Raw genomic sequence first — 57671 nt, forward strand, 5'->3', positions numbered from 1 at the left:
ACCGCTGCAGTTACAGCGGTTAACAAAACTTTGGAAATTGTTCTTTTCATAAAAGATATAAGAGTTAATAAAATTGACTATGGTAGGGATACCGACCATCTGCCCGGTACATTCCCACAATCGTGGTATTTCGGTGGTGCGAAAGTACGCATATTTTTGTAGCTTATATGTCTCTATTTTTGGGGACAACTATGCCACAATACAATATTTTAGGTTCTATATAGTTTAATACCTTTGTTGCTTACTATGAAACAAACATCTAAAACCATCGAAAAACCTTTATGTTCCTGATTCTCCTGCAATACATCCGTCCGGTTGCGGCGGTAGAGCACTTTATGGAAGCGCATACTGCGTTCCTGCAAAAATATTATGACAACGGCAAGTTCATCCTGTCTGGCAGGCGAAAGCCCAAGTCCGGCGCGCTGATCCTGTGCCAGGCCTCGAGCCGTAGGGAAGTGGAACAGATCATGAGTGAAGACCCGCTGGAGAGAAACCAGCTGGCCATGTACGAGATCATAGAATTTGAACCTACCACCTACCCAGCTGTTTCCGCCAGATAGTCTTTTCATTTTTGCCGGCTTTTTCGTTTATCTCTTTCCGTTGGTGCTCATTCTCACTGCATAAAGTAAATGACTTTAGTCAGCCATTTGCTACTATCCTTCTCTTTGCCCGGATCTGTCACATACATCTCCATGGTGGGCGGGATTATTTTTTTACCCCTTTTTTCTATGAACTGCTGGATGGCCACATGGGCATTGGCGATTTTATCATAGGGCCCGTAGTAGTCCACATAGGCGGCTTTGGCGGCCGGTAGCCTGATAATTTCAAAGCCTGGTCCCAGTGTACTGCCTTCCGGTACGGGTATGGCAGCAGCCATGTCTGTTTCCCGTTTTTTCTCGTCCCAGGTGTAAAAAAGCCCACAGGGCACGCCTGGCTGGAGTTTTGCAGTGGTGGCCGCTTTATAGATCTGTTCCAGGTTGGTGCGATAATAATTAGAGATCCCTTTAAAGGGCACTGTTTTACGGGCAGCAGCATAAGTAGTGGCGGGGAAGTCCATTTCACGAACGGTGACATTGATGCCGTTAGGTGTGCCTGGACCGTTCTTGTCGGCCTCTGCCATACTTTTAAGGTTATTGAGGCCTTTGGCAAAGTCCTCTTCCAGCGCACCTTTCATGAAAAGGGCCATCACATTCTGCGGACGGTCGTAATGGGCGTCAAAGCCCCATACCACCTTAGTTTTGCCCGCAGCCTCAGAGAGCAGGAAGAACACATCCGATTCGGAGTGGAACGGTGTCACAAACGTCAGTTTCTGTTGAATGGACTTATAGGGGTCCAGCGAGAGATGCTGGAGCTTGCCCTCTCCTATCTTTTTGCCTTTCCAGGCGTCTACGGCGCCCACGGTGCCGTCATCTCCGGAGATGGTATATTCGGCGGTGGAGTCCATCAGCTTCCAGGTATTCCATTGATTGAACTTCTCGAACCGGACAATATCATTCCACACAATAGATGCCGGTGCGTTGATTTCCACCGTACGTTCCACGTGCAATTGGGTTGGGGCTGCAAAAATGAGTATAATCAGTACAAGCAAGAGAATACCTACAATCCAGGCAAGTGCTTTTAAGACTTTCATAACTCCGGGGAATTGATTACAATAAAAATACGCTTTTTTATTGTGCCTCCGCCGGAGCCGTTGGCATCCGTGATAAACAGTTCGGGTTACTCTTTTTCCTTTCCTTCTTTTTCTGAATATTGCTTGTCGGCTTCTTTAGCCTGCTCAAAATCCAGGATCACCGAGTTGATACAGTAACGGAGCCCTGTAGGTGGCGGTCCGTCATCAAAAACGTGGCCCAGATGCGACCTGCAGCGGCCACACAGCACTTCCGTACGGTGCATGCCATGGCTGTTGTCAGGCGCATAGATAACGCTGGATTTGGCTACCGGCTCAAAAAAGCTGGGCCAGCCACAGCTACTCTCAAATTTGGCATCGGATACAAAAAGCGGATGGCCACAGGCAGCGCAGTAATAGGTCCCTTGTTCCTTGCTGCTCCAGTACTTGCCGGTAAATGCCCATTCTGTTCCTTTTTCTCTGGCGATATTATAGACTTCCGGCGGTAAGATCTTTTTCCATTCGTCATCCGTTAAGTTAACTTTACTTGTATCCGAATGGGAGTATACCTCTCCCTTCTTTTTTCCTTCTTCCATTGAATTCTTTTTGTCGCTTTTAGCGTGGGTCTGATCAGTTGGTGACTAATATAAGATGCTCAAAATTATCAGATTCTGCAGGTTCAAGCATAGCGTTTTGTTCCGTTAACGGGTCATTAACACTATCATTGTATTTTCTCTGTTGGCCTGATGAATATTTTTTCTCTTAATAAATTACGTATGAACCGCCTTAATGGATTGTTATTTCCTGCAAATCAACCCGGTATTTAGTAAATCCCGTACTTAAATGTTTAAAACAGTCTGATAATCACCCGTGAGCAACTGCATATAAATTATTAACTTTACGCCAAAAGGCTAGTTAAGTGGCGGACATCATCAATTTATTACCAGACAATATAGCGAACCAGATAGCTGCAGGCGAAGTGATACAAAGACCGGCATCAGCGGTAAAGGAATTACTGGAAAATGCAGTGGACGCAGGTGCGACCGAGATTCAGCTGATCATAAAAGACGCAGGCAAAGAACTGGTGCAGGTAATCGATAACGGTGGCGGTATGAGCGAAACAGATGCCCGTATGTGCTTTGAACGCCATGCCACCTCCAAGATACAATCCATAGATGACCTCTTCCAGATCCGGACCATGGGTTTCAGAGGTGAAGCCCTTGCCTCCATCGCAGCCGTATCCCAGGTAGAGCTTAAAACCCGGAAAAAAGGCACCGACGTAGGTTCCTACGTGGAAATAGACAACAGCGTAGTCAAAAAACAGGAACCCTGCCAAACCGCTGACGGTACCAGCATCGCCATGAAGAACCTCTTCTTCAACGTGCCCGCCCGCCGCAACTTCCTTAAAAGTAACGCGGCAGAGATGCGGCATATTGTGGATGAGTTTATCCGCGTGGCCATGGCCTTCCCCCAACTGCAGTTCTCGCTCACCAGCAACAACCAGCAACTTTTCCATCTCGATAAAGGCTCCCTGAAACAGCGGATCATCGCTATCCTCGGACAACATTATAATGCCCGCCTGGTAAATGTGAAGGAAAGTACCGACTATATGAACGTGTATGGTTTTGTTGGTAAACCGGAAACAGCCAAAAAAACCAGGGGCGACCAGTTCTTCTTTGTCAACAACCGGTACATCAAAAGCCCTTACCTGCATCACGCAGTCATGAGCGCTTTCGCGGACATTATCCCGGCCGACAGCTACCCGTTGTACGTCCTGTTTATTGATGTCAACCCGGAGCATGTGGACATCAACGTACACCCAACCAAGCAGGAAATCAAGTTCGACGATGAAAAAGTAATGTATGCTTTCGTGCAGGCAACAGTCAAACACGCACTGGCCCAGTTCAACGTGACGGCCACGCTCGATTTTGACCTTGACCCCAGCATACAGGCCCTCGACGCCGTAAGCAAACCATTCACCAAACAACAACAGGAGGAATATACCCATTCCCCCCTCTATAAATCGTTTACACAGGCCAACCAGGCCCACATGATTGACAAAAGCAGTAGCAGCAGCAATCTGAAACACTGGAAAGACCTGTATGAAAGTCCCCGGCAGACACCAGAAGCTGAAGGATATACCATCAGCTCCTATACCGTGGAGCCGGAAACACACCCGGCCGTGACCTACGAAAGCCAGCCCCACGCCACCGCTTCCGTGATCGACGAACGCTGGCAGGACACCGCCACCGACCAGAAAGTGCCGGTACAGGTACATCAGCAGTTCATCCTGTCGCAGATAAAATCAGGCTTCATCCTGATCGACCAGCAGGCTGCGCACGAACGTATCCTGTTCGAGCGCTATCAGCGCGCCCTTACAGAAGCGCCGATGGCCACCCAGCAAAGCCTCTTCCCCCAGACATTGCAGCTGCCCCCGGCAGACGCGGTGCTGGTTGCCGAGATGCTGCCCGAACTTCAGGCACTGGGCTACGAACTGGAACCTTTCGGCAACCATACCTTTATCGTAAGAGGCACACCCGCCGATATGCAGTCCGGCAACGACCAGGCTACTATTGAAGGTCTCCTCGAACAGTTCAAGAACTTCAGCGAACTTAAAATAGACCGCCGCGAACAACTGGTACGTTCTATGGCCCGTAACAACGCCATCCCGGCAGGCAAAATCCTCTCCGCCCGTGAAATGCAGAACATGATCGACGAACTTTTCGCCTGCAGCATGCCGAATGTTGCCCCCAGCGGGAAATTCACGTTCATTTCATTCAAGCTCACGGACCTGGCCCGGATGTTTGAAAGAGGCAATTAAGACCTTTCTATAAAAAAGAAGGCCCGTGCATTTGATATGCACGGGCCTTCTTTTTATCACTACTGTTCCCCGGCTGCCTTCAGTGTGTCGTACAGCCGCAGGAACCGTTCAAATTTCTTTTGATACCCCTGATATTTGTCGCTGTCAGGACGGAACACCATAGCAGCAGCACCTTCTCCATCTCCCTCTGGCAGGTGCAACTCCCTGGTTGCCAAAAGGATAGCGCCGAGTGCAGAGGCATCGTTCTGCTGATGGAGCTCCATCTCCTGCCCAAAAATATCCGCCAGCAACTGTATCCATCCCGGTGTGGCAGTAAAGCCACCGCTAACGGATATACGCCGGACCGGGCCGGCAGTTTCTGTCAGTGCCTGGCGGATGCTTAGCAGTGCAAAACAGATCCCTTCCAGCATGGCCCGCATAAAATGGGCGGCGGCATGTCCGGGCCGGATGCCCACAAAAGCTGCTGTGGCGTGGCTGTTCCAGACAGGAGCCCTTTCGCCGAGCAGATAGGGAAGACATAATAATGAACCGGTATCTGTTTGCAACGCCTCTTCCACCAGCGGTTGCAGGGCCGTGAGCGGCATTCGCAGAAAATCGCGCACCAGCCATTGCAGCAATGCACCGCCGTTATTGGTGGCGCCACCGGTGATATAGACGTCGTCTGTCAGCAGGTAGGTGAACAAACGGCCGTGGGCGTCTGTCTGCGGCCGGGAAGAAGCCATGCGTACCGCTCCGCTGGTACCGATGGTGATGGTGGCATGCCCCGGGCCGAGTGCCCGGCTTCCCAGCTGGGCCAGGCAGCCATCGCTGCCCCCAATGATAAAAGGCGTATCAGCCGGGATACCCAGTTCCACCGCTACAGCAGGCAACAGTGGCGGCAGCCGGAAGGTGGCCGGTACCGGCTCCGGCAGCTGCGCCGCCGTAATACCGGCATATTCCAGTGCCTCCGGGCTCCATTGCAGCGTGGCAATATCAAACAGCCCGGTTGCGGAGGCTATCGAATGATCGCTTATATATCTCCCGAAAAAATGATAAAGGATATATTCCTTGATACCCGGAAAGATAGCGGCCCGGGCGAAAAGGGCTGGTTGCGTTTCCCGCATCCAGCGCAACTTACAGAGGGGCGACATGGCGTGTACCGGCGTGCCCGTTTGCCGGTACAACCGTCTCCCCGCTTCCGTGTCCCGCAGGGCCAGCGCCTGTGGCTCACTGCGATTGTCGGCCCAAAGTATCAGCGGCGTAAGGGCATTCCCCTGCCTGTCGACCGCCATGATGCTGTGCATGGCGCTGCTGAAAGAGACAGCTGCCGGCGGGCGCCCCGCCTGCAACACCACTTCCCGGATACCTTTTTTGACCGCATCCAGCAACAGCAGCGGGTCTTGCTCTGCATACCCCGGCTGTGGGTACCGGGTGGCATATGCCTGTTGATATACCCCCACGACCACCTCTTTCTGAGGGGCAAGCCCAATCGTTTTAGCACTACTGGTACCGATATCTACGCCAATGATGTAGGGAGTCTGCTCACTCATAAAAAAAAGACAACTTTTTACGCATTTAATTTATAGATTTAAAACCGGTGTTCTTTAAATAAAGTCCAAAAATTTCCACGCAAATGGCTTTTGAAATTAAAAAACAGGCTAAGCTTTATGATGTTTGTATTGTTGGTTCGGGTGCCGGTGGCGGCATGGCAGCCAAAATATTATCAGAGGCCGGGCTTAAAGTAGCGCTCCTGGAAGCGGGGCCTAAATATGATCCGGCAGACCCGGAACAGGCGACTCAACTGAAATGGCCCTACGAATCTCCCAGAAGAGGTGCCAGCACAACCCGCGCCTTCGGCGATTTTGATGCCGCCTACGGCGGATGGCAGATTGACGGTGAACCATATACGAAAAAGAATGGGACCGAATTCGACTGGTTCCGCTCCCGCATGCTGGGAGGACGTACCAACCACTGGGGACGTATTTCCCTTCGTTTTGGAGAACGCGATTTCAAACATAAAAGTTATGACGGACTGGGAGATGACTGGCCTATAAGCTATGCAGATGTGGCGCCCTATTACGACAGGGTAGATAAATTGATCGGCGTATTTGGCTCAAAAGAAAACCTGCCCAATGAGCCGGACGGTTTCTTCCTCCCCCCTCCCAAACCCAGGATGCACGAGTTGATGGTAAAGCGTGCCGGCGAAAAAATGGGCCTTCCCGTTATCCCTGCGCGCCTGTCTATCCTCACCCGCTCGGTCAACAAAGACCGCAGCCCATGTTTCTATTGCAGCCAGTGTAACCGTGGCTGTACCGTATACGGCGACTTCTCCTCATCCTCCGTGCTGGTAAAACCCGCCATGAAAAGCGGGCATGTAGACCTCTACACCAACGCCATGGTGCGGGAAGTACTCACTGACGACAGCGGCAAAGCCACCGGCGTAGCTTATATCGATAAAGCAGATATGCAAGAATATTCCGTTAACGCCCGCGTGGTGGTACTTGCCGCCAGCGCCTGCGAATCGGCCCGGCTGCTGCTCAATTCCAAATCCGCCAAACATCCTAATGGCCTTGCCAACTCCAGCGGCGTAGTCGGCAAATACCTGCACGACTCCACTGGCGCATCCCGCGGCGGGTTCGTCCCCGCACTGATGGACCGTAAACGCTACAACGAAGACGGCGTAGGCGGTATGCACCTCTATATTCCATGGTGGGGCGACAATAAAAAACTGGACTTCGCCCGCGGCTACCACATTGAAATGGGCGGCGGTATGCATATGCCCTCCTATGGCTATGGGTTCGGCATGGAAAACATGAACGGGAAATACCCCGGTCGCGATGGCAAACCCAAAGCAGCCGGCGGTTACGGTGCCTCCCTGAAAGACGATTACCGTCGTTACTTCGGGGCCTACATCGGCTTTGCCGGTAGAGGAGAATGTATTGCGCGGGAAGACAACTACTGCGAAATAGATCCTAATGTGGTGGACAAATACGGTATCCCCGTACTGCGTTTCCACTATACCTGGAGCGATCATGAGATCAAACAGGCCAAACACATGCAGGACACATTCGAGCAGCTGATCGTGGAGATGGGCGGCGTTCCTTCCGGTACCAAACCCGGAGAAGACACCAAATACGGGCTGGAAAACCCTGGCCGTATTATCCACGAAGTGGGCACCACCCGCATGGGCGACAACCCGGCGACTTCCGTGCTGAACAAATTCAACCAGGCACATGAAGTAAAAAACCTTTTCGTGGTAGATGGCGGCGCCTTCGTGTCACAGGCCGATAAAAACCCGACCTGGACCATCCTCGCCCTCTCCATGCGCGCATCAGAGTATATCGTGGACCAGCTGAAAAAACAAAACATTTAATCATTTAGCCATTTAATCATTTGATTATTTAATTATTTATGACCAGTGCGAATGATCCTGGCGACATAAATAACTAAATGAAAAAATAAAAAAATAAAAAAATGGATAGAAGAGAATCCCTTAAAGCCCTTGCGCTGGGAACTTTATCTGTAGGCACCATCCTGTCCGCCACCGGCTGTGAAGACAAAAAAACCACCGACGGGAAAAAAGCAGGTGACGCCGCCGGCTACGGACGCACACCGGATGAAGTGCTGCGGGACAAAGCCCTGACGGAAGAAAAATTCTTCACCGCGGAAGAAATGAAGACCATCACCATCCTGGCTGACATCATCATTCCGGCTGACGAACATTCCGGCAGCGCTTCCGATGCCAAAGTGCCCGAATTCATTGAGTTTATCGTAAAAGATATCCCGGAGCATAAGTTGCCCATGCGGGGCGGCCTACGCTGGCTGGATGTTCAATGTGCCAAAAGGTATAATAAATCCTTTGCCGAATGCAGCCCTGAACAACGTATTGCCATCGTGGACCTGATCGCCTATCCGGAAAAGGCAGCACCTGAAAACAGCCAGGGCGTTGCATTCTTCAACCGTATGCGCAACCTGACCGCTACCGGTTTCTTCACCAGTAAGATCGGCATCAAAGACCTCGGCTACATAGGCAATACACCTAACGAGTGGGACGGCGTGCCGGCCGATGTGCTGAAACAATACGGTTATGCTTACGACGAGAAAACCCTGGCCACCTGCCTCAAGATAGAAGACAGAGGCAAGATCATGACCTGGGATTAAATAAACGTTATGAATGATGAATCCGGGACGTCTGTTGATGTGCGGGCATAGAAAAACAGGCTTCGCCTTTTATCTTCGCCCCTGCGGTCCGCGATTCGTCATTATCCGCGATTAACAAGTACCTAAAAAGAATATTACTCATGGTTCCAGAAAAAAAGAGCGGGGACAACCAGGTGTCCCGCAGATCATTCCTGAGAAATGGCGCGCTGGCAGCCGCAGGGTTCATGATCGTTCCACGTCATGTACTGGGTAGAGGTTTTACCGCACCGAGCGACCGCCTGCGCGTGGCCGGTGTAGGTGTTGGCGGTAAAGGATTCGGCGACATCTCCGAATTCGCCAAAGGTCCTGCTGACATCGCTTTCCTCTGCGATGTAGATACCCGTCGTGCAGCCGAAGCCGTTAAAAAATTCCCGAAGGCCAAGTTCTATGCTGACTTCCGGGAGATGTTCGATAAAGAGCACAAAAATTTCGATGCGGTTTCCGTGTCCACGCCGGACCACCAGCACGCCGTAGCCGCCATGGGCGCTATGCAGCTGAAGAAACACGTATATGTGCAGAAACCATTGACACACGACATCTATGAAGCGCGTATGCTCACACAGGGCGCCAAGAGACATAAAGTGGTCAGTCAGATGGGCAACCAGGGCTCTTCCGGTGATGGCGTACGCCAGCTGATGGAGTGGTACAACGCCGGCCTGATCGGAGATGTACACACCGTATACTGCTGGACAGACCGTCCCGTTTGGCCGCAGGGCATTGCATGGCCTACCGGCAAAGCAGAAGTTCCCAAAGAACTGAACTGGGACCTGTGGCTGGGCACTGCACCAAAAAAAGATTATGTAGACAACCTCGTACCGTTCAACTGGCGCGGCTGGTGGGATTACGGTACCGGCGCCATCGGCGACATGGGCTGTCATATCATTGAACCACCCTTCCGCGTACTGGGCCTCGGCTACCCTACTTCCGTAGAGTGCAGCGTAGGCAGCGTTTACGTAGGTGAATTCACCCGCGGTTACTTCCCGGAAAGCTGCCCTCCTTCTTCCCATGTGATCATGAAATTCCCCGGCAAAAACGGCAAGGAAATCACCCTTCACTGGATGGACGGCGGCATTCAGCCGGAACGCCCTGAAGAACTGGGTCCCAACGAAGTGATGGGCGACGGCGGTAACGGTGCTATTTTCATTGGGGATAAAGGCAAGATGATGTGCGGAACCTACGGTATGTACCCCAAACTGCTCCCTACTTCCCGCAGCACCGAAGTCAATGTGCCTCAAACCATTGCCCGCGTGCCGGAAGGACACTACGTGCAATGGGTAAATGCAGCCATTGCCGGCTATAACAGCAAGCAGGCCAAAACACTCAGCTCACCATTCGATATCGCAGGCCCGCTGACCGAAACTATCCTGATGGCCAATCTGGCTATCCGCAGCTTCGACATCCGCAAGCCTAAGGCCTCCGGGAAAGGATACGACTACCCCGGACGCTACATCAAACTGCTCTGGGACGGCGCCAACATGAAGATCACCAACTTCGATGAAGCCAACCAGTTCGTGAAACGTACCTACCGCGACGGCTGGTCACTGGGCGTTTAATACGGAGATATTTGATTTTAATAAAAGAGGGTGCCTCAATGGGGCACCCTTTTGTATGCTGTGTTACAGTTAACGCCTAGTGGTGATGATGGTGGCTGTGTCCTGTTACACCTTCTGCAGCGTTACTGCTTTTTACATGTATGGTAAAGTTGGCGGTATGTAATACGCCTGCGGTTTTAAATTGTATCCACATACGGTAAATGTCCGCCTTGGGGAACAGGGTATGACCGATGATCGGATACTGACTGTCGGACATAGGATGAATATGCAAAAAATCCTTGTCTTCCCGGCCGATCAGGATGATATGCGCCACCGCTCCCAGATATGGCTCTATATCTACCGCATCCAGCGCCTTTCCGTCTTTTGTTATGGTAACCGGGATATGGCTTTCTGCTCCTGCTGCAAAAGGCGTTGCCGCAGCAATGGCCAGGTGTAATCCGTCGGCAACCGCAGTGTGCTTTTCATTCGTTTCATCCACAGCCTGTTGTTCCGCGCCTTTTACAAACAAAGTAAGCCTGTCAGTTTGCGGGACATGTCCTTCGGCCTGATAGTCGGCGTAAATGAGATATTTCCCTCCGTGATTAAACGTAACATCTATAAAATAACTGCCCTCGTCATTGCGTTGAGGATGCAGATGCTCAAAAGAAGTCAACTGGCTGTTTACAATGATCAGGTGAAATTCCGCTTCATGCTGTATGCTTAATGGAACAGCAGCATCAGGATGATTGTTATTCACCGGCCTGAATATCAACCTTGTATTTTCCCCGGCTACAATGGCGTCGGTACCAGATATCAGTTTCATTTCCACTGGTGACGGCTGTCCGTGATGTCCATGATGTCCGTGGTGATTATTATTTATTTCCATAACTTTTATGTTGCTTGTTTGATGATGTAAAGGTCGCGGGATACAGCAACATAGCCGTTATATTATTGAGACGTTGTTTTATAAGATCTACGGATAAACGTAAGAGGGTGTCTCCGTTATACCGGGACACCCTCTTCTCCTTTATATAGGCAAATATCTCCTTTATTTATACGGCACCTGTTGTTCCAGGTTGCCGTTTTTCCTGATCTCGGCAGCAGGGATCGGCAGCAGGTAATTCTTGTCTTTAAAAGTACGGCTCTGTATATTGACAGGCCGGTATACAAAAGGATGGTTAGCGATCTGTGATCCCAACACTTCAATACCCTGTGCATTACCGTTGAAATAAATCATCGCATCAGTTACCCAGCGGCGGGCGTCAAAGAAACGATGCTCCTCAAAAGCCAGCTCATACCTCCTTTCATACTTCAGCACCGCTTTCAGCGCATCGCCGGAAGCAGTGGTGGCAGGCATTCCCGCCCTGGTGCGTACCGCGTTCAGCGCAGGCAGCGCATCCGCTTCCTCTCCCAGCCAGATGCTGGCCTCTGCATAGTTCAGCAGCACTTCAGCATAACGGATGAAAATCCAGTTCTGGTCGCCACGGAAAAACTGCGCATCCAGGTTTTTGTCCATGAACTTACGCAGGTAATATCCGGAGAAAGTACCGTTCCAGTTTTCGATAGTGCTGTTGCGGGTATCCAGTCCCCATACGCTGTCACGGCCGCCGTTTTTAGGCTCGTATTTTCCTGTTTGAATAATACCAATGGGATCTACTTCGGCACCGTCTTTAGGACGGGGCTTCCATTTGGCGCCATCATACAGGATAGTGGCATAGAAGCGCGGATCACGGCCTACATAGGGCGCACTGGCCTGACTGGTATTGGCCCAGGAAAATGCCGAACCGTCTTTCATCTGGTAACCGGTCACAAAGTTCTCCAGCGGCACATTACCGCCCCAGTTATGATAACCGTTAGGGCCGTTGTAAAGATCATGTGATGTGCCTAACAGCGCCTTATCATATTGTTTGATAAAAATCAGCTCTTTGTGGTCTTTGTCCAGGAAGATACGACTGTAATTTTCCGCAGCAGAATCCGTAGGATGGTACAGCTCATATAAACCCAGGTCCATCACCGCTTTAGCTGCGTTTTTGGCCGCCCGTAAACGGTCGGTCTGGCTGCCAGTGGTATAGCCCATCAAAGGACTTTTTACGTTGACATTAAAGTAATCGCTGGCCGCATAGAGCAACACCCTTGATTTCAGCGCCATGGCTGCGCCTTTGGTGACACGGCCTTTGTCTTTCGGCAACTCATACACCGCCGGCAGCAGTTTGGAAGCACTGTCGCATTCGTCGGAGATAAATTTCACACAGTCTTCGTAAGTAGCCCGTTTAATGTTCAGGATCTCCTGTTCATCTCCCTTTACATTAAAAGTCTTGGTGATCAATGGCACGCCCCCATAGTATTTCACCAGCATATGATAATACCAGGCACGCATAAAATGCACCTCGCCTTTCATGGCGTTACGGGTAGCGTCATCAATAGGCGACTGGTCAATCTTTTCGAAAAACATGTTACAGTTACGGATCTCTTTATAGTGATTGTCCCAACGGGCGAAATCACTGAGCCGGCCGATATCGTCCGGCGACACGTTGCCCTGTACAACAAGAGAGGTGTTATAATCGTGAATAAAACGGGCTTCGTCTGTCATGGAGGCCAGCATTACTTCCAGGTATCCCGGGCGCATCTGTACATAGAGGTCGTTCACAAACGCCTGTACAAGGCCTTTGTCTTTCCATACATCTGATTCCTCATATTCTGTCAGCGGCTTCTTCTCCAGGAAGTCCTTTTTACAGGCAGCAGTGGCAAATAGTAATCCCGCCACTACTATATATTGTATGATGTTTGATTTTTTCATGGCTTGTTGTTTAGAAAGTAACATTTAATCCCACATTATAAATCTTCGACTGCGGATAAAACTGGCCGCTGCCCATGGGCGCTTCCGGATCAAATATTTTTACGTTGTCGATCGTCACCAGGTTTTGACCACTCACATATACCCGCAGTTTTTGCAGGCCTATGCTTCTGATAGCATGTCCGGGAATAGTATACCCCAGTTCCACTGTTTTAAGACGGGCATAGTCTGTTTTCCAGAACCAGAAAGTGTTCTGGCGGTTTACCCAGTATTCGCGGTCACGGTCATTTACCCTTGGCCAGGATGCGTTGATGTTATCGGGTGTCCAACGGTCTTTGATATACGCTTCGGGGAAGTTGCCGATCAGACCGGATTCCGTGTGCAGGTACTGGCTGGCGCCGGTAGCACCTTGCCACAACATAGTGAAATCAAAGTTGTTGTATTTGGCACTCAGCGTAAGACCGAATATCCAGGTGGGATTTTCGGTGCGGTTTACCCGGACACGGTCCAGGTCATCGATGATACCGTTGCCGTCAACGTCGGCAAAAATCACGTCACCGGCGCGGGCTCCGCTGATATGGGGAGACTTGTCTACTTCTTCCTGTGTTTTATAGATGCCGATCGCTTTGTAGTACAGCGGCGCATCGATCATTCTGCCGGTTGATTTCTGCCATTCGGGAACATTGGGCACTTCGTCCCAGAACAGGATCTTGTTTTGAGCATGGGTAACGGTACCGACTACCTCGTAATGGAATTTGTTGATATCGTTTTTGTGTTTCAGGACAACTTCAAAACCTTTGTTTTCCACTTTACCGATATTTTCCTGTGGCAGCGTCATACCGGTATAGGCGGGCATGGATTGGCTACGGCTTACCAGGATGTTGGCGCGGCGGGTATAGAAATAATCCGCTTCCACAGACAGTTTCTCACCTAACAATGACGCCTCGATACCTACGTCGTAGTTATTGGCCACCTCCCAGGTAATGGCTTCATTAGGCGAACGCATCTGGTAAATACCTTTGTTCAGGTCTCCACCGAACATCACACCCCCATCGCTGAACCCGTAGGTGCTGAGGTATTGGAAAGACGGGATCTGGTCATTCCCCATCTGGCCCCATGAAGCGCGGACTTTGAAGTAATCCACTGCACGCACGCCTTTTTTCCAGAAACCTTCATTAGACAGCACCCAGCCCACAGAAGCGCCGGGGAAGAAACCGAAGCGGCTGTTGCGCGGGAAGTTCTGCGTACCGTCATAACGGGCGTTGAAGTCAAACAGGTATGTTTCTTTATAGTTGTAAGAAATACGGCCAAAATAGTTTCTGCGTGCAAAAGAGAAGCCGGTGCCGCCGTTATTTTTTTCCTTATCACCGCCGGCAAACAGCTGGTCGAGTTTATCACTGATAAAGTACCTGCGATTGGCCAGCATGGTGTCGCCATCAAAAGTGGCCTGTTCAAAGGCGATGAAAGTGTTCAGGTTATGTTTTCCGAAAGAGCGTACATAATTCAGTTTCACGTTCACCGTTGTCATACGGTTGCTGTTGAAGCTTTCATTCAGCTCCGGCGCGCTCACCCCTCTTGAAGCGGGATTCAGCTTATGGTCCGGGCTGTTGGGATCAAGCGTGTAAAGCGTCCAGGGCTTTACCCATGTTTTGATGAAAGCGAAGTTCTGATCATAAGCGAAGTTTCCATCGACAGACAATCCTTGTACCCAGGGGATGTTGACAGTTGCGCCGAGGGTACCGTTAACTACATAGTTTTTATCGTTCGTGTATCCGATAATATCGGTGCTCGTTACCACCGGGTTGTCCCCGTATTCGATGTCTGGTCCGGGGAGGCCATTGGGCCAGATGGCGTTTTCAGTAGGCCGTCCACGCATCAGGGAGCGGAAAATGGAACCGGCAGAACGGGGCGGGAAATGTCTGTTTTCCAGTCTTCCTGCCAGGTCGAAGCGCAGATGCACGTTTTCATTCACGTTTGCGTCGAGGTTGGCCCTGATGTTTTGTTGTTTATAATAGGTGGCGCTGGACTTATAAATACCATCCTGGAAGAGGCTTCCGAGTGATACGTAATACGTCATTTTTTCCGTACCGCCGCTGAGGGACAGGTCATGCCTGTTTTGCAGGGAGGTATTTTTGATCACGGCATCATACCAGTTAGTGTTAGGGTATAACCAGGGATCGGAGCCGTCACCGAATTTTTTGATCTGGTCTTCTGAGAAGCGGGGCGCGTCGCCGCCATACTGCAGGATTTCGTTGACCAGCCTGGCGTAGGTGGGCGCATCCGCCATTTTAGGCAGGCGGGTAGGCGATACAAAAGACTGGTTAAAGCCGTAGTTAACAGTAGGCTTGCCTATTTTTCCGCGTTTGGTGGTAACGAGGATAACGCCGTTGGCCGCACGGGAACCGTAGATGGCAGCAGCCGCGTCTTTCAATACAGACACGCTTTCAATGTCCCCGGGGGCCAGGCGGGCAAAGCCTTCACGGGGAATGCCATCGATTACATACAGCGGCGTGCTAACACCGAGCGTGCTGCGGCCGCGGATAAAAATACGGGAGTTGTCATTGCCCGGCTCGCCGCTGTTGTTGACAGCGATGATGCCCGGGATACGTCCTACCAGTGAGTTAGAGATGTTCACGTTGGGAGACTGCTGCAGTTCAGCTCCTTTCACGGTGGCCACGGCGCCGGTCTTGGTCACCTTTTTCTGTGTGCCATACCCTACAACAACGTATTCGTCCAGGGTTTTCTGGTTTTCCTTCAGGACAACGTTAATGGATGTACGACCTTCTACTTTAACTTCCTGCGGATCATAACCTACAAACTGGAACAACAGTACCGCGTCCTTCTTAATGTCCTTCAGGGTAAAGCTTCCTTTTACGTCTGTAACGGCACCGCGCTGGCTGTCTTTCAACAGTACCGTTACCCCTGGCAGGGGATTCCCGTTGACGTCCCTGACTTTACCTTCTATTGTTGGATTGGCCTGCTGCCACACCGCAGGCATTAAAGCCCTGGCTGCGACCGGCCCTGATGAGGCGGCGGAAAGGCATAGCAATAGCACTGCCTTCGCATAACGTGGATTCATAAATGAGATTTTTGGGTGATAAAAAATGCTACGTTTTACTGTTTTTCAATAATTTATGTGACGTTATTTAGATTGTTACAATAAGATTTAGATTTATTAACAACAAGTGTATCGAATACACTGAGTAAGATATTCAGAAAAAGATTGATTATTTTCTAAAAATAAACGTGGTTTTGACGCCTTTTTTTAAAACTTATAGATATAGAGGCATATTTAAAATACAGATTCCATAATTTTAGCTTGAAATTTAATCCCATGGCAAAGAATATACTGTGGCTGTTAACCTGTTTCATCCTGTTATTTTCAGCCTGTAATAAAAAAAATACTCCGGATAGCCCCACGCAACCAGGCACCCCTCCTGCTGACACCCTTCCTATCTCTGGTAAAAAGATCCAGGCTGGTCTGCAAGGGCTTGTTATGGATGAGCAAAATGCCCCTTTAGTTGGAGCCCAGGTGCAGTGTGGGGACCAAAATACTACCACAGATCAATACGGGACCTTTCGCTTTCCACAAGTAACACTGACAGAAGAGGCGGCTGTTGTGAACATACAGAAGGCCGGTTATTTTAGCGGTGTCCGTACCTTTCGGGTAACCGGCACCGGAAGGGAACAGTTCATACAAATACAGCTAATTCCCAAAACAACCGCAGGCACTTTTGATGCAGCTGTCGGTGGTACAATCGCCGCTTCCAATGCGCAGTTCACCTTCACCTCTAACCAGGTACTGGATGCATCTAACAATATTTACAAAGGCAAAGCTTCACTGGCATACGCCTTTATAAATCCTGAAAGCCATAATTTCGCAGACATGATGCCAGGTGATTTGCGAGCAGTAAATGATAAAAACGAATTGGTCGGGCTACAGTCACTGGGTATGATGGCCCTAGAACTACAGGGAGAAAATGGTGAGAAACTACATCTCGACGGCCGGAATAACGTTAACTTCCGTATGACGATCCCAGCAATGCTACAAAAAGGAGCACCGGCAACCATTCCATTATGGTACTTTGATGGAAGTAGCGGCCTGTGGAGGCAGGAAGGCAACGCGCAGAAAACAGGTGACAGTTATACAGGCACTGTTAAGCACTTCTCTTTCTGGAATTGCGACGCTCAATTCCCAATTATTAATCTCAGAGCTATTTTCAAGGACAAGCAAAATAACCTGTTGGCCAATACCCGCGTTCAGATTTCCCGTGCTGATAGCAGCAATTATGTTAGTTATACGGATGGCGCCGGAGAAGTAAACATCTTCCTACCCGCCAATGAACAAGTAACAATTACCGTAAAAGATGCGGACAACAATATTCTTTTCTCGCAAAAGATTGGTCCCTGGAGCACCGATGTTAGTCCCCAAACGTTTACAATATCCACCGACTTCAAACCTCAAATATCCCTTAGCGGACTAGTAAGTACCTGTGATGGCGGACTTGTTACCAAAGGCGTAGTTAATATACAGGTAAACGGCATACATTATTCCGTTCCTATCGTCAATGGACAATATACAGCGCCTTTTCTTCGCTGCAACTCAAATACGGCGAATCTGGTGCTAAATGCGACAGATGAAATCGCCAACAAAATGTCTACCTCAACCTATCAGTTGCCCAGGGGTAATTATTTCCTACATCAGGCAGCATGTGACACCGCAATGAACACTCTTTATTACTGGCTGGAGGGCGGCGGCACCAGAATTAGCTCTCCTCAAAAATCAGTCACGTTGTCTTATAATAGTGCAGATACGGCAAAATACTATACCCTTTCAGCCATTAGTTCAACAAGCCCTAAAGTCCTATTTAATATGAGACTACCCAATATTAAGCCTGGCACCTTTACTTCACCCTACGTTTGGGTGAACACTATAGTTAAAACTTATACGAACGATACTATAACAGTTATAATTACACATACCGGAGGCGCCAGCGACTATCTTGAAGGCGTCTTTTTCGGTACTGTATTACCTTCGCAGGGCAATCCAACTCCCATCAGTGGCTCATTTAAAGTAAGAATAGAATAACAAAAAATCACTATACATGAAAAAGGCCGGTAGTTCCAAAAACTATTGGCCTTTTTTGCATAAATTCATAGCAGTGAACGTTATAGGATAACCAGATCTATTGTTTATGAAGCACCTCCACGCACTCCTTTTGTTTCTGGCAGGCTGCACATTGCTGATCGCCTGTAGTAAAGAGATGAGCCACGGACCAGGATTCCCCGCCTGCGACTATGCTCCGTATACTACTAATTCCTCCTTCTCCTATATTGATGTTAATAAAACCCAGGACACTATTTCCTACACCCTGACTGTTGGGGGAGACACCACTATCAACGGCACTACCTACAAAATAGTGGGCGATGACAGCGTCTTCTTCTGCTCCAGCTGTAAAGACGGTATTTATACCCAGATAGCCAGTATCTTCACTTTCCAGGGCTATAAGGCAGACAGCCTGCAACTGACCTATCTCAAGGAATCTGTGCCGGTGGGCGGCAGCTGGTCAGATACAGTTACCGTCAGCAACGGCACCCTTACCACTAAAGCCATCCTTCAACATACCATCACCCAGAAAGGCGTCACTAAAACTGTTAATGGCAAAAACTATCTTGATGTGATTGCTGTGAAGCTGGACGCGTCTGCCATTGTACTTAACAACCCGGTGGCCGTCGGCACCATCTCTACCAGCTATTACGCCAAAGGGATCGGGCTGATAGAAGCAGACCAGGAAGACGATACTATCAAACTGGTATCTTATGTACTCAAACCCTGAACACCTTAATAATCCTTCCAGATCATTGTCAGCAGCCGTTCTACAGCTCTTCGTACATTCGTGGCCGTATCCTGGTGGTTATTTACCAGCACACTGAATATCAGCGTTTTATTTTTCTTCGTCACCAGATACCCGCTTAATGCCACCACCCCGTTCAACGTTCCGGTTTTAGCATGCACAAACTGTTGCTGATAATAATTGCGCAAGGTGCCTTTACCACCTGTAGGAAAAATATCCCATAACCGCTGCTGCGGATACAGCGCATACATCTTATCCAGGATGCTGACGAAGTCGCGGGGCGTGATCAGGTTATACCGGGAGAGGCCGGAACCGTCCACCCACTGCGGCGGATGCGGCAGGTCTTTCAGGTCGCCGTCCTGCAGCCAGGCGATCATCTTTTTGGTGCTGATCGTATCCCAGAGACTGGCGGACGCCATCATGAGTGTTTGCTCCGCAAAGAAATTATCACTGCGGTGCATCATTGGCGTAAACAGCGAATCGGCCGGAATACTTTTCAGTAATTGAAACGATGCAAATTGCGGGGCAACGGCGAGGCCTATACGTTTATGCAGCGTGTCCTGTAGTCTTTCCCGGAGCTGTTGTTCTCCGCCTGTGATAAAAGGCACTTCTGTGGAAGCAACCTCCTTATAGGCAGGGTTGTATTTCAGGAAAAAAAGATTGTTTCTTTCATCCCTGTCGGTGCTGGTATTGCTGATGGTGCCGTCTTGCGTAGCTTCCAGGTCATAAAGGGCCGGTACCATTTTACTGGTATCGCCATGATGGTAGATACGGACCACATTGCCGTACATGGGCCATTCGGTCAGTTCCGGCTGGTAATCATCGGCAAAGTCGGCCCATGACCATCCGGGGCCATAACGTTTGTTGAGATTGACCGCAGGAACGAGATATATCTGTTTACCGGTTTGTTGCAACAGCTGCAGCAGCGGTTGAAAAGTATAATCAGGATGCAGGAAAGAAGGGTCTGCCATGCCTTTCACAAAAATGGCGGTATCGTTTTCGTAATAGCGCGCAGCCGGCAACGAATCGCCCAGCAGCTTCAACCCTGCGTACAGGGAGAATATCTTGGTATTGGAGGCAGGGGTAAAAAACTTATCGTCCTGGTACTGGTACCAGTACTTTTTGGTGGCCGGTTCATAAATGGAAATACCCACATGCGCCTGTTCCAGCGGCGGCTGGTGTAACAGGGAACTGTTGGCCCATTTAGTGATGGCGGCCGTCTGGGCCGAAGCCTGTAAAGACAGGCCGATGGCGGAAAGCAGTAAAATTAATCTCATAGCAGTAAGTTATAAATAAAATGGGAAGATGACGTTGGCATCTTCCCATTGTTTGATAATCGTGTGCAGAAAAATATCAGGAAAAATATTTTGTAATACCTGGCTTTGCATACGCATAGTTTCCGGAAGCATCCGGCATTACCGGTGGCTGCGCATCGAAGGCATACGTCTTCGGTTGCAGGTCCAGCCCTGAGTTGAGCGCGGTGTTCCAGTTGATCACCTGGCCGGAATAAGTGGCCAGGCGGCCGATGATGGCAGAAAGGGTAGCTTCTGCGCCACGCTGCGCATCGGCAAATTTGTATTCTCCTTTTGCGATGGCAGCAAACAGCTCGTCGTGCTCGGTCTGATAAGGGTTGTTTTCCTTTTTCTTATCAAACTGATAGAGCACTTTCCCCTTGTGGTCCACGATCTGTGCTTTGTCGCAGTAGATGCGGCCTTTTGTGCCTACGATCTCTTCATCCACTTTGCTGGGAGCGTCTTTCCAGTGGCGGCACTGGCTGTTCATCACGATGCCGTCAGCATAACGGTATTCCACATAGTGATGGTCGAAGATCTCACCGTATTCTTTACCGGTGCGTATGGCCCGGCCTCCCATACCGCTGGCAGTAACAGGGGTAGCGTTTTTAAACCAGTTACCTACGTCGATATTGTGGATATGTTGTTCTACGATATGATCGCCGCAGAGCCAGTTGAAATAGTACCAGTTACGCATCTGGTATTCCATTTCGGTATACTCCGGTTTGCGGGGTTTTACCCACAATGCGCCCTGGTTCCACCATACCTGCATGGAGAGGATATCACCTACCATACCGTCCTGCGCGCGTTTGTAGAGCTCACGATAGGAGTTCTGGTAACGGCGTTGCAGGCCTACCACCACGTTCAGTTTTTTGGATTTAGCGAGAGCGGCGGCGTCCAGTACTTTTTTGATACCAGCAGGATCTGTTGCCACCGGCTTTTCCATGAACACGTGTTTATTCTGTCTGATGGCTTCTTCAAAGTGGATAGGCCGGAAACCCGGAGGCGTGGTCAGGATCACCACATCAGCCAGCGCGATGGCTTGTTTGTAGGCATCGAAGCCGGTGAATTTATTTTTTTCCGGAACGTTTACCCTGCTGGCTTTATCGCCCAGGGCTTCCTTAATATTGTTGTAGCTGTCGTTCAACCTGTCAGGGAAGGCATCGGCCATTGCTACCAGTTGCACGTTTTCTTTGGTGCTCAGTGCCTGTGTAGCAGCACCGGTACCACGGCCGCCGCAACCAATGAGGGCAATCTTGATCACATCAGAAGAACCGGAGAAATAGTTTGCTTTAGATAAGATGGGCATGGCCAGCAATCCTCCGGCAAGCAGGGAAGTCTGCTTAACGAAGTCGCGGCGGCCTTTGTCGTGGAATTTTTGTTGTTCGCTTTCCATAAAAAATGCGTTGTGATTTATTGATTTTTTAGATGATGTTTAGCGTGCGCCTTTATACTTATCGATCACTTCTTCAAAAAATTTCTGTGCTTCTTCCGGTGTTGGTTGTTTGGCTGGCCTTACAATACGGAAACCAATAAACGGAGCGTCAGCATTCCACCAGGAGCTTTTCGGAATCTGTGGGTCCCTGCGGTTCCATATCGGGTCCGACTTCAGACGGGCGGCGCTGCGTAAGGCCGGGGCTGCATCTTTGTAGTTGCCGCCTTTGATCACACGGGGCATTTTAGCTGTGGGGGCCGTCCATGGATCTGTGGCAGACACCGTAGCTACACCGTTTTCGTCATACTGGTCCAGTGTCCATTCGGCTACGTTGCCCAGCATATCATACAGTCCCCATGCATTGGGTTGCAGCTGTGCTACCTTGTGGTATTTGTCTTCGCTATTGGCTTCGTACCAGGCGTATTTTTTCAGCTGGGACGCATCTGTTCCGTACGGATAGGGAGTGGATGACCCCGCGCGACAGGCATATTCCCATTCTGCCGCGGTAGGCAGACGGTAGAAGATGCCGGTTTTAGCGTACAGCCATTTACAATACATCAGGGCACCATACTGGCTCATACTATTGGCCGGATATCCACCGGCTTTACCCATTCCGAGCGTCAGATCAATATATGGCGGGCTGGGGCGCGTCATACCGTCCGGAACAGGTGTTTTATCCTTTTCCGCATCGGCATATATATCATATTCATCGAAAGTCACTTCTGTAGCTCCCATCCAGAAATCACCCACTGTTACTTTTTTCGCCGGGCCTTCGTCTTTGTTTCTTCCTTTTTCATTGTCCGGGCTTCCTAACGTGAAAGTGCCTCCTTTGATCGGCACCATTTTAAAACTTACCGTAGTTCCTGGGATCTGTTGTTCATACTGTGTGAAGGCTTGTTGCGCCCGTGTAGTCATAACCTGGCCGAGCAACCCGCCCAGCAGAAAGGTCACATAATATCTAGTCATCCAAACGTTTTAAAAAATACAAGTGGGTGAATTTAAAAAATTACAAAGTGGAATGCAATATTTTTTTATGAATGCGAAAAATGGAGGATGAGTTGAATTTTTTTCAGCTTTATTAGCATTTCCTTATAAAAGCGATTAAATTTAGCGGATGTCCTTTTCTATGTCATTTTAAAATAACCTTACGTTATGGAAAGAAGAAAATTCCTGCAGCAGGGCACTCTGGCCGGCATCTCCGCGCTGGCCCTGGGCGGTATTACCAGCAAAAGCCAGGCTGCTATGGCCGGCACTACAGCTGCTAAGGAAAAACCCTTTAAGATGAACTTCGCCCCGCACGATGGCATGTTTAAAAACAGTGCCGGCGCAGATTTCCTAGACCAGATCAAATATATGTACGACCAGGGTTTCCGGTCAATAGAAGATAACGGCATGATGCACCGCCCTGTAGCTGAACAAGAAAAGATTGGCAACCTGCTCGCCAAACTGGGCATGACCATGGGCGTGTTTGTAGTAGATACCGGCAACAACTGGAAAACTTCGCTGACTACCGGCAAACAGGAATTCACCGATGCCTTTGTGAAAACCTGTAAAGACAGTGTGGACGTGGCTAAACGCTGCAACGCCAAATGGGCCACCGTAGTGCCCGGCTTCTTCGACCGCAGCCTGCCCATGGGCATTCAGACTGCCAACGTGATCACCGCTTTACGTTTAGGCGCTGCCATCTTTGAACCACATAAACTTGTCATGGTGCTGGAACCACTCAGTGATACACCGGATCTGTTCCTCCGTACCGCTGAACAATCCTTTGAGATTTGTAAGGCCGTCAACAGCCCTTCCTGCAAAATTCTCTATGATATCTACCATATGCAGCGCAATACCGGCAACCTCATCCCTACTATCGACCAGTGCTGGGATGAAATTGCCTATATCCAGATCGGTGACAACCCCGGCCGCAGGGAGCCCGGCACCGGTGAAATCAACTATAAAAATATTTTCGCCCACCTGAACAAGAAAGGATATAAAGGCGTGCTGGGTATGGAACACGGCATCGCCGGCCAGGGTAAAGACGGGGAAGCCGCGCTGATAAAAGCTTACCGCGACTGTGATGTACAGGGTTGATACTCATTCCCCTGATTGACGAAGATTAAAACGTTATATGATTAAAGCCCTGTCAATCACTGTTGACAGGGCTTTTTAATTTGATAATGCCGCTGTTACTGCAGTTATATCACTGTATACGTTGATGCTGTTTTTTTTCGTTATCTTAAAGTAGTTTCTGATACACTAAATACAATCATATGGGTTTCCTGGTCCGTATATTAGTCAGTGCACTGGCGGCTATGTTAACAACCTACCTGCTGAAGCCGGCAGTCAAAATCGATAGTTTTGTTACCGCGCTGATCCTGGCACTTGTGCTGGCATTACTGAATGCACTGGTAAAACCGTTGCTGGTATTGCTTACGCTCCCCGCCACGCTGTTGACACTGGGTTTGTTTTTGTTTGTGATCAACGCCATCATTATACTGCTGGCCGCAAAGATCGTCCCTGGCTTTAAAGTGGACGGTTTCTGGTGGGCTATGTTGTTCAGTATCGTGATGACCATTATCAACAGTCTCCTGATCAACCTCGCCGGTGGCAGCAATGACTGACCTCCTGCCCTGTTCACGCCGTAAAATAGCCTATACATGTATTTCGACCGGTCTCATCTCGCCGACACGGAGTTGTTGTCTTTTTACAGGGCACTGCTGTACCCACGGCTGATAGAAGAAAAAATGCTGCTGCTGTTGCGGCAGGGGAAAATCAGCAAATGGTTTTCCGGTATTGGCCAGGAGGCCATTGCAGTAGGCGCCACCCTGGCGCTGGAAGCCGATGAATGGATCATGCCGCTGCACCGCAACCTCGGTGTATTCACCACACGTAATATGCCCCTGCATAAGCTGCTCCTGCAATGGCAGGGCAGTGACGAAGGATACAGCAAAGGCCGTGAGCGTTCCTTTCACTTTGGCAGCAGGGCTTATCATATCTGTGGGATGATCTCCCATCTGGGCCCGCAGCTCTCCATCGCAGATGGAATTGCACTGGCCCATCAGCTGAAAAAAGAACATAAAGTATCGCTCGCCTTTTCCGGCGAAGGGGGAACCAGCGAAGGTGAATTTCATGAGGCGCTTAACGTGGCCGCCGTATGGGGCCTGCCCGTCATCTTCCTGGTGGAAAATAACGGCTATGGCCTCAGTACTCCAGTCAGCGAACAATATCACTGCAAAAGCCTCGTTGACAAGGCCATCGGTTACGGCATGGAAGGCGTACAAGTAGACGGCAACAACCTTCTTGAGGTATACCAGACCATCCGTACCGCCCGTGCTTACGCCATCAAAGAACAGAAGCCCGTACTGATAGAAGCCATGACCTTCCGCATGAGAGGCCATGAAGAAGCCAGTGGCGTGAAATACGTGCCGCCAGAGCTTTTCGAGCAATGGGGCAAAAAAGACCCCATCGCACAATACGAAACATTCCTGCGGGAAGCCCACCTGCTGGACAATGCCGGCATAGAAGCCCTCCGGCAGGAACTGAAGCATCGTATCGACGAAGAGGTGGCCAAAGGGCTGGAACCCAGCCCCTTCGCGGTGAATACCAGTACCGAACTGGAAGACATATACGCTCCGGCGCCACCGGCCTTACTTCCTTCCGGCACCGCTTCTGAAAAACGATTCATCGACGCTATTTCCGAAGGACTGCGACAGTCTATGGAGCAATATCCGGAACTCGTGCTCATGGGACAGGATATTGCCGCATATGGCGGCGCTTTCAAAATCACCGACGGCCTGCTGGGACGTTTCGGAAAAGAAAGAGTGCGCAATACCCCACTCTGTGAGAGCGCTATCGTTGGCACCGCCCTGGGCCTGTCTATCGCCGGTTTCAAAAGCATGGTGGAAATGCAGTTTGCCGACTTTGTCAGCTGTGGTTTTAACCAGATCGTAAATAATCTCGCCAAGATACACTACCGTTGGGGGCAGACAGCCGATGTGGTGATCAGGATGCCCACCGGCGGCGGCGTAGGGGCTGGACCCTTCCACTCACAAAGCAACGAGGCCTGGTTTACCCATGTGCCCGGCCTGAAAGTGGTATACCCCTCCACACCGGAAGATGCCAAAGGCCTGCTGACGGCGGCCATTGCAGACCCTAATCCGGTGATGTACTTTGAGCACAAGGCGCTTTACCGCAGCATCAGCGGACTGGTGCCCGACAGCTACTACACGATGGAAATCGGAAAAGCCCGGCTCATACAGGCCGGAGACGATATCAGCATCATCACCTATGGCAGCGGCGTACACTGGGCCATGGAATATGCTGCCGCCCATCCGGCGCTCTCCATCGCCATCCTGGACCTCCGCACCCTGCTGCCGCTGGACTACGACGCCATCCGGGATACTGTAGCCCTTACCGGCAAAGTGCTGGTGCTCCATGAAGACACCCTCACCGGCGGACTGGGAGGAGAAATAAGCGCCTGGATAGCTGAACATTGTTTTCATCTCCTGGATGCGCCCGTTGTCCGCTGCGCCAGTCTCGACACACCGGTGCCATTTGCTGCGGCACTGGAAAAAAATTTCCTCGCCAAATCCCGTCTGGATCAGTGTATCCAACAATTAACCCGATGGTAATAGCTGGCAGGATTGGGAATTTGCCATGAATGTTCTAATTTGCACCCAGGAAATAAATAAATCATTATACAATGTTGACGAATCTCTTAACAGTAGTACAGACCACCAACTTTTACAAGGTGGGTGATAGCATTGGTCATTTTCTGGCTCCTTGTGCCATCGTTATTTTTGCTCTGATGTTCATTTACGCCTGGGCGAAATACGCAAAACTCTAATAGTTTTTCACATCGCATTATAGAAGAAAAAGGCTTCCTTCCGGAAGCCTTTTTCTTTTTGTATCTCTATTCCTGGCAGTTACCCTTTGCCAAGCAGCTTTTCTATCAGTGCTTTCAGCTCCGGCGTAGAAGGACGCGGCGCGTCGATAGTCACTATCTTACCCTGCTGGTCAAACACCATAAAGCGGGGAATACCCTTGATATCATAAAATTTGGTCACCTCTCCCCAGCCTACGCCAAAGAGCTGAACTCCTTTCATGTCTTTTTCTTTCACGAAAGCCGACCACTTTTCTTTGTCTTTGGCCTCGTCGACAGAATAGCCCACGAAGGTGACGTTTTTGTCGTGCAGCTCTTCTTCCAGTTTTTGCAGGTGAGGCAGCTCTGCTTTACAGGGGCCGCACCAGGTAGCCCATACGTCCACCACGACCACTTTTCCTTTTAAATCGTTGAAAGCCACCTTTTTGCCGTTGGTATCCTCGCCATTAAAATTGAACCCTGGTTCTCCTGCGGCAAACTTACGCAAGGCTTTCTCTGCCGCCAGGTAACGCTGTTGCTGGTCGGCTGTTACCAGGTACTGTTTCACAGGCGTTACCGCCTCCGTGAGCTTATCGAACGTTCTGAACCCGCCCAGGCTTTCCGTGATAAACAGCCCTTTGATGGTATCATTGCAAAACAGCCGTGCATTTTCCGCCAGGGAAGCCGGGGCCGCCCTTTTTTCCGTACTCATGATGTAGGTAAACGTCTCATATAAACGAACGATCCTGCCCGCGTCTCCGTTGGCCAGCAATTTGCCATCACAGTATTTGTTGTTCTGTATAATCTGCCGATAAAAAGCCGGATACTGGCCCTTCTCCGGGTGTTTGGAGTGCGGCATCAGCAAAAATGACATGGCTACAAGCTCCATATCCACGTCCATGGTGTATTTCAGCAGTTCGTTGAACTTTTTGTTGGGAGTGTTCACCGCCTTTTTCAGGCCGGACACCCTGGGGGCCAATGCTTCCAGCCTGGGAAAGAAAGTCATGTAAGTGGCCGTATCCCCAAGGCTCGTATAACGGGAGATAGTGCCCAGCTGCTCTTGCCATTGCCAGAGTTGTTTGTTCTCTGCTGATCCTGCCTGCAGGCTATAAGCATCATATTCCAGCTTCAGCTTCAGCTGATCGCCCGGTTTAAGATAAATACGGGTGTCTCCGCGAGTGCCAACGGAGAGATAGTAGAACCCTTCTTTAGGCGACGGGATGGCAAAGGCAAAAGCATGCTGCTCATCCACCATAGCATTGGCAATTTCGGATTTGCGGCCTTCTTCCACGGCGTACAATGTTACCTTTTTGGCTTTTTCAGGTGCTTGTCCCTGGATAACGGCAAGTGTGGGAACCGGCACCGGACCGGCAATTACATGGACATTCCATGCCAGGCAGACCGCCAGTGGCAGCAGTCTGCTTACTTTGGTTGGTTTCATTTCTTAATGGTGGTTTGGTTTTCGATTCATTAATCGTTGTGGTTTCAAATATAGACAAACCGGCTTGTCTTTAACCCCCAAACCATCGTCATTTATTCTTCGGGCCTTATATATTGATTGTAGTAATGTTGTGCCAGCGTATAATTTTCATCATCAAAGCATACCAGGACCACTTCCTGCACCACTTCATCCTGCTCCAGGAAGTTGACGATAGTGTCCATGGCAATACTGGCAGCCAGGTCTTTCGGAAAATGATAAATACCGGTGCCGATATTAGGGAAAGCCACTGATGCCAGCTGATGGCGGGATGCCAGCTGTAACGAATGCAGGTAGCAGTTGGCCAGAAGTGCAGGTTCGTTGTTATGTCCACCATTCCACACAGGGCCTACAGTATGTATAACATGTTTGGCAGGCAAACGGCCGCCGGTGGTGATCACGGCCTCTCCCGTTTTACAGCCCCCCTGCCGGGCCACTATAGCGCGGCAGTCTTCCAGAATGGCTGGTCCTCCGGCCCTGTGGATAGCACCATCCACGCCACCGCCGCCCATCAGGGAGGAGTTGGCCGCATTTACGATGGCAGCAGTATCCATTTTGGTAATATCTCCCTTGACGATCTTTATTTTCCTATATGCCATAACGTTATACAGTTCTTACATACACCAGTTTACCGGTCTTCTTGCCGCTCTCCCGGATGTCTATTTCAAAGTTGGGGAAGTTCTTGATCAGCTGTACAAGTTTGTTGAAGCCATAGTTCCTGGCGTCGAAGTCGGGCTGTTTTTTTAGCAGCAGGTTACCCAGCTCTCCGAGATAGGCCCATCCGTCTTCATCAGCAATATCATTGATACTGGTAGACAGCAGGTCAATCAGTTCTTTATCAGCTTTGCTGATGCCTTTGGGTTTTTCCTTCGCCGATTTGGGTTTGCTGCCGGGTTCTGTTTTCTTTTCCCTGATTTGTAATATCTCGAGATAGATAAACTTATCGCAGGCGGCGCGAAAGGCGCTGGGCGTTTTCTTCTCTCCCATGCCTATTACCCTCATGCCAGCCTCTCTCAGTCTGGTGGCCAGCCTGGTAAAATCGCTGTCGCTGGACACGAGGCAAAACCCGTCTACCCTGCCGGTATACAGGATATCCATGGCATCGATGATCATGGCCGAGTCGGTAGCGTTTTTTCCGGAGGTGTAACTGTATTGTTGTATCGGAGTGATGGCATTTTCCAGTAATACGCCTTTCCAGCCTGCTACGGTAGGTTTGGTCCAGTCTCCATAAATTCTTTTGAAAGTGGGGTTGCCGTATTTGGCTACTTCTTCCAGCATCCCTTTAATGTTGTGGTAGGGTATATTGTCGGCATCTATCAATACAGCGAGGCGGAGATCATTTGAATTATCCATGTGGAGCATTTACATTGGGTTATTAGGTTATTTGGAAATTTAATCATTTAATGGGTTCTTAAAATGATTAAATTTCCAAATAACCAAATATCCCAATTGTTATTATTTGAGGTAAGAACGGATCATCCAGGCCAGTGACAGGTGTTTCTGCAGGAGCTGTGTTGCAAAATCAGCAGCGCCTTTGTCTTTGTATTTTTCATCGAATTCATCGATCAGTCTGCGCAGGTTGCGGATAATGGTTTCATGGTCGTTCAGCAGTTCCTGCAGCTGTTTTTTCTGGTCGTTGGAATATTCGGATTCCAGGAGGTTGGTCAGTTTCAGTACGTCTGCATAACGGCCTTCCGCATAGTGTCCTATTTTACGGATATACTCTGCCACTTCATCTGCAATTTCTTCCAGCTCTTCGTATTGTCCTTCGTAGAACTTGTGCATTTCCATGAAATTGGGACCTTCAATGTTCCAATGGCTGTTGCGCGTTTTGGCGTACACCAGTAATTCGTCAGCCAGTACTTTGTTCAACTCTAATGCTATTTTCTTCGCGTGTTCCGCAGAGATGCCAATTTCGATTTTCATATAACTGAATTTTTTGGTTTTAAATAAATTTACGAATTCTTCCGGAGGGCAATTATGATGTTTATCATAAATTAACAATCGCTATAATAAACAGGTCCATAGCCGCTTTTGTTCAGGTTTTCGTTATCCGGTCAACATATTCGCCAAAATTGTACCATAGTTACTAATTTTGCAGCATGGACCAGTCTTCCGGAAAAATCTACAGTCTGCATTTCATTCTCTTATGCCTGAGTAATGCTTTATTTTCTGCCAGTTTCAATATGATGATCCCTGAGTTACCTGCATATCTGAGTAATATGGGAGGGGCGGATTACAAGGGGTATATTATCGGATTGTTTACATTGATGGCCGGATTGTCCAGGCCTTTCAGCGGCAAGCTGACAGATACTATCGGGCGTGTGCCGGTCATGATTTTCGGTTCTCTGGTATGTGTGGTGTGTAGTCTGTTATACCCACTGGTTAGCTCCGTTGGGGCGTTTCTGCTACTTCGTTTTTTCCATGGATTCTCCACAGGGTTCAAACCTACCGGTACTTCCGCTTATGTTTCCGATATTATTCCGTACAACCGGCGGGGTGAAGCCATGGGCATGGTTGGTTTGGCCAGCACAATCGGGATGGCCCTCGGGCCGGCCATTGGCGGTTACATGGCGTTAAGATGGAATATCAATGTGATGTTTCAGCTGTCGGCTGTATTTGCCCTGCTGTCTGTGGTGATCCTGATCGGCATGAAAGAAACCCTGGTCAACAAACAGCCATTCCGGCTTTCACTGTTAAAAATCAAGGGAGATGAAATATTTGAGCCGCTGGTGTGGTCTCCGGTGATCATTTGTTTCCTGACCTATTTCAGCTATGGCGCTATGCTCACGATTATCCCCGATTTCGGGGCTTTTCTGGGAGTGGCCAACAAGGGCGTGTTCTTTACCTATTTTACTGCCAGCTCCATCGGCATCCGTTTGCTGGCCGGTAAGGTGTCTGACCGTTATGGGAGGGTGCCTGTACTGAAGGTTTCCGCCGTGCTGATGGCCGCTTCCATGTTAATGATGGGCCTTGCCGGCTCTCCGGCCCTGCTGATGGCTTCCGCCGTGGTATATGGCATCTCTGTAGGCCTCAACTCGCCGGCTGTAACAGCATGGACCATCGACCTGGGGCAGCCCGAGCACCGTGGCCGCGCACTGGCCAGCATGTATATCGCCATGGAAGCCGGTATCGGGTTGGGGGCTTATTTCTCCGCTTTTATCTACAACAACAAGTCATCCAACTTCCCGGCAACGTTTTACCTCTTTGCTGGCATTACCTTACTGGCTACCATCTACCTGACTTTTTTCTACAAAAAGCCGGCGATGATGGCCAAAGAATGTCCGTAAGTCCGATGCAACAATGCCGATAACTTCACCCGCAAAACAAATAAGTTACTGCTCCTGCTCATCCTGAACCACTTCATCAGGAGAGGCCGGGCGCTGCACAGTGATACCTGGCGCCGGTATTTGTTCTGCTCCGGATGCAGAAGGCGCGGTCTCCTCATCGGTCGTCATCTCTACCTCTACTGTCAGTTGCCGCGGCAGGCTCTTTTTATTCTCCAGCCCCAGTTTGCGCATGCGCTCCGCTCTGCCTACGAGGTTGCCATTACCGGTATGCAGCTTGTTCATCGCGCTGTCATATACGCTCTGGCTGCGTTTCAGATGTTCCCCGATCAGCCCCATGTCTTCCGCGAAGCCCACGAACTTATCGTACAACGCACTGCCCTGCCGCACAATTTCTTCTGCGTTCTTGTTTTGATTATCCAGCCTCCACATGGCGTCAATAATCCGCAGCGTGGCCAGTAACGACGGTACGCTCACCAGGATCACCTTACGGCGGAAAGCATAATCATAAAGGTCTTCCTCCTGCTGCATTACCGCCAGCGCATATGCCGGCTCTATTGGAATAAACAGCATTACAAAATCGGTGGTGTTCTTATACAGCGTATGATAGGCTTTGCGGCTCAGTTCATTCACATGGTTCTTCACAGACTGCACATGCAGCTTCAGTGCCTGTTGCCGTTCCGCCTCTTCAGCAGCGCTGCAATACTGTTCATATGCTTTAAGGGATACTTTGGAGTCGATCACCAGCTGCCTGTTTTCCGGCAGTTGCAGCACCATATCGGGCAACCGCAGTTGTCCCGTCTCATCGCGCTGTGCGTCTTGTGTGACATAGTGGATTCCTTTCTCCAGGCCCGACGCCTCCAGTACCTTTTCCAGGATCATCTCCCCCCAGTTGCCCTGCTTTTTGGTGTCCGCCTTCAGCGCTTTCGTCAGGTTGTTCGCTTCTTTGGAAAGGGTTTGGTTCAATTGCAACAACCGCTGCAATTCCGATTTCAACTCCGCCCGTTGCGATGTTTCCGCCACCAGGGACTGCTGCACGCTGCTCCGGAAATTATCAATTTTTTCCGCCAGTGGCTTCAACAGATCGTCCATTTTCACCTGGTTTTGCTGCATAAAATTCCCTGATATCCGCTGTAGCAACTGTTGTGCTGTATTCTCGAACTGTGCTTTAAAGTCCTGGTGCATTTCGTGCAGCCTTTCCTTTTCGCTCTGTAATTGTTGTTGCAGATATTTGTTCTGCTCCATTAACCGGCCCTGCTCGGCCATTAATGAGGCAAACTCTTCGTTGAGCCGCTCCAGTTGCTCCTGCTTCTCGCGGGCCAGTTGCTGTTTGTCGTCCAATAGCTGCTGCAAATACCCCTGCTTCGCTTCCAGCTGGGCATGGCGCTCCTGTTGTGCTGACATTTCCGTCTGTAATGCCCGCTGCCGGCCCATTGCGGTGAAGTATAAATACCCCAGCACCAGGGCCCCGATTCCTGTGACAATCAATAATATCAACATGATTAGTTCGTTAAAGGCAATATCGTTTATGACTACGCATTGGATTTGCGTGCAAAAAAAATACGAATTGCAAACTACGCTGCAATTCGTATTATTTAATATGGTTTCCCGTAAGATTATAATCTCTCGTACAGCTTGCGCAGCCGCTCACGGGTCATGATCTCCTTCCAGTCTTTGCCCAGCGCGTTTTCCCACAGCGGGGCCATGCCCAGCGACACATTGATCATGGTATCAAACTGTTCATCGGTCAGTCCTTTGGTAATACCTTGCGGAATATCGATGTTGTGTTTTTTCACCATCTCCTTGAACTTCTTCACGCCATCAGGATAAAACTCTTCCAGCTTGTCAAACACGATACAGTTACCGATACCATGTTTGGTGCCCAGCAGGTAAGCCAGTCCATAACTTACGGCATGGGCCACTCCTACCTGGGAATAAGCAATGCTCATACCGCCGGCATAGGAGGCCATCATCAGTTTTTCGTCGGAATCATCGTCCCAGATGTCTTTCTGCAGGAATATCTCTTCGCACAGCTCCTGTGCTTTCTCACCATAAGATTTACTGAAAGCATTGAGGTAGGTGCCGGTCAGCGATTCTACACAGTGGATAAAACAGTCCATGGCGGTATAAAAACGCTGGTTAACCTCCACAGTCTTTGTCAGTGCAGGGTCCAGCACGATCTGGTCAAACGGGGTGTAGTCAGAGTTCATGCCCAGCTTGCGGGTAGGGCCTGTCAGCACGCAGGTGCGGCTTACTTCTGCACCGGTACCGGAAATAGTAGGAATACCCACTTTATACACCGCCGGGTTCTTCACCAGGTCCCAGCCCTGATAATCAGCAGAGGAGCCGGGATTGGTCATCATCAGCGCTACGGCCTTGGCCATGTCCATCACAGAACCACCGCCAATGCCGATAATACCGGACACCTCGCCGAATTCAGCTTTCAGCTCGTCACGGATTTTATCTACTGTAACGGTTTTGGGTTCGTACGTCACATCAATCACCACAACCTTGTCTTTGCCCTGCAGCGGTATGCGGGACAGAAATGCCTGTTTGTCCTGGAAATACTCATCCACGAAAAAAATCATGGGAGCATCGCCTTTACGACGGGGGGCCAGTATTTCGCCCAGCTGATCAAAACATCCGCTGCCGTAAACTACGTAGTCCACCATTTTGAAATTCCTGAATTTCATATATCCGTTTTAGTTAGATGTTATAAATATTTTGAGGCCTTTTCCAGGTCTTCCGGCGTATCGATCTCCACCCCCATATAGGAAGTAACGACCATCTTCATCGGTATACCGTTTTCGAGGTAACGCAGGCACTCGATCTTCTCCGCCAGCTCCAGCGGCGTAGGCGCCAGCTGTGTAAAATCCAGCAGCGTCTGTTTACGGAACGCGTAAATACCGATATGCTCGTAATAAATGCTTTTGATGTCCTTATTGCGGGGATACGGGATCACGGAACGGGAAAAGAACAGGGCGTTGAACTGTTTGTCTACCGCTACTTTCACATAGTTGGGATCGGCAATCGAAGCTTCATCATGCAGCTCCTGCATTAAAGAGGCTACCTGCACCTTTCTGCCCTCTTCGCCTTCAAAAACCCGGAGCAGTTTCTCCAGTGGTTCTTTTTGGGTAAACGGTTCATCTCCCTGAACATTCACCACGATGTCAACATCCATGTCAACAACGGCCTCGGCTATACGGTCCGTGCCACACTCATGCTCTTTTTTGCTCATTACGGCTTTGCCGCCATGGCCGACAATCTCGTTGTAGATCACATCGCTGTCCGTCACTACCATCACATCATCAAATACTCCGGTATTAACGGTGGATTCGTACGTGCGGAGGATGACGGATTTTCCACCCAGCTGGGCCATCATCTTCCCGGGGAAACGGGTAGCGCCATAACGGGCAGGTATCAAAGCTACTTTCTTCATGTTTATGCTTTACTCACAAAGACACAAAGCAGCAATGTTCTTTGCTGCTTTGCATTTTCATGTGAAATTATAACGCGCTTTTTACGGCTTTCACCAGCTTTTCAGCCCGTTCCTGTACTTCGGCGTCGCTCCAGGCCAGGTTGATAGGGGTGGAAATGTTCCTGCTGATAATAGCATCGGAAGCAGGGAACTGTTTGGTTTTATAAATTTCCATCGCCTGTTTCAGGCCGGGAGCAAATGGTGTCAGTACGTCACCGTTTTTGAAGTGGTCCCACTGACGGATATAATGCCAGTTGTTATCGTAGTAGTAAAAAGCAGGCAGACCCGCAGCTTTCATGGCGGCCGCAGCGTTTCTGGCCTGTTCGGCTTCCGGCAGGAAGAACGACAGGAAAGTGGCGCTGTCGCCGGCTTCATCCGGCAGGCGGCGGAAAGTCACGCCAGGCACGGTGGCCAGCGCATCTTTGAAGATTTTTTTGGTCCTCCGCTGAATGGCCAGGAAGTTGTCCAGTTTGCGGACCTGTGCCAGTCCTACGGCTGCATGCAGCTCGGAGATACGGTAATTGTACCCGATAAACGGATGCAGGTCTGCGCCACGGTCCACACCAAGGTGGTCATGGCCATGGTCGGTATAACCGTCACATTTGATATAAACATCTTTGTTATTGGTGATAATAGCACCGCCTTCTGCGCAGGTAATGGTTTTTACGAAGTCGAAGGAGAAAGTGCCGGCATCGCCAATAGAACCAAGTGCTTTGCCTTTATAGGTAGCGCCGAAAGACTGACAGGCATCTTCCAGCAGCAACAGGTTGTGTTTCTTACAGATGGCCTGCAGGGCGTCCAGATCAGCCATAGCGCCACACATATGTACCGGCATCACTGCTTTGGTACGGGGAGTGATGGCTGCTTCCACCGCTTTGGGGTCCAGTGTCAGGGTGTCATCAACATCTACCAGCACCGGCGTAGCGCCAACGGAGAATACAGATTCAAAGCTGGCAACGAAAGTAAAGGTAGGCATGATGATTTCATCGCCGGCACCCAGTCCGAGGGCGGCCATAGCGGTGGTCAGTGCGGCAGTACCGCTGGAGGCAAGCTGTGTGTACTGTACGTTCAGTTTGTCGCAAATGGCCTGTTCCAGTTCCTTTGCTTTCCAGATCCCTTTACGCGGACCGTCAAATCCATAACGCATCATGATACCTGTTTCCAGTACATCATTTACTTCTTTCCGTTCTTCGGCGCCAAATAGTTCATATCCGGGCATAAGCTGTTGATTTTTAAAATATAATTGAAAGAGATGTCAAAATAGTGCTGCAAAGTTACTATAATCAGTGTTGCGTTACATCGCAAATTCTGTTTATCTTTTGCTAAAAATTCACCATGCGTTTTATACTGTTCCTGATAATGATAGCCAGCTTCTCCGCAATGCCAGCCCAACATGCTGATGCCCAACAGGACGACCGCCGGCAGATAGAAGGCCTCATGGCCGCCCAGACCAGCGCCTGGAACCGCGGCGATATTGATGCGTTCATGCAAACCTACTGGCATTCAGACTCCTTGCTGTTTATTGGTAAAAACGGCGTCACTTACGGCTGGCAGGCTACGCTTGACCGCTACAAAAAGAGCTATCCCGACACGGCGGCCATGGGCAAACTGGATTTTAAACTGCTGGAATTCAAGCCACTGGCCCGCGATGTGTATTTTGTAGTGGGCAAATGGCATCTTCAGCGCAGCATTGGCGACCTCCAGGGACACTTCACCCTCACTCTCCGACGTATCAACGGCGCCTGGAAGATCATTGCCGACCATAGCAGCTAAAACAAAAAAACCATCCTAAGAGTAGGATGGCCGCTATACACCACAACATTAAAGAAGAAACTAAAAAGTAAGCTGTTATCTTCTTTTAATAAAAAACGTCTGGGTTTTCTCCGGATATGGTAATTATTTATTTATCCTTATTGGACTTTTTGCTGTTTTTTTCGTCGTCACGTACGGCCTTGTTTTCTTCTTCCGGCGACCCTGACAAGTCCCCGTGAAGAGGATTGCGCGTAACGGTCCCCTTGTCTGTGGTCAGCACTTCCGCCGGCCTTTTTTTGTTTTGCGAAAAACCTGTCGACTTCTCTTTGCTGAGATTCCTTTTCTTCATAACACCGGTTTTAAACAAATGGAGCGAAAATGAACTTCGATATAAGTCCGACAAACACTATTCCAAGCGCAAAACCGCGGTTTTAGCGCGTTTAGCGGGCTGGAGACGGGGCAAACACTCCCCATCTGCCGGCCTCCAGTGTGCAATGTTCCCTACAGCACTGAGTAGCAAAAGGTTGCGTCCATTAACATTCAGTTTGCAAAAACGCTGGCGTTTTTTCGGATCTATCCCCTATTTTCGTGACCGCAGAAAACGTTTTGTACTGCCTCTGCATTCCTAACCCATAACCTTTGGACTACCGACGAGTAGTTTTAATCCTATCCCTGAAAGCTCCTATAGTTTTAATCCTTGTCCTGTTTAGAACCTGTATCTATTCATTTTTTAATTTTTTAATTTTTAACTGGTTATGACAGGGAAATTTATTTGTGCGATTTTAGGTGTATGTGTAGCAGCGGCAGTATTTACAGCCTGTTCCAAAGATTCTGGTTTACTTAATCCAAGTCGGCAGGATTCGGTGACGACCACACCAGGAAAACCTACAACAGACACGTCCAAACCTGGTTCAGGTACCAAGCCGGGTACCGACACCACCAAACCGGGAACAGGTACCACTCCGGGAACGACCAATCCCGGCACTACCAATCCGGGAACAACCACTCCTCCAGGTACCGGCGTAGCCGGCAACACAATTGACCGCGCCACCCTGCTTAGCCTGGTGAACGATGTACGCAGCAAAGGCTGTAACTGTGGCGGCGACCAGATGCCACCGGTAGGCCCTGTCACCTGGAACGACCTGCTGGAGAAAGCAGCGTACAATTTCAGTGTGGACATGCAAACCAACAACTTCTTCAGCCACACCTCTCCCAGCGGCTCCACGCCAGGCTCCCGCCTCGATGCTGTGGGCTACAACTGGAACACTTACGGTGAAAACATTGCGCAGGGCTACATGACAGAACAAAGTGTTATCCAGGGTTGGATCAACAGTCCGGGGCACTGTAAAAACATCATGAACGGTAATTTCAAGGAAATGGGCGTCGGCAAGGCCGGCAACTACTGGACCATGGACCTGGGCAGAAGAAGCGGCAACTAATCAGGGTTATCCATTTTTTTGCGCCAGAAACGCCATACCATATAAAGGTAGGCTCCCAGGGACAATACAAACCAGGAGTAAAAGAATATCATCCGGCCGGGGGTTGACTCCTCCGGCACGGCAAATCCCAGGTACAGTCCCAGGAACACATTGAAAACCATCCAGAAAAAACCGACGAAAATAGTACGCATGATCTTGATAAGAAACCAGAAAAGGTCTCTGTCCAGTTTGTCTATCTTTTTCGGTTCTCTTTCGGGGTTTTCTTTTTCTTCTGCCATATGATTAGTTTCAATGCGCCGGTAGGCACAGTTTAGCGAGATCGGCGCTGTCGCCTCTGAATACGTTAAAGTCCACCGTCGTCCTGATGCCGTTCACCCTTCCGATATCACTATGTTGCCAGAAAAGCCACGCCCTTTTGGACGCCGGCCGCTCTTTCTGGTAATAATGCGCTATCCATAGGGGGTAATCATCAAACTCACTGCCAAGATACGTTTCATAGAAATGGATATTGGTGTAGATGATCGGCTTTACTTTATAGGCTTTTTCCATCTCTTCCAGCCATATTTTGGCCGTGCTGCGGATCACCGCGGCCGGCTGATTATTGCTGGTTTCGATATCCAGCACCGGTGGCAGATCGCCCGGCTGCAGGTCCACCACATTGCGGAAATTAATGGCCTGCTTCAACGGGTCCCGCGTACTGTAAAAAAAGTGGTAGGCCCCCCGCACCAGCCCGGCTTTGCCTGCACGCTCCCAGTTCTGCCTGAAAGCGGCATCCTGGCGGGTAATGCCCTCCGTCGCTTTAATAAAGGCAAAGGATATACGAATTTTATCGACCTGCATCTGTTTGACAGCATGCCAGTTAATATCTTTCTGGAATTTGGAGACATCAATACCATGGATTTTATAATTGACCGGTATATCGATCCCAAACTCATCATACCGCACAAAGGAAATGCGCTCCTGGCGGAAATACCACCATTTCCCGGCAACAAGCGCCAGCAGGATGGTTAATACGGTCAGTAAAATGATGCGTGTCCGGTTACGTTTCACGTTGTTTTAGTTAGTTGCAGGGATTCGGGTAATACTGCTGTTTAATGCCGGCAGCCGTTTTTTTACGGCAAGTATAGGCTATAATTTGTTTAAAGACGCTACTTTTACATAGGTCAAGTGAATTTTATATGCCCGATTTTAACCTGAATGATACCCTGAACCTCGCTTCCAAATTCACTTTCCGCCGCGCCTTAAACGCCGGGAAAGTGCTGGGGAGCTACTTTATCAGCAAGTGGACCAATAAAGCGGTGCAATGGGGCTATCCCATTTCTATGTCTTTTGAGCCCACCACTTCCTGTAACCTCCGCTGCCCGGAATGTCCGAGCGGCCTGCGGGCTTTTACCCGCCCCACTGGTATGCTGGAGCAGGATTTCTTCCGGAAAACCATCGACGAAATCTCGAAAGAGCTGTTATACCTTATCTTCTATTTCCAGGGAGAACCTTACCTCAATCCGGGATTCCTGGATATGGTCAGATATGCGGCTGACAAAGGTATCTATACCGCTACCTCCACCAACGCGCACTACCTGACAGACGCCAACGCCAAAAAAACAGTAGAGAGTGGGCTGGACCGCCTTATCATCTCCATAGACGGCACTACCCAGGACGTATATACGCAGTACCGGGTAGGCGGTAAACTGGACAAAGTGATTGAAGGCGCCAAAAACATCGTGAAATGGAAAAAAGAACTGAAATCCACTAAACCTTTTGTTTTCTTCCAGTTCCTCGTGGTAAAGCCCAATGAGCATCAGATCGAAGACATCAAAAGGCTGGCGAAAGAAATCGGGGTAGATCAGGTACGGTTCAAGACCGCTCAGGTATATGACTACGAAGAAGGCAACCGCCTCATTCCCACTATAGATAAATATTCCCGTTACCGCCGCAACGAAGACGGTACCTATGCCATCAAAAATAAACTGGGCAACCATTGCTGGCGCCTTTGGCACTCGCCGGTTGTTACCTGGGACGGCCTGGTAGTGCCCTGCTGCTTCGACAAGGACGCACAACACCGGCTGGGCAACCTGAAAAAAGAATCATTTAAGGCGTTGTGGCACAATAAAGAGTATATACGTTTCCGTAGCCAGATCCTGGAAACCCGGAAAAACATAGATATATGCGCCAATTGCAGTGAAGGAACGAAAGTATGGGGATAACTATTCCTCTTCTTTGTTGGCCTGTGCTGCTTTTTTCTTCTTACGGCGGTTGGTCACTTTATTAAAGATATTGATGCCCAGCTGAACACCAATAAATTCCAGTGCCGTCATCAGGGCGCCGGTGGCAAAGTTTTTAAACTTCCCGCTGCCCCAGGCCATTTTGGCCACGTTGGCTGCAATGTTCAGCACTCCGCTATGTCTGGCACTACCGGGGATAACGGCGTTGAGCGCCATCTTTTTGTAGTTGTCTCTGAAGAAGTCAACCCGCTTTCCCAGATCATTTTCCAGTTGCCGGGAACGCATCTTCAAACGGGCTATTTCCAGGTCAAGGGTCTCCTGATTGGTTACTTTTACCTTACGCATGTGTAAACATTTTTCATGTTATCCTTTTGAAGTGTTTTCTGTAGCCTCTTCATTGGGCACATGTCCATATGCATCCTGTTCGTGTCCGGGCTGGTTATGAATATGACCGGATTGCTCATCTCTTTCAGCAATCTCTTCTACCAGTTCAGTCAGCAGCAACCTGGTAAGCGGCCGCTGGATCAACTGCCGGCGGAACAACAAGATCACCACAAACAATAATACAAACAAGCCTGCAGCACACGAAAAACCAATCGTGAAACTGCCGGTCATTTCACCAATCCAGAACCCTACTACCATTCCGAGAAAAACGATCACGAAAAAGAACAGCAGGAAAGCCATCGTCAGGGAAAAAAACAATCCCAACGCTTTCGACAGCTTTCCTGCTGCCTGGAGCTTTAGCAGGTCCAGCCGGGTTTCCAGATATTCTCTGGCCACCTTGCCTGTTTGGTTAAAATAGTTGCCGAAATTTTCTTCCATGCAATGTTTTTTAAACAGCTTAGGGGTTATGCCAACTCATTTTCCAACTCATCCTGGAACTGGTCCTTTCTTTTTCTCCACTTGTCTTTCAGCTTGTCTGTCTGGTCTTTCAGTTTTTCCACCAGTTCATCTTTTTTGTCAGAATTGAGGAAATACCCTACTGCTACACCTACGGCCGCACCAACAATAAAAGAAACAACAGCTTTGGAACTTGTACTCATAAAATAGGTTTTTAAGATGAGAGAATAAAGTTTTCATTTTTTGGTATCTAAAGGTTCACAAACACCATTCCATAAATGAATAATGTATAAAACTTTCCACTAAAATTCCGCATTAAGAACAAGCTTTGCGGTTTTTTGTTTAGCTATCATGGCCAAAAGCACTGGTTCGTTTTTTGCCTGTACCGTTAAATTATCCGATATTATTGTACTATGAGCTACCTGGACAACGACCGCCTCAAACAAATTGGGTTTCTTTTACTGATCCTTTTCCTGGCTATCCTGCTGTTTAAAGAAACATATATTTACTTCCCGGGCTTCCTGGGGGCCGTAACCCTGTATGTTGCCTCCCGTAAATGGATGTTCCGGCTCGTGGAGGTCCGGAAATGGAAGAAAAACCTGGCCGCCGCCACACTGATGACGGCCTCCTTCCTGATCATACTGCTGCCCATCGGCGCACTGGTGAACCTTCTCTCCTCCCGCGTAGCGTATGCGGCCACCCATTCAGGAGAGCTGATTAACAAGGCCCGGGAGTTCAATGAAAAATTACATCAGGAAATCGGGGTGAACCTGCTTTCCACCCAGCAACTGCAAAAGATCCAGGATGGGATAACCGCCTTCCTGCCCGGCTTTCTCGGTGCTACGTTCAATACGTTGACGGCTATCGCCATCATGTACTTTATCCTGTATTTTATGCTGGTCAACGGCAGAAAGATGGAGGAGACCCTGTATGAATATATTCCCCTCCGGGATGAGAATGTGGACCGATTGGGGAAAGAGTTTAATACCCTGGTATTTGCGAATGCGCTGGGAATTCCGCTGATTGCGGTGATACAGGGCATTGTATCATTGATAGGGTATCTTGTTTTTGGCGTTCCGCAGCCGATGTTCTGGTTTGTGGTCACTTGTTTTACGGCTATGCTGCCTGTTATTGGCGCGGCGGCGGTGTATGTGCCGATGGGCGTGTATCTGTTGGCCGTAGGCAATACCTGGCAGGGAATTGCGGTGCTGGTATATGGTTTCGGCGTGGTCGGGATTGTAGATAATCTTGCCCGTTTCATGCTGGCTAAAAAAATAGCAGATGTTCATCCCCTGATCACCATCTTTGGTGTGATCATCGGTGTTAATCTCTTTGGTTTTATTGGCTTGATATTCGGTCCCCTGCTGATCTCCATGTTTATCCTCCTGCTGGAGATCTATTCCAACGAATTCCTGGTGAAAAGAAGGGACCGCCGGCAACCGCGCCCGCAGGAGGCACCGGCTTCGCCTAACCGCCCCGCAGCTGATTAACGGAAATAGTTATTCTCCTGGATATAATTGATCACGCTGTCCGGCACCATGTACCGTACAGACTTGCCCTCTTTGATCCACTGCCGGATATCGGTAGCGGAAATGTCCAGCATGGGCGCATCGAGTATTTCCACCCGGGCGCCATAGGTATCGGTGATATCATGGCCCGGACGGCGGTATACATAAATCGGATAGTGCTGTACAATGTGCATATAGTTTTTCCACCGCGGCAGGTTCTGAAAACTGTCGCTTCCCATGATGATCGCAAATTCCTGTGTGGGGAATTTCTCCCCCATATAGGCCAGCGTGTCTACCGTAAAGGAAGGCCGTGGCAGTGAAAATTCAATATTGCTGGCGCGCAGGCGCGGTTCATCTTTGATCGCCAGTTCCACCAGGTGAAAGCGGTCATGTTCATTCAGCAAGGTAGAAGAGGTCTTCAGTGGGTTCTGCGGGGAAACCACAAACCATACTTTGTCCAGGTCAGTATTGTATGCTACATAATTGGCAATGATCAAATGCCCTGTGTGTATAGGATTAAAAGACCCGAAATACAAACCTATTCTCATGTTTCATCGTATAATTTGCCAATGGCCACTAATAATACGTGTAAAAATAGGTATTTCCTGTGATAGCCATTGTGGAAACATAGAAACAACGCTTATTCCAGCGGCTTGAATTGCTCAAACACCTGACCACATGATTTGCAGTAATGAATAGCGCGGCATAACGTGGACCCGAAAGGTGAACGGAGATAGGTATGCTCACTGCCACAGTGCGGGCAAGGCGTGTTCAACATGATCTCCGGCCGTACGTCCCCTTCCAGTACCGGCGGTGGGGCGATGCCGAAATTCTTCAGTTTCTCTTTGGCGGCGGCCGTCATCCGGTTGCTCTCCCAATGCACCTGTTTGTCTATTTCAACGGTAACGGCTACACCGAGTGCCTTTTCCACCACTGTCCTGATGTTGTCTTTGATATAGCTGACAGCCGGGCATGCGGCAAACGTAGGGATCATACGGACCAGCACCGGCTGTCCTTCCGTGATCTCCACACCGGTGATCATACCAAGGTCTATCACGCTGAGCACTGGTATTTCAGGGTCCATCACCTGCTCCAGTGCATGGTATACATCTTCCTGTGTAATCGTTGCTGACATCATACTACCAGCTGGCCTCCGTGTCCAGGTTAAATACTTCCCCCATCTCTTTCAGCAACGGGGCCAGGTAGGTGGTATGGAATCCCTGCCTGCCACCGTATACCGGCGTGATGGTATTCATGTCGGGGAGATTGAGGGATGCTTTCACCAGTACAGGATAGATACGGTCCAGCCAACGATGGTACAATTCCTTTTCACCGGGATATACCTTTTCAGCTATCAGTGTTTCCTCATGGGCCACCGAAGGCTCAAAAATGCCTGCCGCCAGCGCAATGGTATCGTTCAATGCTGTCTGCATCCGGGCATATCCTTCTTCACTGGCCTTGCTGAGCTGCATGATAAATGCGTTGGCATGCAACGTATGGTATTTCAATTCCCCTTTTATTTTTTTACTGAGCAGCCGAAATGGCTCAAAGCTGCTGTCCTGAAGGCTTTCATATCGTACCGTTTCTGCATGGTCAAACAGGAAATGCCGCATCAGGCTGAAGTCATACCCTCCATTGGGCATCTCCACGAGATGGGAGCATTTGAAGGCGTTTTCCGGCCGCATGAAAGCAAAGCGGTCAGGGTCTTCACCCCCGAGGTTTTCATGCAGGATGCGGTATAATGCCCAGGCATGACCGATCTTGTCCTGTGCCATGGAGGAAAAGGCAATGTCTTCTTCCATCACGGGGCCGAGGCCAGTCCATTCGGAATTGCGGTGGCCCTGAATCAGTTCATCATCGGCCATCTTTATGATTAGGTCTGTTAATGCTGCGTTGCTGATCATTTGGATTGTTTGAATTTGTTGATCTTCTCCATTACTTTGAAACCACTGGCATCGCGGTAGTTCTTTTCCAGGTTGTTGGCGAACATATCTTCATCTTCCACGTCAAAAGCCAGAATGTCAGCACTTCTGACTACCCACAGGTTCACACATTTTTTACGGCGGGCAAATTGTTCTTTGGCAAATACCAGCGCCAGTTGTGGGTCCGGTGCATGTACACAGCCCACGTGCTCGTGATGGGCGCCCCGCTTCTCCTGATGGAATACTTCGTAAACATTCCAGTTCTCTCCTTCCTCCACTTTGATGACCGCGTTGGCGTCACCCAGTTTCAGCCTGTTGACACGCGGATCTAAAGAATCGTTAGACATGAATTTGTTGATTGCTTTTATTAAACGAAAATCTGCCTGCCGACCACTCATCGCAGGCTATAACGTACAGGTATATACGATTTATGCAACCGGCAGTGAGCGCTGTTCTGTCGGGTTCATTAAAGCCTTGCGTACCCAGCGTCCTTCTTCTTCCGCCCATTTCCTAACCTGCAGCCGCTCAGCGTTGCAGGGACCGCCACCATTGATCACCCGGAAGAACTCGTTCCAGTCGGGGTCGGTATATTCCCAGCGGCCGGTGTCTGCATTCTTGCGAAGCGCCGGGTCGGGAAGCGTCAGTCCCAGTTCCCATATCTTCGGCACGTAACTGTCCAGGAATTGATTACGCATTTCGTCATTGCTCGCCATCTTCACCTTCCATTGCATCAGCTTTTCGCTGTGCTGGGAAGACTTGTCGGGAGGGCCGAAGAAATGCATGATCGGTTGCCACCAGCGGTTCAGCGCGTCCTGCAGCATGGCTTTCTGTTCCGGTGTGCCGGTAGCCAGCTCAATAAAAGCGTCATGGCCCTGCTTCAGATGGAAGCTCTCTTCATAACAGATACGCTCCAGCGCCCGGCAATAAGGGCCATATGAGCCTTTGGCATTGGCTACCTGGTTGACAATAGCGGCCGCATCGATCAGAAAACCGATCACGGTAACATCCGCCCATGTTTTGGCAGGATAATTAAATACGTTGGAATATTTGGATTTACCACTGAGCAGGTCGTTGATCATGGCTTCCCTCGACTTCCCAAGCGTCTCTGCTGCGTTGTACAACAGTTGGCCATGACCGATCTCATCCTGTACCTTGGCGATCAACGCCAGTTTACGCTTGAATCCGGGAGCACGGGTGATCCACGTTCCTTCCGGCAAGGCCCCGATTATCTCTGAGTGCGCATGCTGTTCTATCAAACGGATGAGTTGTCTGCGATATTCCGCCGGCATCCAGTCGCCCGGCTCAATTTTTTCCCCTCTGGCTATTCTTTCTTCAAAAGCCACCAGCTTTTCAGGATCATCATGCAGTTGTTCTTCCCGCAGCTGTTTTCCGTTTGGTTCGTCGAAAATATATCCGCCGCCGTACATAGTGCGATTGTTTTGGTTGGAAGTAAATTACGGAAAAAAGCCCGTTTCCGGCGGAAAATGATTGTTAAAACACCTGGTCCAAATGTTATAGAATTTACAAATTTTGAAGCCGGTTAACAGGCAGTCTGGCATTTTCCTAATTTTAATCCTGTTGTCCACAGGTATGCCACCCTTATTACATATATTTTGTATGCTTTTTTTGCCCTTCGGGCAGATGAAAACGCACATGCCTCCTGCTTCTCCTCCTAAAATCACCACTACCCTGCTGGTATTCGAAGACAGGGAAGATCCGGACAACGTTCACTCAGACACCCTCTTTTATTCGTCCGCCCGTAAACTGCGCTGGGATGACTTCAGGGGCAAGCCCTCTCCCGCCGGGCCCAGTGCTGCAGTGTCCTATACCAGCTTTTCCTACGAGGGCGCCAGTGCTGTAACACACGACACATTGAGAATCAAGCTCATCATGCAGGTGTTCTTCATCAAAAGCGCATCCTGGGCAAGGGACGACGCCCGTGACAGCTACGCCCTGATGCATGAACAGCTGCATTTCGATATCACCCGGCTGGTAGTGGAACGGTTTAAACAAAAACTTCGGCAAACAGCATTGAACCGGGACGACTATGACAGTGTTATACAATATCAGTATCTCCAATCCTTTCAGGAAATGAACCGCATGCAGTACGCCTTCGACCGCGACACCCATCACGGTACCAATATGGCTGCGCAGTTACGTTGGCGGGATAAAATTAATCTGGGCCTGAAAAACAAAGGGGTCATGCCGGAAGAACTTGGATACGATCTCTTTGGTAACTTTGGTCCACAATAGTATACAACTCTTGTTCGTTTAATCATTCGGGTTATCCTAAAATTGCTGCTATGCAACCAAATCGACGCTGCTGGCTGACCGCCGGCTTCCTATTTATCGCCCTGCTTTCCGCCTGTAAAAAGAAGGACCAGGCCGGCCCGCAAAGGCCACAAGCCAATATCAACGATAGTATCTTCTCCGTATTTAAAGACATTTACCTATGGACAGACGTTATCCCCGATTCAGCGACCTTTAAACCGGAAAGTTATGCCTCCGTCCAGAGCATGTTCAGCTCGCTGATCACCATGAAAAAGAACAATACAAATGGCCAGCCGCTCGACAGGTACAGCTTCATCGATGATGGCACCACCTCCCGCGCCCTGCAGGGCGACATTTTAGGGGACATGGGTTTTGAAGTTGGCTATCAGACAGATAATACCCTCTACGTAATATATGTGTACCCCGGCTCACCGGCAGACAAAGCCGGCGTCCAGCGCGGGTGGCAGCTCCTCAGTGTGAATGGGAACAGCAGCTTTCAGGTAGGTCCGGCGACAAACAACATGCTGAACGCCGCCTTCGCCAGCAAAAGCGCCACCTGGGTGTTCCGCAAACCGGATAATAACACCCAGACAAGCACTCTCGCACCAGCTGCGTATAAACTCAATCCCATTCTTTACGCCAATACCTACAACTTTAACGGCACCAAAGTGGGTTATTTTGTTTTCAACAACTTCGTAGCCCTGAATGATGTGAAGCCCACCTTCGACTCGCTGTTCAACGCCTGGGCCCAGGCCGGTGTTACCCGCGTGGTGGCCGATTTGCGCTACAATGGCGGCGGCCTCCTCGAAACAGCGGAATACCTGGCCAACAACCTCGCGCCGGCCAGCGCCAACAATAACGTGATGTATACACAATCATTCAACAACAACGTAAACACCAACAACTACAGTTATATCTTCCGGAACATGAAAGCGGTGCCGTATAGTCCCAATACATACTGGACCGAGATTTTCCGGCAGGAATCCACCACCTACAGAAGCACCAGTTTCCAGAAACAAGGTTCCCTGGCCCTCACCAACCTCAGCTTCCTTGTTACCAATGGTACCGTATCCGCCAGCGAACTGCTGTACAATGTGTTGAAACCGTCCATGAACCCTCATTTGATCGGCGGCACCACCTACGGTAAACCGGTAGGCTTCATCAATATTACCTTTGGACAGTATGATATGTATGCTGTTAGTTTCCAGACCTTCAACTCAGCTGGCGAAGGCAGCTACTTCAGCGGTATTGCTCCTACCATCAATGTAACTGACGACTATACGACCAACTGGGGTAATCTCAACGATCCGTTGTTGCGTACCGCCCTTACTGACATGGGCATTCCGGCGTCGCAGCTGGGCAGAATGGCCGCCACCGAGCTTAATACAAACCGGATTGGCGTTCTGCGCCCGAACAACCGCTTCCAGGGCATGATACAGACTTTGAGAAACTAATCACCTGATATACATGGAAAGGCCTGAGCAGATACTGCTCAGGCCTTTCCATGTATATCAGTATGTTCGTTAATTCAATTCAGTATCTATCTGCTTTGTCATCTCCAGGATCGTCCTCACTGCCTGATAATAAAAGCGATGGTTAATATGGTCATATTCATCCGTTAACTGGTGGTAGTCAGGATGGTCTTCCACTCCGAAATACAGGAAAGGTATTTTCTGTGCATGAAAAGGTCCCTGATCACTCTGGTTGGTCCAGTTCTCGCTACCGCTGCCGGAAACATCATGCCCTGCCAGCAGTTTAATACTGCTTTGGGCAGCGGCTGCATCGATGAATTTTTTCAGTTGTGGATAAGGCGTGGAGCCTGCCACATACAGTTCATTCTTATCATTATGCGAAACCATGTCCATATTGATATTGAGCCGTATGGTACTGAGTGGTACCGGCGGCTGTTGGACAAACGCCCGGGAACCCTGCAGTCCTTCTTCTTCCCCGTCAAAAGCAACAAATAACAAGGTGTATTTAGGTGGGTTCTTTTTAAAATATGCTGCCAGCGCCAGGATGGTGCCTACGCCCGACGCATTATCATCTGCACCGTTGTAAATGCTGTCCTGAGCAGCATTGGGCTTCCCGATGCCAAGGTGGTCGTAGTGTGCGGAAATAACTATTACATCGCTGCTCTTGCCCGGTATATAGCCGAAGAGATTAGTGCCCATGACCTTTTTATTTCCCTCCTGAAAATAAAAGGGGTACTCGTAAGTGTCGTGATAAGGAGTGATACCAATCTGTTTAAACCGGTCGATAATATAAAACTGGGCCAGGCGGCTGCCGCGGGTCCCGGTTTTTCGGCCTTCAAACTTATCGGCGGAAAGGGTACGCACGTCTTTCAGCAGCTGGGCAGAATCAACAGAAGACTGCGCCAACAGTGGCCCTGCAAAAAGCAGCAATAAGCTGTAACAAAGCATTTTCATAGTAATGCAATTTCGTGAGCATTACTGCAATGTACAAGATATTATTTGAAGATATTAAAGATGATCAGACTGCAGATATAGGCCAGTGATGTCATATAAACCAGCTGTATAAAAGGTATTTTCCACGACTTCGTTTCTCTTTTCACAATGGCCATGGTGCTCATGCACTGCATGGCAAATGCATAAAACAGCATGAGCGAAAGTCCTGCCGCCAGCGTGTATACCGGCCGGCCATCCGGCCATTTGGCAGAAGCCATTTTTTCGCGGAGGGTGGCATTGTTATCGTCCGGATTTTCACCAACGCTGTAAAGGGTGGCCATGGTGCCTACAAATACTTCACGGGCAGCAAAAGACGTGATCAGCGCGATCCCTATTTTCCAGTCGAAGCCCAGCGGGCGGATAGCCGGTTCGATGGAATGACCGAGGATGCCAGCGTAGGAGTGCGACAGTTTTTCAGAACGGAATTCGCGGTCCAGCGCTTCCGCTTCCGGAGAGCCTTCCGGCGCGGCGGCGATCAGTTTCTCATATTTCGCATGCAGCGGCTCCATTCTGCTGGCGGGCCCGTAAGAGGCCAGGAACCAGAGGATCACGGAAATCACCACGATCACTTTACCGGCATCAGTAACAAAGATTTTTGCTTTTTCCACCATGGTGGTGCCTACATTTTTCCAGCGTGGTGCGCGGTATACCGGCAACTCCATAATGAAGTAGCTCTTTTCCTTGATACGCACAAACAGCTTCATAACGGCCGCTATCAGGATAGCCATGAAGAAACCAAGCAGGTAAAGGCCCATCATCACCAGACCTTGCAGGCCCAGGAAGCCTAGCACCCTTCTGTCGGGGATGACCAGGGCGATCATCATAGTATAGATCGGCAACCGCGCAGAGCAACTCATGAGCGGTGTGACCAGTATAGTGATGAGGCGTTCTTTTTTGTTTTCGATGGTCCGGGTGGCCATGATAGCGGGTACAGCACAGGCCACGCCGCTGATCAGCGGCATCACGGACTTCCCGTTGAGCCCTACCTGCCGCATCAGGCGGTCGGTGAGGAAACTTATACGCGCCATATAGCCGGTATCTTCCAGTACGGTGATGAGCCCGAACAGGATCATGATCTGAGGGATGAACACTGCAAATCCGCTGATACCGGCCAGAATGCCGTTTACAAATACATCTGTGATCTTGTTATCAGGCAAAACAGATGTCAGCCAGCCGCTTAATTTACCAAAACCGGCTTCAATGGCGTCCATTGGGTAGGAAGCCAGCCAGAAGATGCTCTGGAACAGCAGGAACATCACCACCAGCAGGATAACATAGCCCCAGAAGCGGTGTAGCAGCAGATCGTCTATTTTTTCTGAGCGCAGTTGTTTCTGCAGCGGGTCTGCTTCCACGACGGAAGCTTTCATGATATGTTTGATGCGGTTGTACCGCTGCATGATTTCTTCCGCCTGTACTTTGGTTTTATTGAATTGGTTTCGCTGCAGTGATTCCCGGATAGCTTTTTTCTGTCCGGCGTCGAGGAATGTCAGTTCTTCTGTGTTCACGGCAACGTGCAGGGCGCCGTAGTCGCTACAGGCAGGTACTACTTTTTTTACATCATCGATCACCGCTTCGGCCAATGCGGCATTGCCGATAAAATCACGGGGGGCCGCGCTATAATTGCCGCGGGCTGCCAGCTCGATGATTTTTTTGAGTTCGGTCACCCCTTTGTTTTTGCGGGGATTGATGGCCACTACCGGCACCCCCAGTTCCCTTTCCAGCCCGTCGATATCTATTTCCACGCCTTTCTTGCGGGCAATGTCCATCATGGTGAGGGCAATGATCACCGGAAATTTGAGGTCAATGATCTGGGAACAGAAGAGGAGGTTACGTTTCAGATTGGAGGCATCGGCAACAATGATCACCAGGTCGGGCGTGTCTTCATTCGCCGGGTTGATCAGTACATCGTAGGTCACATATTCATCCGCACTTTTAGGGTACAGGCTATACGTCCCCGGAAGGTCGATAACGTTGGCTGAAAGTCCCGAAACAATGTTGGCCGTTCCGGTTTTCTTGTCTACCGTCACCCCGGGAAAGTTGCTGACTTTCTGATTTAACCCGGTGAGTGCGTTAAAAAGGGAGCTTTTTCCACTATTAGGATTTCCTACCAGCGCGATGTTTATTGGTGCCTGCATTCCTTATCTTATCCTCTTTTTTTAATGTTAGAGCCGAATACACAAAGTTAAACATTAATCTTCCTGGGTAATGATCGGATCGGGAAAAAAGAAAGCGGGGCAGACCAGAAAGGCCTGCCCCGCTCCCATTAGAATGGCAGAAAATATGTAACTATCTGTGTGTAGTGTCGTTACCTTTATAGTGGTAAGTGTTCTCTACGGAGTCCCGTTCGATTTTCGGGGTAGTGTTTTCTTCAGTGACACCATCCGGGGTCATTTTCAGACGGGTATGGTTCCGTCCATGATCATCATCAGCATCCACTCCGATAAACCACTCGTCGTCGTCATTATAGCGGCGGCCGTATTTATCGAAAGAGAAATGGCGGTAGATTTCGTCATCGATCTCCAGGTTTTTGCCTACCGGCACTTTCACCACCATCAGCAGGCGCTGGCCACGGAAGGTAGAATGAGGCGGCAGGGAGAAGCCCTGCGGGATGAACAGCACGGAGTCCTGCTGCCGTACGCTGAAATGGATATCGCTTGCCAGTTGGTTGGCCTGTGCCAGGGTACGGCCCTGTGAGTAGCGGTACAGTTCCACGCCAAAGCTGTCAGTAGTGCTTTTTTCCACTCTCAGTTTCACGAGGTTGATCATGGTAGTATCGTCGGCCACGATCAGGTTATCATCAAACCAGCTGAAGTCGTCGCCGTTGAAGATACCCGGCGCTACGCGTAGTGCCAGTTTATTATGGGACGGCTGTTGAACGGCCACCACTTCTGCAGGGAGGTTACTGCGCCGTCTGAAATCTTTTGCCAGGGAAGCGCCTACGATTCCGGCGAACACAAGGCCCAGCAGCCAGAGGAACACCAGAGTGTAACCGGCATAGCGGCTGCCTTGTTTCACACCTGTCAGCTTACGGACGATGAAGATCAGCAAGGCTACCACGGGTATGCCCAGGAGCAGCACGATGGCTGGCCAGAAGAGATAGCTCTGTGCGGAATGGGCGGTGAGCAAAAGATTTTTCAGGGGGAACAGGGCCGCAGAAGAAATCGCGATCGCTATACCAGTGACGATCAGGCAGATCAGTATGACTACCGCAAGGAAGTAAAAGAATCCTTTGGTCACGAAAACCAATACTTTTCCCAACCCTTGTGCAAGGTTTACAAAAAAGCGTTCCAGATCATTACCTACCTGCTTTCCGCGGCCCTGCGAAAAATTTTGGAAATCTTTTCCAACATTTTTCATCTGGTCTTTCATGCTGCTTAATTCTTCCTGGATGGTAGCCCTGATATTGTTCAGGTCTACCTTCTCGCCGCGCATTTCCAGTTTTTCCGCTGCAGTGTCAGCAGAAGGCGTTGCCACCCACAGGATAAAATATACCAGTACACCGGTACCGAAGCCACCAATGGCCAGCAGTACGAAGATGATACGGAAGATCACCGGATCTACATTGAAATAAGCGCCCAGGCCGCCGCATACACCACTCAGTACCTTGTTTTCCGGATCGCGGTAGAGCCGCTTGCGGGGACGGGGCACAAACTGGTCCGCGTTGCTGTCCTGTGACTGCGCACCGCTGCCGGGAACATCATCAAACTGTTCCGGTGTGCCCATGGACACTTTTACAGCAGCCACGTCTTCATCGGTGATACAGTGAGCGCCTTTTTTCAGTTTATCCTGGAACAACTCGGCAATGCGGCTTTCGATGTCGGCCACAATTTCATCGCCTCCTTCTTCTTTAGAGAAGTAGCTCTTCAGGCTGTCCAGATACTGGCGCAATGCTTCGTAGGCAGTATCCTCAATGGGAATCAGCCGACTCGACAGGTTTATGTTGATAATCTTTTTCATTTTGTTGGTTCTTTTAGATTTTAGGTTTAGGTATATTCACTACAGCGGTGCGCTGTTTTGTTGTGTTAACTGATGGACTGCATTGGCCAGTTCGTTCCAGGTGCTTTCCAGTTCCCGGTAAAAGGTTTCCCCTTTGTCAGTCATGGAAAAATATTTTCGTGGGGGGCCGGAGCTGCTTTCTACCCATCTGTAGGTGAGCAATTCTGCATTTTTCAGCCGTGTCAGTAAGGGATATAAGGTACCCTCCAGGATGTCCAGCTTTGCCTCTTTCATCTTTTCAATGATGTCTGACGGGTAAGCTTCTCCTTGCTTGATGACGGACAGAATGCAAAACTCCAGCACTCCCTTCCGCATCTGTGACTGTGTGTTATCAATGTTCATGGCAAGTGAGCTTTAAATTGTATAACGTAATGGTGGTTTTTGATTTGTAACAGTTGAGGACCTGTACACCTTCCTTCAACTTTACGATACAAAAATAGGAATTATTTACTACTATGCAATACACAATACCATAGAAAGCAAAATAACTTGCTTAGGATATTACTGCCAATGAGGTCAAAATCCGCTACCGTAGGCCATCTCGGGAGAAAATGATAAAAACACGTTTAAAAAACAATGTGACAAGCGGTAATTATAAAGGATAAACGGGTTTTGGTGATTTTTGTGGTTAAAACCCTCCGCCAATCATCACTAAATTGCTTTAACATTTTTTTAATTACCGTACCTTAGTATATATGGTTTTGCTCATTTACTTTTGTATCAGCAGTTAATACACATGAAGAAAATTATCGGCATATTCCTTTTGGGACTTATGATCTCCCAATTGCTTCCCATCAAGGAGGTAGGAAAACTGCTGTTTAATAACCAGATTGTGGAAGAACATCCTGTTGATGCAGGAAATGATCATGTAAAAATTGCGAAGGAATTAAAATTCTGTAAGCAATTTGATACCCTGCAGTTTAATCCGATTTTACTCATTGGCGTTTTGCATCCTCTTTTAATGGAGGATATCCCCAGCAATCCTGCCCAGGAAATCCACGCTCCCCCTCCCAACATCTTCAGAGCGTAATTCAAGCCGGCTACTGTCATTACAGTCAGCGCGGATTTTCCATTTATTTATTGCAAGCATTTATTATCTCAGGCATTCCGGGACCATCGTGTATCTGTTAACGTGATACCCGTATTGGTGCCCCAAAGGATGCGTCATCTGTATCTGTAATTACTTCCGCGACGGTAGCGATAGCTGCTGTCCGGCATCGCGATCCTTTAACGGAAAAATGCATTTTTTATGAACAAGCAAACATCGTTATTCTCCAATATCAAGGGGGACTTTTCTGCAGGTCTCGTTGTTTTCCTCATTGCCGTGCCGTTGTGTCTGGGCATTGCCCTGGCCTCCGGCGCTCCGCTCTTTTCCGGTATGATTGCCGGGATTGTTGGCGGATTGGTAATTGGATTTTTCAGCGGCTCACAACTGAGCGTCAGCGGTCCGGCGGCAGGCCTTACTGCCATTGTGCTGACCGCCATCACCAAACTGGGCGCATTCGACATCTTCCTGCTGGCCGTTGTCATCGGAGGTTGCCTGCAACTGATACTGGGGCTCATCAAGGCGGGAACCGTGGCCAACTACTTCCCTTCCAACGTGATCACCGGTATGCTGGCAGCCATTGGTATTATTATCATCCTGAAACAGCTTCCGCATGCCTTCGGTTATGACGCCGAAAATGAAGGCAGCATTGCCTTTTTCCAGGCCGACGGGGAAAATACTTTCAGCGCGCTGCTGTCCACGCTCAATCATATTAGCATAGGTGCAACTATTATCACCCTCATATCCATTCTTATCATTCTGTATTGGAGCAAGATCCCCAAAGTAAACCTGGTACCAGCACCACTCGTTGCCGTAATAGCCGGTATTCTGCTGAACCGCGCCTTTGCAGGCAACGAAGTGCTGGCCCTGGGTGCTAAACACCTGGTTAGCCTGCCCGTGCCACAGTCGTTTTCCGACTTCCTCGGACAGTTCACCTTCCCGCGCTTCAGCGCCATCACTGACAAGGAAGTGTGGATCACAGGTCTTACCATTGCCATCATTGCTTCTGTAGAAACACTGCTCAACGTGGAAGCGACCGACAAGCTGGACCCGCTGAAGCGCCACACCTCCCCTAACCGGGAACTGAAAGCACAGGGCATCGGTAACATTGTGAGCGGCCTTATCGGCGGCCTGCCTATTACTTCCGTAATTGTGCGTTCCAGCGCCAACATTAACGCTGGCGGCCGTACGAAAATGTCTACCATGATACACGGCTCCCTGCTGCTGATCTGTGCGGCACTTATTCCCATGGTGCTTAACATGATCCCGCTGGCCACGCTGGCCGCGGTACTGCTGGTGACCGGTTACAAACTGTGTAAACTGCAGGTCTTCAGGGAAATGTTTAAAAATGGCAAATACCAGTGGGTACCATTTGTGGCCACCGTTGTCTCCATCGTGTTTACAGACCTGCTGATTGGTATTGGTATCGGTATGGCCGTGAGCGTACTGGCCATTCTGCGTGGTAATATGAAGAGCTCCTATTATTTCCGCAAAGAAAAATACCAGACCGGCGACACTATCCGCCTGGAACTGGCACAGGAAGTATCTTTCCTGAACAAAGCCAGCATCCTGCTTACCCTGGACCATTTGCCTGCGGATACTACGGTGGTGATAGATGCCCAGAAAACAGCCTATATCGACTTCGATGTTTTGCAAACCATCCGGGAATTCAAAGACATCAAGGCGCCACAAAAAAATATTACCGTCATCCTGGTGGGATTTAAGGACGTATACAAAATTCCCAACACCCCCGGGAGCCTGGTAGAAGAACATGCGCGGAAAGCTAACGGGCACGTACACACTATTGCAGCCGGCAATCACAAGGAATTATTAAAAGAATTACAGTTGAACTAAACGGCTTATAGCGTAAATAGAGGCAAGAGAAACCGGAAACCATGCTCTCTTCCTCACTTCATTCACCCATCAAAACGAACAATCATGAAAACATTGAATAAAGTATCACAGAGTGAGATTACACCTACACAAGCTTTGGAATTATTGAAATCAGGTAACCTGCGTTTTGTGGACAACCTCCGCATCAACCGTAACCTGCTGCAAATGGTAAACGACACCCGCGACGGGCAATGGCCGATGGCGGCCATTGTAAGCTGTATGGACTCTCGCACTTCTGCTGAACTGGTATTCGACCAGGGCCTGGGCGATATCTTCAGTATCCGCCTGGCGGGCGCCGTGATCTCTGACAATGTGCTGGGAAGCCTGGAATATGCCTGCAAAGCTGCCGGCTCCAAGTTTATTGTAGTACTGGGACACACCAAATGCGGCGCCATCTGTGGCGCCTGCGACGCGGTGGAAATGGGCAACCTCACCGGTCTGCTGAATAAAATCACCCCGTCTGTTTTTGCGGAAAAAACTGTTACCGAAAACCGCACCTCCAAAAACCCGGAGTTTGTGCAGGCCGTGACGAACATTCATATTGAACGCTCAGTGCAGGCTATCATGGAACAGAGCCATATTCTGCGTGACATGATCCTGAAAGGGGACGTAGGTATCGTGGGCGCCATGTACGATGTGGAAACCGGCGTTGTCAACTTTATGGAACACACGCTGATCCTGAAAAAAGATAAGGAAACGGTACCGGCCATGGCCGTTTAATAAAAGTCTCCTTGTGAGGAGACGTATGTTTGCTTGTGATATTAATGGGGCCGAGATAGCCAGGCCAGGCCGGTTTTTATAGGGGTACCTGTCTGGCGGCTGTCGAAGCCCCATTATATCTTGTCATTTGCGTATTTTTTATTTTGATATTTAGCGGGCGTCTGAGGAGCGTAGATTCCTAAACACATTGACTAAATTTCTCAATAATTAAATGCCTAAATATTTCTAAGGCGTGCTGCCGCCTGTTCCAGCGTCGTTTCTTTTTTGGCAAAACAGAAACGCACTACATGATCATCTTTGCCATCGTGGTAGAATGCGGAAACCGGAATCGCCGCTACGCCAAATTCTTTGGTCAGGCGGGTGGCAAATTCCTTGTCTCCTTCCGAAGATATCTGATCATACCGCATCAGTTGAAAGTAACTTCCCTGACTGGCCAGTGGTGTAAACCGTGAGCCGTTCATCAACTCCAGAAAATAATCTCTCTTTTGCTGATAAAATGCCGGCAGTTCCAGGTAATGTGCCGGTGTTTCCAGGAACTCGGCCAATCCGTACTGCATCGGTGTGTTCACTGAAAAACAAAGGTACTGGTGTACCTTCCGGTATTCCTTCATCAGATGCTCGGGCGCAACGCAATAGCCCATCTTCCAGCCGGTATTGTGAAAGACCTTTCCAAAGGAGAAAACGACAAAGCTGTTTTTATAGATGGCAGGATAACGCAGCACACTGAGATGGCGGGCGCCGTCAAATACGAGGTGTTCGTATACTTCGTCTGATAGTACCAGCAGGTTATGTTCTGCTACCAGCTTTTCCAGTTCGGCCATGTCCTCTTCCTGAAGAATGCTGCCGGTAGGGTTGTGGGGTGTGTTAACCATGATCATGCGGGTACGGGGAGTGATCTTGCGGCGCACCTCCTGCCAGTCAATCCGGTAATCCGGGAAAGAAAGCGATATCAGCACCGGTTTGCCACCGTTGACCAGCACATTGGGGATA

54 protein-coding genes (2 of these 54 cut by a window edge) are annotated in these 57671 nt (G+C 49.6%); 20 read left to right on the top strand and 34 right to left on the bottom strand.

Annotated elements, in window-relative coordinates:
* On the bottom strand, positions 1-50 hold the 5' portion of the coding sequence (locus tag ACTJJS_RS14635) for a DUF4836 family protein (RefSeq protein WP_440664250.1). 1765 nt of this gene lie to the left of the window's left edge; the window shows 50 of its 1815 coding nt (coding positions 1-50); the start codon lies at positions 48-50; its stop codon lies beyond the left edge, outside the window.
* Between the two features lie 231 nt (positions 51-281).
* On the opposite strand from ACTJJS_RS14635, the gene ACTJJS_RS14640 reads away from it, so the two are divergent.
* Entirely contained in the window at positions 282-560 is a 279-nt protein-coding gene (locus ACTJJS_RS14640) for a YciI family protein (RefSeq protein ID WP_168870940.1), read from the top strand.
* 53 nt (positions 561-613) lie between these two features.
* Here ACTJJS_RS14640 and ACTJJS_RS14645 read toward each other — a convergent pair whose 3' ends face one another.
* Positions 614-1630, bottom strand: a complete 1017-nt coding sequence (locus ACTJJS_RS14645; protein ID WP_440664251.1) for an SRPBCC family protein — start codon at positions 1628-1630, stop codon at positions 614-616.
* An 86-nt stretch (positions 1631-1716) separates the two neighbouring features.
* Positions 1717-2202 (bottom strand): peptide-methionine (R)-S-oxide reductase MsrB, encoded by a 486-nt coding sequence (gene msrB, locus ACTJJS_RS14650; protein ID WP_440664252.1) that lies wholly within the window; start codon positions 2200-2202, stop codon positions 1717-1719.
* A 323-nt stretch (positions 2203-2525) separates the two neighbouring features.
* Between msrB and mutL the strand changes: the two genes are divergently transcribed.
* Complete coding sequence (gene mutL / locus ACTJJS_RS14655) at positions 2526-4427, top strand: DNA mismatch repair endonuclease MutL (protein WP_440664253.1); 1902 nt, start codon at positions 2526-2528, stop codon at positions 4425-4427.
* 59 nt (positions 4428-4486) lie between these two features.
* Here mutL and ACTJJS_RS14660 read toward each other — a convergent pair whose 3' ends face one another.
* Positions 4487-5956 (bottom strand): gluconokinase, encoded by a 1470-nt coding sequence (locus ACTJJS_RS14660; protein WP_440664254.1) that lies wholly within the window; start codon positions 5954-5956, stop codon positions 4487-4489.
* A gap of 83 nt (positions 5957-6039) precedes the next feature.
* Between ACTJJS_RS14660 and ACTJJS_RS14665 the strand changes: the two genes are divergently transcribed.
* The 3 genes from ACTJJS_RS14665 (at position 6040) to ACTJJS_RS14675 (ending at position 10159) form a co-directional block, all read left to right on the top strand.
* Positions 6040-7779: a GMC family oxidoreductase gene (locus ACTJJS_RS14665; protein WP_168870935.1), complete on the top strand. Its 1740-nt coding sequence runs from the start codon at positions 6040-6042 to the stop codon at positions 7777-7779.
* Positions 7780-7880: 101 nt separating this feature from the next.
* Positions 7881-8567, top strand: coding sequence for a gluconate 2-dehydrogenase subunit 3 family protein (locus ACTJJS_RS14670; protein WP_343744643.1), 687 nt, complete (start codon positions 7881-7883; stop codon positions 8565-8567).
* A gap of 140 nt (positions 8568-8707) precedes the next feature.
* Positions 8708-10159, top strand: coding sequence for a Gfo/Idh/MocA family protein (locus tag ACTJJS_RS14675; protein WP_440664255.1), 1452 nt, complete (start codon positions 8708-8710; stop codon positions 10157-10159).
* Between the two features lie 76 nt (positions 10160-10235).
* Here ACTJJS_RS14675 and ACTJJS_RS14680 read toward each other — a convergent pair whose 3' ends face one another.
* The 3 genes from ACTJJS_RS14680 to ACTJJS_RS14690 all read right to left on the bottom strand — a co-directional run bounded on the left by ACTJJS_RS14680 (position 10236) and on the right by ACTJJS_RS14690 (position 16011).
* Entirely contained in the window at positions 10236-11024 is a 789-nt protein-coding gene (locus tag ACTJJS_RS14680) for a hypothetical protein (protein ID WP_440664257.1), read from the bottom strand.
* A 162-nt stretch (positions 11025-11186) separates the two neighbouring features.
* Positions 11187-12935 (bottom strand): RagB/SusD family nutrient uptake outer membrane protein, encoded by a 1749-nt coding sequence (locus ACTJJS_RS14685; RefSeq protein WP_440664258.1) that lies wholly within the window; start codon positions 12933-12935, stop codon positions 11187-11189.
* Between the two features lie 10 nt (positions 12936-12945).
* Entirely contained in the window at positions 12946-16011 is a 3066-nt protein-coding gene (locus tag ACTJJS_RS14690) for a SusC/RagA family TonB-linked outer membrane protein (RefSeq protein ID WP_440664259.1), read from the bottom strand.
* 255 nt (positions 16012-16266) lie between these two features.
* Here ACTJJS_RS14690 and ACTJJS_RS14695 point away from each other — a divergent pair, with 255 nt between their 5' ends.
* Positions 16267-18021, top strand: a complete 1755-nt coding sequence (locus ACTJJS_RS14695) for a carboxypeptidase-like regulatory domain-containing protein (RefSeq protein ID WP_440664260.1) — start codon at positions 16267-16269, stop codon at positions 18019-18021.
* Positions 18022-18127: 106 nt separating this feature from the next.
* Positions 18128-18769, top strand: coding sequence for a hypothetical protein (locus ACTJJS_RS14700; protein ID WP_440664261.1), 642 nt, complete (start codon positions 18128-18130; stop codon positions 18767-18769).
* 5 nt (positions 18770-18774) lie between these two features.
* On the opposite strand, the gene ACTJJS_RS14705 is transcribed toward ACTJJS_RS14700, so the two are convergent.
* From ACTJJS_RS14705 to ACTJJS_RS14715, 3 genes are all read right to left on the bottom strand, one after another.
* Positions 18775-20064 (bottom strand): D-alanyl-D-alanine carboxypeptidase, encoded by a 1290-nt coding sequence (locus ACTJJS_RS14705; RefSeq protein WP_440664262.1) that lies wholly within the window; start codon positions 20062-20064, stop codon positions 18775-18777.
* A 76-nt stretch (positions 20065-20140) separates the two neighbouring features.
* Positions 20141-21475, bottom strand: a complete 1335-nt coding sequence (locus ACTJJS_RS14710) for a Gfo/Idh/MocA family protein (protein WP_168870926.1) — start codon at positions 21473-21475, stop codon at positions 20141-20143.
* Between the two features lie 39 nt (positions 21476-21514).
* Positions 21515-22480 carry a formylglycine-generating enzyme family protein gene (locus ACTJJS_RS14715; RefSeq protein ID WP_168870925.1) on the bottom strand — a complete coding sequence of 322 codons (966 nt, stop codon included), beginning with the start codon at positions 22478-22480 and terminating at the stop codon, positions 21515-21517.
* A gap of 186 nt (positions 22481-22666) precedes the next feature.
* On the opposite strand from ACTJJS_RS14715, the gene ACTJJS_RS14720 reads away from it, so the two are divergent.
* The 3 genes from ACTJJS_RS14720 to ACTJJS_RS14730 all read left to right on the top strand — a co-directional run bounded on the left by ACTJJS_RS14720 (position 22667) and on the right by ACTJJS_RS14730 (position 26136).
* On the top strand, positions 22667-23596 hold the full coding sequence (locus ACTJJS_RS14720; RefSeq protein WP_440664263.1) for a hydroxypyruvate isomerase family protein: 930 nt from the start codon (positions 22667-22669) through the stop codon (positions 23594-23596).
* A 179-nt stretch (positions 23597-23775) separates the two neighbouring features.
* Positions 23776-24126, top strand: coding sequence for a phage holin family protein (locus ACTJJS_RS14725; protein ID WP_168870923.1), 351 nt, complete (start codon positions 23776-23778; stop codon positions 24124-24126).
* Positions 24127-24162: 36 nt separating this feature from the next.
* Positions 24163-26136 carry an alpha-ketoacid dehydrogenase subunit alpha/beta gene (locus tag ACTJJS_RS14730; protein ID WP_440664264.1) on the top strand — a complete coding sequence of 658 codons (1974 nt, stop codon included), beginning with the start codon at positions 24163-24165 and terminating at the stop codon, positions 26134-26136.
* A gap of 294 nt (positions 26137-26430) precedes the next feature.
* On the opposite strand, the gene ACTJJS_RS14735 is transcribed toward ACTJJS_RS14730, so the two are convergent.
* From ACTJJS_RS14735 to ACTJJS_RS14750, 4 genes are all read right to left on the bottom strand, one after another.
* Entirely contained in the window at positions 26431-27807 is a 1377-nt protein-coding gene (locus ACTJJS_RS14735) for a TlpA family protein disulfide reductase (RefSeq protein ID WP_440664265.1), read from the bottom strand.
* A gap of 92 nt (positions 27808-27899) precedes the next feature.
* The gene (locus tag ACTJJS_RS14740; protein ID WP_440664266.1) at positions 27900-28442 is read right to left on the bottom strand and encodes an O-acetyl-ADP-ribose deacetylase; all 543 of its coding nucleotides are present in this window, start codon (positions 28440-28442) and stop codon (positions 27900-27902) included.
* A gap of 4 nt (positions 28443-28446) precedes the next feature.
* On the bottom strand, positions 28447-29196 hold the full coding sequence (locus ACTJJS_RS14745; RefSeq protein ID WP_343744637.1) for an NYN domain-containing protein: 750 nt from the start codon (positions 29194-29196) through the stop codon (positions 28447-28449).
* Between the two features lie 102 nt (positions 29197-29298).
* Positions 29299-29769, bottom strand: coding sequence for a Dps family protein (locus tag ACTJJS_RS14750; protein ID WP_188096829.1), 471 nt, complete (start codon positions 29767-29769; stop codon positions 29299-29301).
* 176 nt (positions 29770-29945) lie between these two features.
* Here ACTJJS_RS14750 and ACTJJS_RS14755 point away from each other — a divergent pair, with 176 nt between their 5' ends.
* The gene (locus tag ACTJJS_RS14755) at positions 29946-31133 is read left to right on the top strand and encodes an MFS transporter (RefSeq protein ID WP_168870917.1); all 1188 of its coding nucleotides are present in this window, start codon (positions 29946-29948) and stop codon (positions 31131-31133) included.
* Between the two features lie 45 nt (positions 31134-31178).
* On the opposite strand, the gene rmuC is transcribed toward ACTJJS_RS14755, so the two are convergent.
* From rmuC to ACTJJS_RS14775, 4 genes are all read right to left on the bottom strand, one after another.
* Complete coding sequence (gene rmuC / locus ACTJJS_RS14760; RefSeq protein WP_440664267.1) at positions 31179-32630, bottom strand: DNA recombination protein RmuC; 1452 nt, start codon at positions 32628-32630, stop codon at positions 31179-31181.
* A gap of 116 nt (positions 32631-32746) precedes the next feature.
* Positions 32747-33823 carry an iron-containing alcohol dehydrogenase family protein gene (locus tag ACTJJS_RS14765; protein ID WP_168870915.1) on the bottom strand — a complete coding sequence of 359 codons (1077 nt, stop codon included), beginning with the start codon at positions 33821-33823 and terminating at the stop codon, positions 32747-32749.
* Positions 33824-33843: 20 nt separating this feature from the next.
* The gene (gene kdsB / locus ACTJJS_RS14770; RefSeq protein WP_440664268.1) at positions 33844-34569 is read right to left on the bottom strand and encodes a 3-deoxy-manno-octulosonate cytidylyltransferase; all 726 of its coding nucleotides are present in this window, start codon (positions 34567-34569) and stop codon (positions 33844-33846) included.
* A gap of 67 nt (positions 34570-34636) precedes the next feature.
* Positions 34637-35827 (bottom strand): DegT/DnrJ/EryC1/StrS family aminotransferase, encoded by a 1191-nt coding sequence (locus tag ACTJJS_RS14775; RefSeq protein ID WP_440664269.1) that lies wholly within the window; start codon positions 35825-35827, stop codon positions 34637-34639.
* Between the two features lie 116 nt (positions 35828-35943).
* Between ACTJJS_RS14775 and ACTJJS_RS14780 the strand changes: the two genes are divergently transcribed.
* Complete coding sequence (locus tag ACTJJS_RS14780) at positions 35944-36381, top strand: YybH family protein (protein ID WP_440664270.1); 438 nt, start codon at positions 35944-35946, stop codon at positions 36379-36381.
* Between the two features lie 127 nt (positions 36382-36508).
* On the opposite strand, the gene ACTJJS_RS14785 is transcribed toward ACTJJS_RS14780, so the two are convergent.
* A complete protein-coding gene (locus ACTJJS_RS14785) occupies positions 36509-36709 on the bottom strand; it encodes a hypothetical protein (protein ID WP_440664271.1) in 201 nt (66 codons plus the stop codon).
* A 514-nt stretch (positions 36710-37223) separates the two neighbouring features.
* Here ACTJJS_RS14785 and ACTJJS_RS14790 point away from each other — a divergent pair.
* Entirely contained in the window at positions 37224-37799 is a 576-nt protein-coding gene (locus ACTJJS_RS14790; protein WP_211092580.1) for a CAP domain-containing protein, read from the top strand.
* On the opposite strand, the gene ACTJJS_RS14795 is transcribed toward ACTJJS_RS14790, so the two are convergent.
* Complete coding sequence (locus ACTJJS_RS14795) at positions 37796-38077, bottom strand: hypothetical protein (RefSeq protein WP_168870910.1); 282 nt, start codon at positions 38075-38077, stop codon at positions 37796-37798. The two genes, ACTJJS_RS14790 and ACTJJS_RS14795, sit on opposite strands and share 4 nt — an antisense overlap.
* 10 nt (positions 38078-38087) lie before the next feature.
* On the bottom strand, positions 38088-38849 hold the full coding sequence (locus tag ACTJJS_RS14800; RefSeq protein ID WP_168870909.1) for a glycoside hydrolase family 25 protein: 762 nt from the start codon (positions 38847-38849) through the stop codon (positions 38088-38090).
* Positions 38850-38977: 128 nt separating this feature from the next.
* Between ACTJJS_RS14800 and ACTJJS_RS14805 the strand changes: the two genes are divergently transcribed.
* On the top strand, positions 38978-40003 hold the full coding sequence (locus ACTJJS_RS14805) for an SPASM domain-containing protein (RefSeq protein WP_440664272.1): 1026 nt from the start codon (positions 38978-38980) through the stop codon (positions 40001-40003).
* Here the strand turns inward: ACTJJS_RS14805 and ACTJJS_RS14810 are convergent, their stop codons facing one another.
* From ACTJJS_RS14810 to ACTJJS_RS14820, 3 genes are read right to left on the bottom strand one after another with little or no spacing between them, the layout of a single operon-like run.
* Positions 40004-40366 (bottom strand): hypothetical protein, encoded by a 363-nt coding sequence (locus ACTJJS_RS14810; RefSeq protein WP_440664273.1) that lies wholly within the window; start codon positions 40364-40366, stop codon positions 40004-40006.
* Between the two features lie 18 nt (positions 40367-40384).
* Positions 40385-40843 (bottom strand): hypothetical protein, encoded by a 459-nt coding sequence (locus ACTJJS_RS14815; protein ID WP_440664274.1) that lies wholly within the window; start codon positions 40841-40843, stop codon positions 40385-40387.
* 26 nt (positions 40844-40869) lie between these two features.
* Positions 40870-41064: a YtxH domain-containing protein gene (locus ACTJJS_RS14820; RefSeq protein WP_168870905.1), complete on the bottom strand. Its 195-nt coding sequence runs from the start codon at positions 41062-41064 to the stop codon at positions 40870-40872.
* Positions 41065-41274: 210 nt separating this feature from the next.
* Here ACTJJS_RS14820 and ACTJJS_RS14825 point away from each other — a divergent pair, with 210 nt between their 5' ends.
* Positions 41275-42351, top strand: coding sequence for an AI-2E family transporter (locus ACTJJS_RS14825; protein ID WP_168870904.1), 1077 nt, complete (start codon positions 41275-41277; stop codon positions 42349-42351).
* On the opposite strand, the gene nadD is transcribed toward ACTJJS_RS14825, so the two are convergent.
* The 5 genes from nadD to paaA form a co-directional block, all read right to left on the bottom strand.
* A complete protein-coding gene (nadD, locus tag ACTJJS_RS14830) occupies positions 42348-42917 on the bottom strand; it encodes a nicotinate (nicotinamide) nucleotide adenylyltransferase (protein ID WP_168870903.1) in 570 nt (189 codons plus the stop codon). The two genes, ACTJJS_RS14825 and nadD, sit on opposite strands and share 4 nt — an antisense overlap.
* 92 nt (positions 42918-43009) lie before the next feature.
* Entirely contained in the window at positions 43010-43507 is a 498-nt protein-coding gene (paaD, locus tag ACTJJS_RS14835; RefSeq protein ID WP_343744634.1) for a 1,2-phenylacetyl-CoA epoxidase subunit PaaD, read from the bottom strand.
* 1 nt (position 43508) lies between these two features.
* The gene (gene paaC, locus ACTJJS_RS14840) at positions 43509-44273 is read right to left on the bottom strand and encodes a 1,2-phenylacetyl-CoA epoxidase subunit PaaC (protein ID WP_440664275.1); all 765 of its coding nucleotides are present in this window, start codon (positions 44271-44273) and stop codon (positions 43509-43511) included.
* Positions 44270-44638, bottom strand: coding sequence for a 1,2-phenylacetyl-CoA epoxidase subunit B (locus tag ACTJJS_RS14845; protein WP_168870901.1), 369 nt, complete (start codon positions 44636-44638; stop codon positions 44270-44272). The genes paaC and ACTJJS_RS14845 overlap by 4 nt, the downstream gene beginning before the upstream one ends.
* Positions 44639-44719: 81 nt before the next feature.
* Positions 44720-45718, bottom strand: a complete 999-nt coding sequence (gene paaA / locus ACTJJS_RS14850) for a 1,2-phenylacetyl-CoA epoxidase subunit PaaA (protein ID WP_440664276.1) — start codon at positions 45716-45718, stop codon at positions 44720-44722.
* 190 nt (positions 45719-45908) lie between these two features.
* Between paaA and ACTJJS_RS14855 the strand changes: the two genes are divergently transcribed.
* Together ACTJJS_RS14855 and ACTJJS_RS14860 are read left to right on the top strand one after the other, a co-directional pair.
* Positions 45909-46544, top strand: a complete 636-nt coding sequence (locus ACTJJS_RS14855; protein ID WP_440664277.1) for a DUF922 domain-containing protein — start codon at positions 45909-45911, stop codon at positions 46542-46544.
* 50 nt (positions 46545-46594) lie between these two features.
* Entirely contained in the window at positions 46595-48016 is a 1422-nt protein-coding gene (locus ACTJJS_RS14860) for a S41 family peptidase (protein WP_440664278.1), read from the top strand.
* Between the two features lie 69 nt (positions 48017-48085).
* Here ACTJJS_RS14860 and ACTJJS_RS14865 read toward each other — a convergent pair whose 3' ends face one another.
* The 4 genes from ACTJJS_RS14865 to ACTJJS_RS14880 all read right to left on the bottom strand — a co-directional run bounded on the left by ACTJJS_RS14865 (position 48086) and on the right by ACTJJS_RS14880 (position 53365).
* Entirely contained in the window at positions 48086-48988 is a 903-nt protein-coding gene (locus ACTJJS_RS14865; protein ID WP_440664279.1) for a M28 family peptidase, read from the bottom strand.
* 41 nt (positions 48989-49029) lie between these two features.
* Positions 49030-51162 (bottom strand): ferrous iron transport protein B, encoded by a 2133-nt coding sequence (gene feoB, locus ACTJJS_RS14870; RefSeq protein WP_440664280.1) that lies wholly within the window; start codon positions 51160-51162, stop codon positions 49030-49032.
* Between the two features lie 151 nt (positions 51163-51313).
* Positions 51314-52984, bottom strand: coding sequence for a PspC domain-containing protein (locus ACTJJS_RS14875; protein WP_440664281.1), 1671 nt, complete (start codon positions 52982-52984; stop codon positions 51314-51316).
* Between the two features lie 39 nt (positions 52985-53023).
* Entirely contained in the window at positions 53024-53365 is a 342-nt protein-coding gene (locus ACTJJS_RS14880) for a PadR family transcriptional regulator (RefSeq protein WP_078669713.1), read from the bottom strand.
* Positions 53366-53759: 394 nt separating this feature from the next.
* Between ACTJJS_RS14880 and ACTJJS_RS14885 the strand changes: the two genes are divergently transcribed.
* The 3 genes from ACTJJS_RS14885 (at position 53760) to ACTJJS_RS14895 (ending at position 56681) form a co-directional block, all read left to right on the top strand.
* Entirely contained in the window at positions 53760-54053 is a 294-nt protein-coding gene (locus ACTJJS_RS14885; RefSeq protein ID WP_440664282.1) for a hypothetical protein, read from the top strand.
* Positions 54054-54272: 219 nt separating this feature from the next.
* Positions 54273-55922, top strand: a complete 1650-nt coding sequence (locus ACTJJS_RS14890; protein ID WP_440664283.1) for a SulP family inorganic anion transporter — start codon at positions 54273-54275, stop codon at positions 55920-55922.
* 84 nt (positions 55923-56006) lie between these two features.
* On the top strand, positions 56007-56681 hold the full coding sequence (locus ACTJJS_RS14895) for a carbonic anhydrase family protein (protein WP_168870892.1): 675 nt from the start codon (positions 56007-56009) through the stop codon (positions 56679-56681).
* 215 nt (positions 56682-56896) lie between these two features.
* On the opposite strand, the gene ACTJJS_RS14900 is transcribed toward ACTJJS_RS14895, so the two are convergent.
* Positions 56897-57671, bottom strand: the 3' portion of a protein-coding gene (locus tag ACTJJS_RS14900) for a methionine aminotransferase (protein WP_168870891.1). Its footprint extends 359 nt past the window's final position; 775 of the gene's 1134 nt are visible here — the last part of the coding sequence; its start codon lies beyond the right edge, outside the window; the stop codon is at positions 56897-56899.

Origin of the sequence: Chitinophaga sp. 22308 (assembly GCF_052045305.1) — a bacterium.
In the GTDB taxonomy this organism is placed as follows: Bacteria; Bacteroidota; Bacteroidia; order Chitinophagales; family Chitinophagaceae; genus Chitinophaga; species Chitinophaga varians_A.

What these genes read in the sequence shown, in the direction of transcription:
- ACTJJS_RS14640 (WP_168870940.1), top strand. Translation starts at nt 282, where the DNA reads ATGTTCCTGATTCTCCTGCAATACATCCGTCCGGTTGCGGCGGTAGAG.
- ACTJJS_RS14645 (WP_440664251.1), bottom strand. Translation starts at nt 1,630, where the DNA reads ATGAAAGTCTTAAAAGCACTTGCCTGGATTGTAGGTATTCTCTTGCTT.
- msrB (WP_440664252.1), bottom strand. Translation starts at nt 2,202, where the DNA reads ATGGAAGAAGGAAAAAAGAAGGGAGAGGTATACTCCCATTCGGATACA.
- ACTJJS_RS14660 (WP_440664254.1), bottom strand. Translation starts at nt 5,956, where the DNA reads ATGAGTGAGCAGACTCCCTACATCATTGGCGTAGATATCGGTACCAGT.
- ACTJJS_RS14665 (WP_168870935.1), top strand. Translation starts at nt 6,040, where the DNA reads ATGGCTTTTGAAATTAAAAAACAGGCTAAGCTTTATGATGTTTGTATT.
- ACTJJS_RS14670 (WP_343744643.1), top strand. Translation starts at nt 7,881, where the DNA reads ATGGATAGAAGAGAATCCCTTAAAGCCCTTGCGCTGGGAACTTTATCT.
- ACTJJS_RS14675 (WP_440664255.1), top strand. Translation starts at nt 8,708, where the DNA reads ATGGTTCCAGAAAAAAAGAGCGGGGACAACCAGGTGTCCCGCAGATCA.
- ACTJJS_RS14680 (WP_440664257.1), bottom strand. Translation starts at nt 11,024, where the DNA reads ATGGAAATAAATAATAATCACCACGGACATCATGGACATCACGGACAG.
- ACTJJS_RS14685 (WP_440664258.1), bottom strand. Translation starts at nt 12,935, where the DNA reads ATGAAAAAATCAAACATCATACAATATATAGTAGTGGCGGGATTACTA.
- ACTJJS_RS14690 (WP_440664259.1), bottom strand. Translation starts at nt 16,011, where the DNA reads ATGAATCCACGTTATGCGAAGGCAGTGCTATTGCTATGCCTTTCCGCC.
- ACTJJS_RS14695 (WP_440664260.1), top strand. Translation starts at nt 16,267, where the DNA reads ATGGCAAAGAATATACTGTGGCTGTTAACCTGTTTCATCCTGTTATTT.
- ACTJJS_RS14700 (WP_440664261.1), top strand. Translation starts at nt 18,128, where the DNA reads ATGAAGCACCTCCACGCACTCCTTTTGTTTCTGGCAGGCTGCACATTG.
- ACTJJS_RS14705 (WP_440664262.1), bottom strand. Translation starts at nt 20,064, where the DNA reads ATGAGATTAATTTTACTGCTTTCCGCCATCGGCCTGTCTTTACAGGCT.
- ACTJJS_RS14710 (WP_168870926.1), bottom strand. Translation starts at nt 21,475, where the DNA reads ATGGAAAGCGAACAACAAAAATTCCACGACAAAGGCCGCCGCGACTTC.
- ACTJJS_RS14715 (WP_168870925.1), bottom strand. Translation starts at nt 22,480, where the DNA reads ATGACTAGATATTATGTGACCTTTCTGCTGGGCGGGTTGCTCGGCCAG.
- ACTJJS_RS14720 (WP_440664263.1), top strand. Translation starts at nt 22,667, where the DNA reads ATGGAAAGAAGAAAATTCCTGCAGCAGGGCACTCTGGCCGGCATCTCC.
- ACTJJS_RS14725 (WP_168870923.1), top strand. Translation starts at nt 23,776, where the DNA reads ATGGGTTTCCTGGTCCGTATATTAGTCAGTGCACTGGCGGCTATGTTA.
- ACTJJS_RS14730 (WP_440664264.1), top strand. Translation starts at nt 24,163, where the DNA reads ATGTATTTCGACCGGTCTCATCTCGCCGACACGGAGTTGTTGTCTTTT.
- ACTJJS_RS14735 (WP_440664265.1), bottom strand. Translation starts at nt 27,807, where the DNA reads ATGAAACCAACCAAAGTAAGCAGACTGCTGCCACTGGCGGTCTGCCTG.
- ACTJJS_RS14740 (WP_440664266.1), bottom strand. Translation starts at nt 28,442, where the DNA reads ATGGCATATAGGAAAATAAAGATCGTCAAGGGAGATATTACCAAAATG.
- ACTJJS_RS14745 (WP_343744637.1), bottom strand. Translation starts at nt 29,196, where the DNA reads ATGGATAATTCAAATGATCTCCGCCTCGCTGTATTGATAGATGCCGAC.
- ACTJJS_RS14750 (WP_188096829.1), bottom strand. Translation starts at nt 29,769, where the DNA reads ATGAAAATCGAAATTGGCATCTCTGCGGAACACGCGAAGAAAATAGCA.
- ACTJJS_RS14755 (WP_168870917.1), top strand. Translation starts at nt 29,946, where the DNA reads ATGGACCAGTCTTCCGGAAAAATCTACAGTCTGCATTTCATTCTCTTA.
- rmuC (WP_440664267.1), bottom strand. Translation starts at nt 32,630, where the DNA reads ATGTTGATATTATTGATTGTCACAGGAATCGGGGCCCTGGTGCTGGGG.
- ACTJJS_RS14765 (WP_168870915.1), bottom strand. Translation starts at nt 33,823, where the DNA reads ATGAAATTCAGGAATTTCAAAATGGTGGACTACGTAGTTTACGGCAGC.
- kdsB (WP_440664268.1), bottom strand. Translation starts at nt 34,569, where the DNA reads ATGAAGAAAGTAGCTTTGATACCTGCCCGTTATGGCGCTACCCGTTTC.
- ACTJJS_RS14775 (WP_440664269.1), bottom strand. Translation starts at nt 35,827, where the DNA reads ATGCCCGGATATGAACTATTTGGCGCCGAAGAACGGAAAGAAGTAAAT.
- ACTJJS_RS14780 (WP_440664270.1), top strand. Translation starts at nt 35,944, where the DNA reads ATGCGTTTTATACTGTTCCTGATAATGATAGCCAGCTTCTCCGCAATG.
- ACTJJS_RS14785 (WP_440664271.1), bottom strand. Translation starts at nt 36,709, where the DNA reads ATGAAGAAAAGGAATCTCAGCAAAGAGAAGTCGACAGGTTTTTCGCAA.
- ACTJJS_RS14795 (WP_168870910.1), bottom strand. Translation starts at nt 38,077, where the DNA reads ATGGCAGAAGAAAAAGAAAACCCCGAAAGAGAACCGAAAAAGATAGAC.
- ACTJJS_RS14805 (WP_440664272.1), top strand. Translation starts at nt 38,978, where the DNA reads ATGCCCGATTTTAACCTGAATGATACCCTGAACCTCGCTTCCAAATTC.
- ACTJJS_RS14810 (WP_440664273.1), bottom strand. Translation starts at nt 40,366, where the DNA reads ATGCGTAAGGTAAAAGTAACCAATCAGGAGACCCTTGACCTGGAAATA.
- ACTJJS_RS14815 (WP_440664274.1), bottom strand. Translation starts at nt 40,843, where the DNA reads ATGGAAGAAAATTTCGGCAACTATTTTAACCAAACAGGCAAGGTGGCC.
- ACTJJS_RS14820 (WP_168870905.1), bottom strand. Translation starts at nt 41,064, where the DNA reads ATGAGTACAAGTTCCAAAGCTGTTGTTTCTTTTATTGTTGGTGCGGCC.
- ACTJJS_RS14825 (WP_168870904.1), top strand. Translation starts at nt 41,275, where the DNA reads ATGAGCTACCTGGACAACGACCGCCTCAAACAAATTGGGTTTCTTTTA.
- nadD (WP_168870903.1), bottom strand. Translation starts at nt 42,917, where the DNA reads ATGAGAATAGGTTTGTATTTCGGGTCTTTTAATCCTATACACACAGGG.
- paaD (WP_343744634.1), bottom strand. Translation starts at nt 43,507, where the DNA reads ATGATGTCAGCAACGATTACACAGGAAGATGTATACCATGCACTGGAG.
- paaC (WP_440664275.1), bottom strand. Translation starts at nt 44,273, where the DNA reads ATGATCAGCAACGCAGCATTAACAGACCTAATCATAAAGATGGCCGAT.
- ACTJJS_RS14845 (WP_168870901.1), bottom strand. Translation starts at nt 44,638, where the DNA reads ATGTCTAACGATTCTTTAGATCCGCGTGTCAACAGGCTGAAACTGGGT.
- paaA (WP_440664276.1), bottom strand. Translation starts at nt 45,718, where the DNA reads ATGTACGGCGGCGGATATATTTTCGACGAACCAAACGGAAAACAGCTG.
- ACTJJS_RS14855 (WP_440664277.1), top strand. Translation starts at nt 45,909, where the DNA reads ATGCTTTTTTTGCCCTTCGGGCAGATGAAAACGCACATGCCTCCTGCT.
- ACTJJS_RS14860 (WP_440664278.1), top strand. Translation starts at nt 46,595, where the DNA reads ATGCAACCAAATCGACGCTGCTGGCTGACCGCCGGCTTCCTATTTATC.
- ACTJJS_RS14865 (WP_440664279.1), bottom strand. Translation starts at nt 48,988, where the DNA reads ATGAAAATGCTTTGTTACAGCTTATTGCTGCTTTTTGCAGGGCCACTG.
- feoB (WP_440664280.1), bottom strand. Translation starts at nt 51,162, where the DNA reads ATGCAGGCACCAATAAACATCGCGCTGGTAGGAAATCCTAATAGTGGA.
- ACTJJS_RS14875 (WP_440664281.1), bottom strand. Translation starts at nt 52,984, where the DNA reads ATGAAAAAGATTATCAACATAAACCTGTCGAGTCGGCTGATTCCCATT.
- ACTJJS_RS14880 (WP_078669713.1), bottom strand. Translation starts at nt 53,365, where the DNA reads ATGAACATTGATAACACACAGTCACAGATGCGGAAGGGAGTGCTGGAG.
- ACTJJS_RS14885 (WP_440664282.1), top strand. Translation starts at nt 53,760, where the DNA reads ATGAAGAAAATTATCGGCATATTCCTTTTGGGACTTATGATCTCCCAA.
- ACTJJS_RS14890 (WP_440664283.1), top strand. Translation starts at nt 54,273, where the DNA reads ATGAACAAGCAAACATCGTTATTCTCCAATATCAAGGGGGACTTTTCT.
- ACTJJS_RS14895 (WP_168870892.1), top strand. Translation starts at nt 56,007, where the DNA reads ATGAAAACATTGAATAAAGTATCACAGAGTGAGATTACACCTACACAA.